Origin of the sequence: Actinomadura sp. NPDC049753 (genome assembly GCF_040674655.1) — a bacterium.
Lineage (GTDB): Bacteria > Actinomycetota > Actinomycetes > Streptosporangiales > Streptosporangiaceae > Spirillospora > Spirillospora verrucosospora.
The window spans coordinates 5,098-62,498 of record NZ_JBFARL010000018.1 but is presented as its reverse complement, the minus strand read 5'-3'; the positions used below and the strand labels follow the sequence as shown (position 1 = coordinate 62,498).

At 72.7% G+C, this 57,401-nt stretch carries 48 protein-coding genes and 1 pseudogene (1 of these 49 running past the window's edge); 32 read left to right on the top strand and 17 right to left on the bottom strand.

All coding sequences use genetic code 11. The features are described from left to right. Positions 1–981, top strand: the 3' portion of a protein-coding gene (locus tag AB0K37_RS07690; protein WP_363976373.1) for an inorganic phosphate transporter. 180 nt of this gene lie to the left of the window's left edge; the window shows 981 of its 1,161 coding nt (coding positions 181–1,161); the start codon falls outside the window, past its left edge; it ends in the stop codon at positions 979–981. 141 nt (positions 982–1,122) lie between these two features. Here AB0K37_RS07690 and AB0K37_RS07685 read toward each other — a convergent pair whose 3' ends face one another. Beyond that, positions 1,123–2,805, bottom strand: a complete 1,683-nt coding sequence (locus tag AB0K37_RS07685; RefSeq protein WP_363976370.1) for a bifunctional metallophosphatase/5'-nucleotidase — start codon at positions 2,803–2,805, stop codon at positions 1,123–1,125. Between the two features lie 154 nt (positions 2,806–2,959). Here AB0K37_RS07685 and mshD point away from each other — a divergent pair, with 154 nt between their 5' ends. The 6 genes from mshD (at position 2,960) to AB0K37_RS07655 (ending at position 9,995) form a co-directional block, all read left to right on the top strand. Then, positions 2,960–3,826 (top strand): mycothiol synthase, encoded by an 867-nt coding sequence (gene mshD / locus AB0K37_RS07680; protein WP_363976392.1) that lies wholly within the window; start codon positions 2,960–2,962, stop codon positions 3,824–3,826. Between the two features lie 408 nt (positions 3,827–4,234). Beyond that, positions 4,235–5,338, top strand: a complete 1,104-nt coding sequence (gene pstS / locus AB0K37_RS07675; protein ID WP_345172765.1) for a phosphate ABC transporter substrate-binding protein PstS — start codon at positions 4,235–4,237, stop codon at positions 5,336–5,338. 92 nt (positions 5,339–5,430) lie between these two features. Then, complete coding sequence (gene pstC / locus AB0K37_RS07670; RefSeq protein WP_363976366.1) at positions 5,431–6,411, top strand: phosphate ABC transporter permease subunit PstC; 981 nt, start codon at positions 5,431–5,433, stop codon at positions 6,409–6,411. After that, positions 6,408–7,313, top strand: coding sequence for a phosphate ABC transporter permease PstA (gene pstA, locus AB0K37_RS07665; protein ID WP_363976364.1), 906 nt, complete (start codon positions 6,408–6,410; stop codon positions 7,311–7,313). The genes pstC and pstA overlap by 4 nt, the downstream gene beginning before the upstream one ends. Positions 7,314–7,380: 67 nt before the next feature. Then, positions 7,381–8,157 carry a phosphate ABC transporter ATP-binding protein PstB gene (gene pstB, locus AB0K37_RS07660; RefSeq protein WP_185031461.1) on the top strand — a complete coding sequence of 259 codons (777 nt, stop codon included), beginning with the start codon at positions 7,381–7,383 and terminating at the stop codon, positions 8,155–8,157. A gap of 248 nt (positions 8,158–8,405) precedes the next feature. Beyond that, positions 8,406–9,995, top strand: coding sequence for an alkaline phosphatase family protein (locus tag AB0K37_RS07655; protein WP_363976361.1), 1,590 nt, complete (start codon positions 8,406–8,408; stop codon positions 9,993–9,995). 23 nt (positions 9,996–10,018) lie between these two features. Here AB0K37_RS07655 and AB0K37_RS07650 read toward each other — a convergent pair whose 3' ends face one another. Both AB0K37_RS07650 and AB0K37_RS07645 read right to left on the bottom strand, forming a co-directional pair. Then, positions 10,019–10,462 carry a nitroreductase family deazaflavin-dependent oxidoreductase gene (locus AB0K37_RS07650; protein WP_363976358.1) on the bottom strand — a complete coding sequence of 148 codons (444 nt, stop codon included), beginning with the start codon at positions 10,460–10,462 and terminating at the stop codon, positions 10,019–10,021. After that, positions 10,459–10,902: a DUF6069 family protein gene (locus tag AB0K37_RS07645; RefSeq protein WP_363976355.1), complete on the bottom strand. Its 444-nt coding sequence runs from the start codon at positions 10,900–10,902 to the stop codon at positions 10,459–10,461. Before AB0K37_RS07645 ends, AB0K37_RS07650 begins: the two co-directional genes overlap by 4 nt. Positions 10,903–11,023: 121 nt before the next feature. Between AB0K37_RS07645 and AB0K37_RS07640 the strand changes: the two genes are divergently transcribed. Continuing rightward, positions 11,024–11,491 carry a MarR family winged helix-turn-helix transcriptional regulator gene (locus tag AB0K37_RS07640; protein ID WP_363976352.1) on the top strand — a complete coding sequence of 156 codons (468 nt, stop codon included), beginning with the start codon at positions 11,024–11,026 and terminating at the stop codon, positions 11,489–11,491. Between the two features lie 116 nt (positions 11,492–11,607). Here AB0K37_RS07640 and AB0K37_RS07635 read toward each other — a convergent pair whose 3' ends face one another. Further along, positions 11,608–12,090, bottom strand: a complete 483-nt coding sequence (locus tag AB0K37_RS07635; RefSeq protein ID WP_363976349.1) for a MarR family winged helix-turn-helix transcriptional regulator — start codon at positions 12,088–12,090, stop codon at positions 11,608–11,610. 186 nt (positions 12,091–12,276) lie between these two features. Here AB0K37_RS07635 and AB0K37_RS07630 point away from each other — a divergent pair, with 186 nt between their 5' ends. After that, a complete protein-coding gene (locus tag AB0K37_RS07630; RefSeq protein WP_363976346.1) occupies positions 12,277–13,092 on the top strand; it encodes a hypothetical protein in 816 nt (271 codons plus the stop codon). Positions 13,093–13,103: 11 nt separating this feature from the next. Here AB0K37_RS07630 and AB0K37_RS07625 read toward each other — a convergent pair whose 3' ends face one another. Beyond that, positions 13,104–14,150 (bottom strand): LacI family DNA-binding transcriptional regulator, encoded by a 1,047-nt coding sequence (locus AB0K37_RS07625; protein WP_363976343.1) that lies wholly within the window; start codon positions 14,148–14,150, stop codon positions 13,104–13,106. 33 nt (positions 14,151–14,183) lie between these two features. Between AB0K37_RS07625 and AB0K37_RS07620 the strand changes: the two genes are divergently transcribed. Next, positions 14,184–15,386: an MFS transporter gene (locus tag AB0K37_RS07620; RefSeq protein WP_363976341.1), complete on the top strand. Its 1,203-nt coding sequence runs from the start codon at positions 14,184–14,186 to the stop codon at positions 15,384–15,386. Here the strand turns inward: AB0K37_RS07620 and AB0K37_RS07615 are convergent. Then, positions 15,323–16,039 carry a response regulator transcription factor gene (locus tag AB0K37_RS07615; protein WP_363976338.1) on the bottom strand — a complete coding sequence of 239 codons (717 nt, stop codon included), beginning with the start codon at positions 16,037–16,039 and terminating at the stop codon, positions 15,323–15,325. The two genes, AB0K37_RS07620 and AB0K37_RS07615, sit on opposite strands and share 64 nt — an antisense overlap. Positions 16,040–16,261: 222 nt before the next feature. On the opposite strand from AB0K37_RS07615, the gene AB0K37_RS07610 reads away from it, so the two are divergent. From AB0K37_RS07610 to AB0K37_RS07570, 9 genes are all read left to right on the top strand, one after another. After that, positions 16,262–16,516 (top strand): MoaD/ThiS family protein, encoded by a 255-nt coding sequence (locus tag AB0K37_RS07610; RefSeq protein WP_345172788.1) that lies wholly within the window; start codon positions 16,262–16,264, stop codon positions 16,514–16,516. Positions 16,517–16,652: 136 nt separating this feature from the next. Next, positions 16,653–17,363, top strand: coding sequence for a DUF2993 domain-containing protein (locus AB0K37_RS07605; RefSeq protein ID WP_363976335.1), 711 nt, complete (start codon positions 16,653–16,655; stop codon positions 17,361–17,363). Between the two features lie 46 nt (positions 17,364–17,409). Continuing rightward, positions 17,410–17,925, top strand: a complete 516-nt coding sequence (locus AB0K37_RS07600) for a sigma-70 family RNA polymerase sigma factor (protein ID WP_179844400.1) — start codon at positions 17,410–17,412, stop codon at positions 17,923–17,925. Then, a complete protein-coding gene (locus AB0K37_RS07595; RefSeq protein WP_363976332.1) occupies positions 17,922–18,659 on the top strand; it encodes a zf-HC2 domain-containing protein in 738 nt (245 codons plus the stop codon). The genes AB0K37_RS07600 and AB0K37_RS07595 overlap by 4 nt, the downstream gene beginning before the upstream one ends. A gap of 221 nt (positions 18,660–18,880) precedes the next feature. Next, on the top strand, positions 18,881–19,168 hold the full coding sequence (locus AB0K37_RS07590) for a thioredoxin family protein (protein ID WP_363976389.1): 288 nt from the start codon (positions 18,881–18,883) through the stop codon (positions 19,166–19,168). A gap of 117 nt (positions 19,169–19,285) precedes the next feature. Continuing rightward, positions 19,286–19,351 carry a putative leader peptide gene (locus AB0K37_RS07585; RefSeq protein ID WP_353819285.1) on the top strand — a complete coding sequence of 22 codons (66 nt, stop codon included), beginning with the start codon at positions 19,286–19,288 and terminating at the stop codon, positions 19,349–19,351. A gap of 78 nt (positions 19,352–19,429) precedes the next feature. After that, positions 19,430–19,867: a DUF4395 domain-containing protein gene (locus tag AB0K37_RS07580; RefSeq protein ID WP_363976329.1), complete on the top strand. Its 438-nt coding sequence runs from the start codon at positions 19,430–19,432 to the stop codon at positions 19,865–19,867. After that, positions 19,864–20,703 (top strand): sulfurtransferase, encoded by an 840-nt coding sequence (locus AB0K37_RS07575; RefSeq protein ID WP_363976326.1) that lies wholly within the window; start codon positions 19,864–19,866, stop codon positions 20,701–20,703. Before AB0K37_RS07580 ends, AB0K37_RS07575 begins: the two co-directional genes overlap by 4 nt. Before the next feature lie 28 nt (positions 20,704–20,731). Beyond that, on the top strand, positions 20,732–21,040 hold the full coding sequence (locus AB0K37_RS07570; RefSeq protein ID WP_185031495.1) for a DUF1416 domain-containing protein: 309 nt from the start codon (positions 20,732–20,734) through the stop codon (positions 21,038–21,040). 66 nt (positions 21,041–21,106) lie between these two features. Here AB0K37_RS07570 and AB0K37_RS07565 read toward each other — a convergent pair whose 3' ends face one another. Then, the gene (locus AB0K37_RS07565) at positions 21,107–21,922 is read right to left on the bottom strand and encodes a hypothetical protein (protein ID WP_363976323.1); all 816 of its coding nucleotides are present in this window, start codon (positions 21,920–21,922) and stop codon (positions 21,107–21,109) included. Positions 21,923–22,115: 193 nt separating this feature from the next. Beyond that, positions 22,116–23,543 (bottom strand): DUF1266 domain-containing protein, encoded by a 1,428-nt coding sequence (locus AB0K37_RS07560; RefSeq protein WP_363976321.1) that lies wholly within the window; start codon positions 23,541–23,543, stop codon positions 22,116–22,118. 132 nt (positions 23,544–23,675) lie between these two features. Here AB0K37_RS07560 and AB0K37_RS07555 point away from each other — a divergent pair, with 132 nt between their 5' ends. Further along, positions 23,676–25,106: an LCP family protein gene (locus AB0K37_RS07555; RefSeq protein WP_363976318.1), complete on the top strand. Its 1,431-nt coding sequence runs from the start codon at positions 23,676–23,678 to the stop codon at positions 25,104–25,106. Between the two features lie 172 nt (positions 25,107–25,278). Then, positions 25,279–26,253 (top strand): glycosyltransferase, encoded by a 975-nt coding sequence (locus tag AB0K37_RS07550; RefSeq protein WP_363976316.1) that lies wholly within the window; start codon positions 25,279–25,281, stop codon positions 26,251–26,253. A 34-nt stretch (positions 26,254–26,287) separates the two neighbouring features. Here AB0K37_RS07550 and AB0K37_RS07545 read toward each other — a convergent pair whose 3' ends face one another. After that, the gene (locus AB0K37_RS07545; RefSeq protein WP_363976313.1) at positions 26,288–29,644 is read right to left on the bottom strand and encodes a hypothetical protein; all 3,357 of its coding nucleotides are present in this window, start codon (positions 29,642–29,644) and stop codon (positions 26,288–26,290) included. Positions 29,645–29,749: 105 nt separating this feature from the next. Then, a complete protein-coding gene (locus AB0K37_RS07540) occupies positions 29,750–31,243 on the bottom strand; it encodes a sulfatase (RefSeq protein ID WP_363976310.1) in 1,494 nt (497 codons plus the stop codon). Between the two features lie 172 nt (positions 31,244–31,415). Here AB0K37_RS07540 and AB0K37_RS07535 point away from each other — a divergent pair, with 172 nt between their 5' ends. After that, positions 31,416–32,900 carry a family 43 glycosylhydrolase gene (locus AB0K37_RS07535; protein WP_363976307.1) on the top strand — a complete coding sequence of 495 codons (1,485 nt, stop codon included), beginning with the start codon at positions 31,416–31,418 and terminating at the stop codon, positions 32,898–32,900. Here the strand turns inward: AB0K37_RS07535 and AB0K37_RS07530 are convergent. From AB0K37_RS07530 to AB0K37_RS07515, 4 genes are read right to left on the bottom strand one after another with little or no spacing between them, the layout of a single operon-like run. Beyond that, positions 32,882–34,420 carry a glycosyltransferase family 39 protein gene (locus tag AB0K37_RS07530; RefSeq protein ID WP_363976304.1) on the bottom strand — a complete coding sequence of 513 codons (1,539 nt, stop codon included), beginning with the start codon at positions 34,418–34,420 and terminating at the stop codon, positions 32,882–32,884. The genes AB0K37_RS07535 and AB0K37_RS07530 overlap by 19 nt on opposite strands. Then, positions 34,404–35,396: a glycosyltransferase gene (locus AB0K37_RS07525; RefSeq protein WP_363976302.1), complete on the bottom strand. Its 993-nt coding sequence runs from the start codon at positions 35,394–35,396 to the stop codon at positions 34,404–34,406. Before AB0K37_RS07525 ends, AB0K37_RS07530 begins: the two co-directional genes overlap by 17 nt. Then, positions 35,393–36,610, bottom strand: a complete 1,218-nt coding sequence (locus tag AB0K37_RS07520; RefSeq protein WP_363976299.1) for a hypothetical protein — start codon at positions 36,608–36,610, stop codon at positions 35,393–35,395. The genes AB0K37_RS07525 and AB0K37_RS07520 overlap by 4 nt, the downstream gene beginning before the upstream one ends. Before the next feature lie 8 nt (positions 36,611–36,618). Further along, positions 36,619–37,992 carry a hypothetical protein gene (locus AB0K37_RS07515; protein WP_363976296.1) on the bottom strand — a complete coding sequence of 458 codons (1,374 nt, stop codon included), beginning with the start codon at positions 37,990–37,992 and terminating at the stop codon, positions 36,619–36,621. A gap of 135 nt (positions 37,993–38,127) precedes the next feature. Between AB0K37_RS07515 and glf the strand changes: the two genes are divergently transcribed. The 8 genes from glf (at position 38,128) to AB0K37_RS07475 (ending at position 50,130) form a co-directional block, all read left to right on the top strand. Continuing rightward, positions 38,128–39,297 (top strand): UDP-galactopyranose mutase, encoded by a 1,170-nt coding sequence (glf, locus tag AB0K37_RS07510; RefSeq protein ID WP_363976293.1) that lies wholly within the window; start codon positions 38,128–38,130, stop codon positions 39,295–39,297. Then, positions 39,294–41,339, top strand: a complete 2,046-nt coding sequence (locus tag AB0K37_RS07505; protein ID WP_363976290.1) for a glycosyltransferase — start codon at positions 39,294–39,296, stop codon at positions 41,337–41,339. The genes glf and AB0K37_RS07505 overlap by 4 nt, the downstream gene beginning before the upstream one ends. Next, positions 41,336–42,205 (top strand): ABC transporter permease, encoded by an 870-nt coding sequence (locus AB0K37_RS07500; RefSeq protein WP_363976288.1) that lies wholly within the window; start codon positions 41,336–41,338, stop codon positions 42,203–42,205. The genes AB0K37_RS07505 and AB0K37_RS07500 overlap by 4 nt, the downstream gene beginning before the upstream one ends. Positions 42,206–42,208: 3 nt before the next feature. After that, positions 42,209–43,030, top strand: a complete 822-nt coding sequence (locus tag AB0K37_RS07495; protein WP_363976285.1) for an ABC transporter ATP-binding protein — start codon at positions 42,209–42,211, stop codon at positions 43,028–43,030. 57 nt (positions 43,031–43,087) lie between these two features. After that, positions 43,088–45,763, top strand: a complete 2,676-nt coding sequence (locus AB0K37_RS07490) for an HAD family hydrolase (RefSeq protein WP_363976282.1) — start codon at positions 43,088–43,090, stop codon at positions 45,761–45,763. Continuing rightward, entirely contained in the window at positions 45,753–46,841 is a 1,089-nt protein-coding gene (locus AB0K37_RS07485) for a class I SAM-dependent methyltransferase (RefSeq protein WP_363976279.1), read from the top strand. The genes AB0K37_RS07490 and AB0K37_RS07485 overlap by 11 nt, the downstream gene beginning before the upstream one ends. A 117-nt stretch (positions 46,842–46,958) precedes the next feature. Then, positions 46,959–47,849: a class I SAM-dependent methyltransferase gene (locus AB0K37_RS07480; protein WP_363976276.1), complete on the top strand. Its 891-nt coding sequence runs from the start codon at positions 46,959–46,961 to the stop codon at positions 47,847–47,849. 244 nt (positions 47,850–48,093) lie between these two features. After that, positions 48,094–50,130: a hypothetical protein gene (locus AB0K37_RS07475; protein ID WP_363976273.1), complete on the top strand. Its 2,037-nt coding sequence runs from the start codon at positions 48,094–48,096 to the stop codon at positions 50,128–50,130. A 93-nt stretch (positions 50,131–50,223) separates the two neighbouring features. Here the strand turns inward: AB0K37_RS07475 and AB0K37_RS07470 are convergent, their stop codons facing one another. Continuing rightward, positions 50,224–50,649, bottom strand: a complete 426-nt coding sequence (locus AB0K37_RS07470) for a DUF6069 family protein (protein ID WP_363976270.1) — start codon at positions 50,647–50,649, stop codon at positions 50,224–50,226. Between the two features lie 442 nt (positions 50,650–51,091). On the opposite strand from AB0K37_RS07470, the gene AB0K37_RS07465 reads away from it, so the two are divergent. After that, positions 51,092–52,039 (top strand): hypothetical protein, encoded by a 948-nt coding sequence (locus AB0K37_RS07465; protein ID WP_363976267.1) that lies wholly within the window; start codon positions 51,092–51,094, stop codon positions 52,037–52,039. A gap of 296 nt (positions 52,040–52,335) precedes the next feature. Then, positions 52,336–55,203 carry an ATP-binding protein gene (locus AB0K37_RS07460; protein ID WP_363976264.1) on the top strand — a complete coding sequence of 956 codons (2,868 nt, stop codon included), beginning with the start codon at positions 52,336–52,338 and terminating at the stop codon, positions 55,201–55,203. Between the two features lies 1 nt (position 55,204). Here AB0K37_RS07460 and AB0K37_RS07455 read toward each other — a convergent pair whose 3' ends face one another. Both AB0K37_RS07455 and AB0K37_RS07450 read right to left on the bottom strand, forming a co-directional pair. After that, the gene (locus AB0K37_RS07455) at positions 55,205–56,143 is read right to left on the bottom strand and encodes a hypothetical protein (protein WP_363976261.1); all 939 of its coding nucleotides are present in this window, start codon (positions 56,141–56,143) and stop codon (positions 55,205–55,207) included. Positions 56,144–56,528: 385 nt separating this feature from the next. Next, a pseudogene (locus tag AB0K37_RS07450) lies at positions 56,529–57,401 on the bottom strand (hypothetical protein); the annotation flags it as partial.

The window sequence follows — 57,401 nt, the reverse complement described above, 5'->3', positions numbered from 1 at the left end:
GTGCTGATCCTCGTCGTCGTGGTGGCCCTGGTGTTCGACTACACCAACGGGTTCCACGACGCCGCCAACGCGATCGCCACGGCGGTCTCGACCCGGGCGCTCACCCCGAGGGTGGCGCTCGGCATGGCGGCCGCGATGAACATGATCGGGGCCCTGCTCGGCGTCGGCGTCGCCAAGACGATCAGCGAGGTCATCACGCCGCCGACCGGCCTGCACGGCCTCACCGTCGTCGCGGCCGGGGTGCTGGGCGCGATCACCTGGAACCTGATCACCTGGTACTTCGGGCTTCCGTCGTCGTCCTCGCACGCGCTGATCGGCGGGGTCGTCGGCGCCGGGCTGGCCTCGCTGTCGGACGTCAACTGGTCCAGCGTCGTCGACAAGGTCGCGGTGCCGATGGTGGTGTCGCCGGTGGTCGGGTTCTGCCTCGCCTACCTGGCCATGGTCGCGATCCTGTGGATCTTCCGGCGGTCCAACCCGAGCCGGGTCGGCCGCCGCTTCCGCATCGCGCAGACCATGTCCGCCGCGTCCCTGGCGCTCGGCCACGGGCTGCAGGACGCCCAGAAGACGATGGGCATCATCGTGCTCGCGCTGGTCACGACCGGGCACTCGGACGGCAGCTCCGTGCCCTGGTGGGTCATCATCGCGTGCGCGGGGGCGCTGTCGGCCGGGACCTACGCGGGCGGCTGGCGCATCATGCGCACGCTGGGCCGCAAGGTGATCGAGGTCGATCCGCCGAAGGGCTTCGCCGCCGAAGCGACCGCCTCCATCGTCCTGTACGCGACCGCGTTCATCTGGCACGCTCCAATCTCCACCACCCACACGATCACCTCGGCGATCATGGGGTCGGGCGCCACCAAGCGGCTCTCCGCGGTCCGCTGGGGCGTGGCCGGCAACATCCTCGTCGCGTGGGTGCTGACGATGCCCGCCGCCGCGGCGGTCGCGGCGATCGTCTACTACGTCGTCCACTTCTTCGGCGCGTGATCCCGGGGGCACCGCCCCTGGTCCGGGTGCCGGACCGGCATGCGCGCGGCCCGTGCGCCGGACGCCCCGGAGGCGTCCCGGCACACGGGCCGCGGCCGTGCTCACCGGTCCGGGATCGTGCTCACCGGTCCGGGGGTGTGCTCACTTGCCCGAGATGCGGTTCAGCGCGGGCGGGGAGACCGTCCCCTGGGCGGTGAAGTAGGCGACGAGCGCGTCCAGGTCGACGGGGCCGAGGACCTGGTCCTTGCCCTGGGTGAAGACGGAGAAGCCGTCACCGCCGCCCAGGAGGAAGTTGTTCGCCGCGACCTTGTAGACGGCGGCGGGGTCGACCGGGGTCCCGTCGATGGTGATCGCCGAGACGCGGTCGCCGACGGGCCTGGCGCGGTCGATGGCGAAGCGCAGGTTCGCCGACGGCTGGAGGATCTTCTCGCCCGCCGACGTCCACTGCTGTTCCAGGAGGGCGTCGATCTGCGCGCCGGTCAGTGACGTCACGCCCATCACGTTGCTGAACGGCTGCACGGCGAACGCCTCGCCGTAGGTGACGATCCCGTCGTCGCTCTCCGAGCCGCTCCTGCCGTAGACGAGGTCGGTGCGGACGCCGCCCGGGTTCATCAGCGCGACCTGGGCGCCGAGGTCCTTGGTCCCGGCGAGCTGGCCGTCGGCGATGACGTCGCCGAGCGCGGTCTCGCCCGCGGCGGACGGGGCGCGGGTGAGATCTGCGGTGATCCTGCCGATGGGCTTGTCGGCGATCGCGGAGACCCGGTCCTTCCAGGTCTGCACGAACGTCTGCGTCGCCGGGTCCGGCGGGACGTCCCGCGTCACGACGTGGTTGTCGGCCCTGACCGAGGACCGCACGATGTCGCCGGTCCGCCGGTTCACCTTGAGGTTCACCTCGGTGATGACGCGGCCGAAGGACGAGCCGGAGGAGAACAGCCGCGGGTTGCCCGCCGGGTCCTTGACCGAGCAGAGGTACTGCTGGTGGGTGTGCCCCGACAGCACCATGTCGATCTCCGGGTCGGCCTGCTGCGCGATGCGCGTCCCGGCGCCCGGCACGACGCCGCACTCGTCCGGCCGCTCACCCGGCTTGGCCTGGTCGCCCTCGTGCACGAGCACGACCATCGCGCGGACGCGCCGGCGCTTCAGCTCGCGCGCGGCCCGGTTCGCGGCGTCCACCTCGTCCTGGAACTCCAGGTCCTTGATGCCCTCGGCCGTGACGATGTTCGGGGTGGTCTTGGTGACGAGGCCGATGAAGCCGATCCGGACGCCGTTGATGCGGCGGATCGTCCAGGGCTTGACGGCGGGCCGGTCGTTCTTCTTCAGCAGGACGTTGGCGCCGAGGTAGTCGAACTTCGCGCCGCGCCACCGTCCCGCCGGGGAGCAGCCGTCGACGGGGTGGCAGCCGCCGTTCTGGATGCGCAGCAGCTCCTGGTAGCCCTCGTCGAACTCGTGGTTGCCGACCGCCGACGCGGTGACGCCGGCGTCGCCGAGGAACTGGACGGACGGCTCGTCGTGGTAGGCGGCCGAGATCAGCGGCGAGGCGCCGATCAGGTCGCCCTGGGCGACGGTGAGGGTGTCGCGGTCGCGCAGCCGCTTGAGGTGGGCGGCGACGTAGGCGGCGCCGCCCGCGGGCACGGCGTCGCCGTTCTCGTCGATGGCCGTCCCCGAGCTGCCGGACGGGGGTTCGAGGTTGCCGTGGAAGTCGTTCAGTGCGAGCAGCCGTAAGGACGCGGTCGGCGCGGGGCGCGCGGCGGCGGGTTGCGCGGCCACGCCCACGACCGTCGCCCCCGCCGCGGCGCAGGCCAGTAAGGTGCGTCGTCGAATCATGCTGAGGACGCTAGGGTCGCCCGGCATACGGTTCCCAGCGGCCCGATGACGTTTCCATGACGAATCGATCAGGAGCTGAGTCGATCAGGGGAGGCGGACCGGGCGTCCGTCCGGCGGCCGGCGGCGTCGGCATAGGGTGTGGACCGTGAGTGAGCTGCGGGCGCGCGGGACGCTGGGGGACGACGAGGTGGCCGGGGCGCTGGAGTCGGCCGAAGCCGCGACCGGGGCCGACGGGGTGGGGCCGCTGTCGGAGCACGCTCTGCTGGCCCTGCGGGGCGGCCGGTCCGGGCTCGCGGTGACCGACGGCGGGACCGTCGTCGCCTACGCCCACTTCGATCCGGCCTCCGGGGAGGAGCCCGCGGCGGGCGAGCTGGTCGTCCATCCGGAGCACCGGCGCCGGGGGCACGGGCGGGCGCTGCTGCGCGCCCTGAGGGACGAGGCCGGAGGGCCGCTGCGGGTGTGGGCGCACGGTGATCTCCCGGCCGCCGCCGCGCTCGCGTCCGCCGAGGGGATGGAGCGGGCCCGCGCGCTGTTCCAGATGCGGCGCCCGGCGGCCGATCCGCTGCCGGAGGCGGGCGTCGCCGAGGGCGTGACGATCCGCGCCTTCGAGCCGGGCCGGGACGAGGGCGCCTGGCTGGAGGTGAACGCCCGCGCGTTCGCCGACCATCCGGAGCAGGGCGCCTGGACGATGGACGACGTCCGCGAGCGCGAGGCCGAGGACTGGTTCGACCCGGGCGGCTTCTTCCTCGCCGAGCGGGACGGCCGGCTCGCCGGCTTCCACTGGACGAAGGTGCACCCGGGCGGCGTGGGCGAGGTCTACGTCGTGGGCGTCGACCCGTCCGCGCAGGGCCTCGGGCTCGGCCGCACGCTCACCCTGCGGGGCCTGCACCACCTGCGCGCCATCGGCATGGACCAGATCATGCTTTATGTGGACGAGTCGAACACCGCGGCCGTCCGCCTCTACGAGTCCCTCGGCTTCACCCGCTACGCCGTGGACGTCATGTACGCCACCACGGCGTAGCGCCCGCCGCCGTTCGGTGCCGGTCGCCGCGTGCGGCTCGGGCACCGGGTCGGGCCGCTCCCGGGAGCGCTCGGCGGGGGTGCTCGGCGGGGGTGCTCGCCCGGCCTCCTGAACGCCCGCCACCTCGGGAAACCCGCGGTTACCCGGATGCCGGCCGGCCAACCCTCCTTGAGGTTGTCCCGACCGGGATTTTGGGCTGTTGAGCTGCGATGTTAACCCGGCGTCCACGGCAAATCGGGGCATTCTTCGCAACTGTGCTCGTCTGCGTTCATTTGCCGTTCACCTGGATCGGGGCGGCTGGTCACCTCGCCTGCCTAGCGTCGCACTCGACGGCGAACCCGTCGTCCGGTCGACATGGGCCGGGGCGGCTCGGGGGACCCGCCCGACGAAACTCAAGGAGACCCTCCGGTGAAGAACGGTTCCCGACTCGCTGCCCTGGGCGGTGTGGTCGTAGCGGGGGCGCTGGCCCTCTCCGCCTGCGGGAGCGACAACAACACGACGGCGAGTTCGAGCGCCGCGCCGTCCGGCGACATCGACTGCGCGAAGGCCAGCGTCAACGCTGCCGGGTCGAGCGCGCAGAAGAACGCGATGGAGGAGTGGACGAAGCTCTACTCGTCCAAGTGCGCGGGCGCCAACCTGAACTACAACCCGAGCGGCTCGGGTGCGGGCATCCAGGCGTTCACGAGCGGTCAGGTCGCCTTCGCCGGTTCCGACTCGTCCCTCAAGCCCGAAGAGGCCGCCGCCGCGCAGAAGCGCTGCCAGGGGAGCAACGCGCTGAACCTGCCGATGGTCGTCGGCCCGATCGCGGTCGTGTACAACGTGCAGGGCGTGGACGGCCTGAAGGTCTCGCCCGAGACGCTCGCGAGCATCTTCTCCGGCAAGATCAAGACCTGGAACGATCCGGCGATCGCCAAGGAGAACGACGGCGCCAAGCTGCCGTCGCAGCCGATCAAGCCGATCTACCGGTCGGACGAGTCCGGCACCACCGAGAACTTCACGAACTACCTGCACACCACCGCGCCGAAGACCTGGACGTGGGAGAAGGCCAAGAAGTGGCCGAACTCCACCGGCCAGGGCGCGCCGAAGTCCGACGGCGTCACCAGCCAGGTGAAGAGCACCGCGGGCGCGATCTCCTACGTGGAGATGTCGTACGCGGAGAACAACAAGCTGCAGACCGCGCACGTCAAGAACGGCGCGGGCGAGTTCGCCGAGCTGTCGCCCGACAGCGCGTCCAAGGCCGTCGCCGGCGCGCAGGTCACCGGCACCGGCAACGACGTCGCGCTGAAGATCGACTACGCGACCAAGGAGCCGGGCGCCTACCCCATCGTCCTGGTCACCTACGAGATCGCGTGCGAGAAGGGGCTGCCCTCCGAGCAGGGCAAGTTCGTCAAGTCCTTCCTCACCTACACCTCCAGCGCGGACGGCCAGAAGATCCTGACCGACAAGGGCTACGCGCCGCTCCCGCAGAGCGTGCTGACCAAGGTCCAGGCGTCCGTCAAGGCCCTGTCCTGACAGCAGAAGACGGGAACCGCAGCCCCGCCGCCGAGTACTTCGGCGGCGGGGCCGACGCGGGTTCCGGCGACATGATCGAAGGAGGACGTCCCGTGATGAGCGAGACCGGCGTCGGCGCGGCCGCCGGCGTCGACCGCCGTGCCGCCGCGAGGCGGATGAGCACCGGGCGCGCCGGAGACAAGATCTTCGTCTCGGCGGCCCGCGGCTCGGGCATCATCGTGCTGCTGATCATGGCCGCGATCGCGGTCTTCCTCGTGTGGAAGGCCGTCCCGGCGCTGCAGGACAACAAGGCGAACTTCCTGACCGCGGAGGAATGGAACCCGAACGCCACGCCGCCGAGGTTCGGCATCGCGCAGCTCGCGTTCGGGACGGTCGTGTCGTCGCTGCTGGCGATGCTCATCGCGACGCCGGTCGCGGTCGGCATCGCGCTGTTCATCTCCTTCTACTCGCCGCGGCGGCTCGCCTCCGGGCTCGGGTACGTCGTGGACCTGCTCGCGGCGGTGCCGAGCATCGTCTACGGGCTCTGGGGCCTGGTCTTCCTGTCCCGGCACATGGAGGGGATCAGCACGTTCCTGAACTCGGTCCTCGGCTGGATCCCGATCTTCGGGGGCGACTCTCCCGGCAAGAACTCGATCTTCACCGCCTCCGTGGTGCTCGCGATCATGATCCTGCCGATCATCTCGTCGATCTCGCGCGAGGTGTTCCTGCAGGTGCCGCGGGCCAACGTGGAGGCCGCGCTCGCGCTCGGCGCCACCCGGTGGGAGACGATCCGGATGGCGGTGCTGCCCTACGGCCGCTCCGGCATGATCGGCGGCGCCATGCTCGGGCTCGGGCGCGCCATGGGCGAGACGATCGCGGTCGCGATGGTCCTCACCTTCGTGCCCGGGATCAACATCCACCTGCTGGAGAACGGCGGCGCCACGTTCGCCTCCAACATCGCCAACAGCTTCGCCGAGGCGTCCACCACCGGCCGCGGCGCCCTCATCGCCTCCGGCCTGGTGCTGTTCGTGATCACCCTGCTCGTCAACATGGCCGCCCGCGCGGTCGTCGCGCGCCGGAAGGAGTTCGTGTGACCACCGTCTCCACCAGCAAGCCCGCCCCCGGCGCCCGGCTGGCGCCGGTCTCCGCCGGGCGCAAGATCAAGGACCGGGCCGTCCAGGGCCTGGTCTATCTCGCGTTCGCGCTGGCGCTCATCCCGCTGCTGTCGGTGCTGTGGACCGTGGTCGTGAACGGCGCCGAGCGCCTCGACCCGACGTTCTTCCAGTTCTCGATGAACGCCGTCAGCGGCAGCGACGCCGGCGGCGGCGCCTACCACGCGATCATCGGCACGCTGGAGCAGGTGCTGATCACCAGCCTGATCGCCGTGCCGATCGCCGTGCTCACCGCCATCTACCTGGTGGAGTACGCCGGCAACGGGCGGCTCGGCAAGGTCATCAGCTTCACCGTGGACGTGATGACCGGCATCCCGTCGATCGTCGCGGGCCTGTTCGTGCTGGCGCTGTGGCTGCTGACGTTCGGCTTCGACTTCTCCGGGCTCGCCGGATCCCTCGCCCTGACGATCCTGATGATCCCGACGGTGGTGCGGGCGACCGAGGAGATGCTCAAGCTCGTCCCGAACGACCTGCGCGAGGCGTCCTACGCGCTCGGGGTGCCGCGCTGGCGGACGATCTGCTTCGTCATCCTCCCGACCGCGATGACCGGCATCGTCACCGGCGTGATGCTCGCCGTCGCCCGCGTGATGGGCGAGACGGCGCCGCTGCTGCTCACGATCTTCTTCACCAAGGCGATCAACAACGACCCGTTCAACGGCGCGCAGGCCTCGCTGCCCACCTTCATCTGGGAGCAGGCCGCCGACCCCAACCAGAACTCGATCGACCGGGCCTGGACGGGGGCGCTCGTGCTGATCGGGATCATCATGCTGCTCAACCTGGTCGCCCGGCTCGTCGCGCGGCGCAAGGCGCCCGCGGGGCGCTGATCCCCCCTTGGTTCGACAGCCGCGCATTCGCGGAGCCCGCTGACCCAGAGAAAGGAACCCTGACCCCATGGCCAAGCGGATCGAGGTATCCGGGCTGCACGCCTACTACGGCGGCGTCCACGCCATCGAGGACATCTCGATGACGATCGAGCCGCGCTCGGTGACGGCGTTCATCGGGCCGTCGGGCTGCGGCAAGTCCACGTTCCTGCGCACCCTGAACCGGATGCACGAGGTCATCCCGGGCGCCCGCGTCGAGGGCAAGGTGATGCTGGACGAGGAGGACCTGTACGACTCGGCCGTCGACCCGGTCGCGGTGCGGCGCGTCGTCGGGATGGTGTTCCAGCGGCCCAACCCGTTCCCCACCATGTCGATCTACGACAACGTGGCGGCCGGGCTCAAGCTGAACGGCGTCCGCCGCAAGGGCCGGCTGGACGAGGTCGTCGAGGAGTCGCTGCGCGGGGCCAACCTGTGGAACGAGGTCAAGGACCGGCTCGCCAAGCCCGGCGCCGGCCTGTCGGGCGGGCAGCAGCAGCGGCTGTGCATCGCGCGGGCGATCGCCGTCCAGCCGCAGGTGCTGCTGATGGACGAGCCGTGCTCGGCGCTCGACCCGATCTCCACCCTCGCGATCGAGGACCTGATCGAGAAGCTGAAGACGCAGTACACGATCGTGATCGTCACGCACAACATGCAGCAGGCGGCCCGGGTCAGCGACCGCACCGCGTTCTTCAACATCGCGGGGACGGGCAAGCCCGGCAAGCTCATCGAGATCGACGACACCAGCAAGATCTTCGCGAACCCGGAGCAGAAGGCCACCGAGGACTACATCACCGGCCGCTTCGGCTGATCCCGGCCCGATCGGTCCCGGAGTCGGTCTTCGGCTCCGGGCTTTCCGCGCGGCTCGAAGCCTTCCGGGCCGCTCGGACCACATCTCTCCGTTCGGCGGAGGCCATTTCTTCGCACTTCCAGGTGTCGTGAACGGTGCGGACTTCATCGGCGGGGCATTGCTCCTAGGGATCGATCGCCGTCCCGCGCAGTCGGTGAGCGCGTGACGGGTGCGGTCGCCGGTCGTTCAGACGCTGGGGTGGTGGAGAGATGCGCAAGCCCTCGGTGCTGGCCGCGTCCATGGTCGTGGTCGGCGCGGCCGCGGCCCTGAGCGCCGGCTGCGGTGGCGAGGGAGCCGCTCCTCCCCCGCACACCGCCGCGGAGGCGCGCAGCCCGATCGAGCACGTCGTCGTCATCTACGGAGAGAACGTCTCCTTCGACCACTACTTCGGGACGTATCCGAAGGCCGCCAACACCGACGGCACGCCGTTCCACGCCGCGCAGGGGACGCCGAAGGCCAACGGGCTGAGCGGACGCCTCCTGACAAGGAACCCCAACCGGTACGGCCCCAAGCGGCTCGGTCCTTCCCAGGCCCTCACCTGCGACCAGGACCACGGCTACGCCGCCGAGCAGAAGGCGGTCAACGGCGGCCGCATGGACAAGTTCGTCGAGTTCACCGAGCGCGGTGAGTGCGGCGGCCGGCCGCTCTTGTTCGGCGGACCCGGCCTCGTCATGGACTACTACGACGGCAACACGGTCACCGCTATGTGGAACTACGCGCAGCGCTATGCGATGAGCGACAACTCCTGGGATTCGGTGTTCGGGCCGTCCACCCCCGGCGCCCTCAATCTCGTCTCAGGGCAGACGCACGGCGGTTACGCGGTCGATCCGAAGACGCACCGGAAGGTGTCGGACCCGTCCGTGGTCTCGTCTCCGGACGGGGACGGCGTGGGCACGGTCATCAACGACCCTGATCCGGCGTTCGACGACTGCTCCGGCGACGGCCACGCGTCCGGCGGCAACCTCACCGTCATGACCGGCCGCAACATCGGCGACCTGCTGAACGCGAAGCACGTGACGTGGGGCTGGTTCCAGGGCGGCTTCCGTCCGACCGGCATGAGGAACGGCTACAAGGTCTGCGGCGCCGCGCACGCCAACATCGGCAAGAGCCAGGTCGTCGACTACAGCCCGCACCACGAGCCGTTCCAGTACTACAGGTCGACGGCCAACGAGAAGCATCTGCCTCCGTCAGCGGTGGCTGCGATCGGCCTCACCGACCAGGCCAACCACCAGTACGACCTGGCCGACTTCCACGCGGCTCTCGCCGCGCACCACATGCCGGCCGTCTCCTTCCTCAAGGCCCCCGCCTACCAGGACGGCCACGCCGGCTACTCAGACCCTCTGGACGAGCAGAGGTTCGTCGCGTCCACGGTCAACGCGATCGAGAAGTCCCCCGAATGGGCCTCGACAGCGGTGATCCTCGCCTACGACGACTCCGACGGCTGGTACGACCACGTCCCTCCGCGCATCACGAACGGTTCGGCCGACCCCGCGCAGGACGGGCCGGCCTGCCGGAAGGTCGGGGCGGCCGGGGGCCACCAGGACCGGTGCGGGCCCGGCCAGCGGCTGCCCCTGATCGTCATCTCGCCGTACGCCAGGGTGAACCACGTGGACCACCGCCCTTCGGAGCAGGCGTCGATCCTGCGCTTCATCGAGGACAACTGGGGTGTCGGCCGTATCGGAGACGCCTCCTTCGACATTCGCGCCGATGCGTTGAACTCGATGTTCGACTTCTCCGGCGGAAGGGCGCGCCGCGTCCTCATCGACCCGAGCACCGGAGCAGTCTCCGGGAGGCCCTGAACGCCCTCTGGCGGGCCGCGGGGTCAGGTCGTGAGGGGGTCCAGGACCACCACCGGGATGTCGCGTTCGGAGGTGGCCTGGTAGCTGTCGTAGAGGGGGAAGATCGAGGTCATCCGGGCCCAGAGCGACGGCTTCTCGTGGGGGGCGGCGGTGCGGGCCTGTGCGGTGAAGGTGTCGGCTCCGAGCTGCACGGTCACCTGCGGGTGCGCGGTGAGGTTGAGGTACCAGGCGGGAGGCTGGGCGGCTCCGGCGTTGGAGGCCACCAGCAGGTAGCGGTCCTCGTCCCGGCCGTAGATCAACGCGGTGCGGCGCAGTCTGCCGGACCGGCGGCCCCGCGTCGTCAGCAGCAGCGTCGGCCAGCCCTGGTAGAGGTGGCCCTGGGCGCCGTCGGTTTCGACGTAGGCGCGGATGTGGTCGGCGACCCAGGGGGTCGGGCTGTCGAAGATCTCGTCCTCGGGCGCGGTCATGGCCTGCTCCCCGTGCCGGTGTCGCGGGATGTGGCCGTCCACCAGAAGACGGGGATGAGAACGGCTCCGACGGCCAGGTGGGTGAGGGCGAGCACCGCTTTGGTCCCGCCTGCGGCCTGCACGCTGATCAGGGGCAGGAACGACACCGCGAGCAGGACGAGGGCGGTGGCCGTCCAGATCCGGGCCGCCAGTCGCGTCACCCGTTCCAGCACGGCCAGCAGCGCCCAGCCGAGGAGCGACGGAACCAGCGCGAAGACGCTGATGGCGGCCGCTCCCAGGTCCCGTGGCTCTTGACCTTCCTGCCGGATCACCAGGTTCTGGCCCAGGAGGGGTTCGCCGACCGCCCAGACCGCCAGCGCGGCCGCGACCGCGCCCGCGGCGGCCAGTGCCCGCGCGGGTCCTGGATTTCTGAGGCTGACGTGGGTCCTCGCTCGCGTCATCGCAACGATTCCTTCAGCTGCTCGATAGTTTAGGAACTGAACCTTTCGGTCGTCGTGGAGCGTAGCAGTTACTTCAGGAGCTGAACAGTTAAGGGGCTTAATCGCTGACTATGCTGGTGGCATGAGCCCCAATGCCGAGGCCGAGGCCGGCGCGGACGCGGTCGTGGCCGAGTTGAGCGGCCTCGTCTTCGAGGTGACCGGGCGACTGCGCGCCCAGTTCAACGCCGCCGCGGCGGAACTCGGTCTTCCCCCGGCCCAGGCGCTCGTCCTGACCAACCTGTCCGGGCCTGCCCCCATGCGTCAGCTGGCCGACTGGCTGTCATGCGAGCCGTCGAACGTCACCGGCATAGTCGACGGCCTGGAACGCCGCGGCCTGGTGACCCGCCGACCCGCTCCGGACGACCGCCGCGTCAAGCACGTGGTGCTGACCGAAGCCGGCGAGCGCAAACGCACGGAGTTGCGCTCCAGGGCCCACGCGCTGGCTCGGAACTTCTTCGAGCTGCCCGGCTCCGACCAGAGGCACCTTCGTGACTTGCTCGCACGTGTTCTGGCCGGGCCGCCGACGGGCGTGGACGCGGCATCCGGCTGAGGCGACGAGGGCATCTCGTTGCGCGCTCCGAGGGCTGGCTGCTCGGGCGCTGGGGTGGTGGTGACGGCAAGGATGCGCGCCGGCCGGACGGTCCCCACGTCCGGCCGGCGCGCACGTCACTGACCTGTGCGGTCGGCCGCGGGGGCGCTGGTGTTGTGGATCAATTGCCGGAGCACCTTCAGGGCGGTGACGTAGTCGGCGTCGTCTATGCCCTGGTGGATGAGGGCGCGGATCGCGGGGGCGTGCTCCTTCCACTCGGTTCGGGTCCTCTCGCCCGCCTCGGTGATCCACAGGCGTCCGTCGCTGTCGCGGGTCGACCAGCCGTGCTGCAGGAGGACCTTCGACTCGGCCTCCAGGTCGTCCTCCGGCCTCAGGTAGGACTTCATGGCCTCCCGCAGTTCGGGGATCGTCATGCCGTGCCCGTCGGGCGAAAGGTCGTTCTTCGACAGGTTGCGGAGCAGCCAGAACTGCGGCTGCGTGAAGCCGAACTCGGCCTGCCGGGCTCGGGTGAACGCGATGAGGGCCTCGTAGGCCAATCCGGTCCAGTAGGCGGCCGGCTGGGCGGCCAGTTCGGCGTCGGAGACTTCTCCGGTCTTCATGTGCGGTGTCCCCCCAATGGACGATCACTGGTCCGGGCACCGTAAAACCTGAAGTTTCCTTGAGGTCAAGGCGACGAGGGCCGTGCCGCGGGCGGGAACGGCCGCGATCGCGGTGGGGCGCCGGGGAACCAGTCCGGTTCCCCAAGCGTCGGACGGGCCGGAAAACCTCCGACAAGAAGGAGTGCCGTGTTCGACCAAGTCTCCACCGACGTGCCGCCGCCCGCCGAACTCTGGGCCCAGGGCGTGGTCAAAGCCATGATGGCCCCCTACTTCGACGACTGTTCCGGTCAGGTCCACGTGGACGGCGGCAGCCTGCGCACCGAGGACATCGGGAACGGCTTCTGGGCCCTGCGCTGGGTGGAGGGCGGCCGGGCACTGCTGTACGGCTACGACAACGAGGTCTCCGACACGCACATCCAGGACCTGCCCGTCGACCTGCTCGCCGGAGGCCCGGCGTGGCTGCCGTGGGGCTGGCTCCAGGACCTTCTGGTGGACGAGGACTACTCCGTGGCCTTCCTGCGCTGGTGGGACGGCTCCTGGGAGGGCCCGCCGCTTCCCGAGCACGTGGACGACGGACTGTCCGTCATCCTCGCCGACGGGGCCGAGCGCATGGACGAGCTCATCGACGAGGACGGCTCCCCGTCGGCGCTGGCCTACCAGGACCTGATGCGCGCGGTGACCGCCGGGAACGTCGAGCGTCCCGCCGTCGAGGCGCTGCTCGCGGCGCTGGACGCGGGGGACGCCGACCCGCGCGAAGCGCTCGACGTGGCCGCCCGGGCGGGCGTCACCCGGGAAGAGGAGCTGGTGGAGCTCCCCGCCGGCGACGGCGAGCCGTCCGACCGCTGGGTCCCGGTCTTCTACCACGACCACCTGCCCACGGTGACGGCCATGGCGGAGCGCGAGGGCATCGAGATCGCCGAGCTTCCCGGCTCCGAGCCGCCCACCCTGAAGGCGCCGCCCCGATTCTGCTTCAACGGCGCACCCGAGCCTTCCGGGTCCTGACCGGCCGGTGGTCAGGGGCGGGTGCTGGTCCTGTGGACGAGGGACCATGCCGCTGCCCGGGAGTCTGGACGGCCCAGGACGATCCGCGCGCAGGACGCGCCCTGCTCGCGTAGGGACTGGGCGACCGTCGTCAGGCCGAGTGGCGCCGCGGCCGCCGCGTCGTCCCAACCGGTGATCGCCACATCGCCGGGGATGGACCGGCCGGCGGCGCGGACCGCTCGAACGACGCCGGACGCCTGCTGGTCGCTCATCGCGGCGATCGCGTCCGGCGGCTCCGCGGAGGCCAGGAGGGCCGCCGCGGCCCGCTCGGCCTCGGCGGCGTCGTTGCGCGCGCACACCGCGACGGTCACGTCCCCCCAGGCGATCCCGGCGTCCTCGGCCGCCTGCCGGTAGCCCTCCAGGCGGTCGCGCGTCACCGGGAAGGCGGCCTCGGGGAGGGCCCCGCCCTTGGAGATCATGGTTTTCCGGTCACGGGAGAGCGGGAAGCTCACCACGGCGGGGCGCTCGGCGCCCGCCCAGGCGGCGGCGCCGACCGCGCGGGCCGCCGCGCGGTTGTCGATGCTCACCAGGTCCATGCCGCCGACCGCCGGCCCCCCGTGGACCACCGCGGGGCGCCTCGTCGCCCGGACGGCCGCCAGGACGGGGTCGTCGTCGGAGGTGGTCCAGACGATGAAGCCGTCGACGGCGGCGTCGGTGATCCGGGTGACGTCGCCGGCGGCACCCGTGACGGGGACGAGGGTCATGCCGTACCCGTGCTCGCTGCAGACGCCGGCGACGCCCGCCATGAAGGACACCGCCTCCGGGTCCTCGAACGCGTAGCTCAGATGCTCGCCCATCACCACGCCGAGCGTGCGGTTGCTGCCCCGGCGCAGGGACCGGGCGCTCGGGTCGGGGCCGGCGTAGCCCAGTTCGGCCGCCGCGGCGAGGACCTTGGATCTGGCCTGGTCCGAGACGCGGTTCGGGCGGTTGTAGGTGTAGGAGGCGGTCATGACGGACACGCCTGCTCGTTCCGCCACCTGGGCCAGGGTCACGCGCTTCGCGCCTCCGGACGGCTCCATGAGGCCCCATGGTAGTTGTGTATCGTTACACGCATGGGTGTCGGGACCTCGTGGCGCGCGTTCGTGGGGTTCGCCGCGTTCGGGGCGTTCTGGGGGGTGTGGGGCGCGTCCGTGCCCCGCGTCCAGGACCAGGCGGGGATCGGGGACGGCGCGCTCGGCTTCGCGCTGCTGTTCGTGGGCGCGGGCGCCCTTCCGGCGATGCTGCTGACGGGGCGGGCGCTGGATCGGTGGGGGCCGGGAGTCGCGGGTGCGGCCCTCGCGGCGTTGGGCGGGGCCGGAGTCGCGGTGGCGTTCACCGCCGTGAACCTGGCCGGGCTGTGCGCCGGGCTCGCGGTGGTGGGCGCTGCCAGCGGAGCGGCCGACGTGGGCATCAACGCGGTCGCCGGGAGGGCGGAGAGAGCCGCCGGGAGGGCGGTCATCACTCGGGCCCACGGCGTCTTCTCCGGTCTCGTGGTCCTTGCGAGCCTCGCCAGTGGGGTGGCGCAGTCCCTGCCGCTCGTGGTGCCGTTCGCGGTGGCGGGCGGCGCCTGCGTGGCCGCCGGGATGTGCCTGTGGGCGTTTCCTGGGGACTTCGTCGTCCGGCGTGAGGCGGTGGCGCCGTTGGGGCGGCACCGGATCGTCCCGCTGCTGCTCATCGGGGTGCTGGGCGCGCTCGCGTTCGCCAGCGAGAACGCGCACCAGAGCTGGAGCGCGGTCTTCGCCGACGACGAGCTGCACGCGGGCGGGCTCAGCGCCGTCGCGCCCGCCGTCTTCGCGGGGACGGTGGCGATCACGCGGTTCTCGGCGGGCGGGGCGAGGGCCGTCCGCGGGATCCTTCTCGCGGGGGCGGCGGGGGCCGCGGGCGGGGCCCTGGTCATCGCGGTCGCGTCCACGCCGGCGGTCGCCGGGGCCGGGCTCGCGATGGCCGCCGCCGGGACCGCCGTGCTGTTCCCGACGCTGCTCCGCCTGGTCGCGCGGAACGTCGACGACGACCACCGGGGGCGCGCGACGTCGGTCGTCACGACCGTGTCCTATCTCGGGTTCCTCGCCGGACCGGTCTATGTCGGGCTCTGGGCGGACGCCGTCGGGCTGCGCGGCGCCATGGTCGCGGTCGCGGCGCTCGCGGTCGTCCTCCTCGTCCTGACCCCGGTGCTGCTCCGTCTCGGCGGCTTCGCCGGCGGGGAGCGGGACGGTCAGGCGCGGGCGGGGGCCTTCTCCTCGGCGTCGCCCGGGCGGTGGTCGGGGACGAAGCGGTAGCCGACGTTGCGGACGGTGCCGATCAGGGACTCGTACTCGGCGCCGAGCTTGGCGCGGAGGCGGCGGACGTGGACGTCGACCGTGCGGGTGCCGCCGAAGTAGTCGTAGCCCCAGACCTCCTGGAGGAGCTGGGCCCGCGTGAAGACGCGGCCCGGGTGCTGGGCCAGGTACTTCAGCAGCTCGAACTCCTTGAACGTCAGGTCGAGGACGCGGCCGCGGAGCCGGGCGGTGTAGGTGGCCTCGTCGATCGTGAGGTCGCCGCTGCGGATCTCGCCGGGGACGTCGTCGGCCTCCGCGCCCGCCGCGGCCCGTCCGAGGGCCAGGCGGAGGCGCGCCTCGACCTCGGCGGGGCCGGCGGTCTGGAGCAGCACGTCGTCCAGGCCCCACTCGGAGCTCAGGGCGGCGAGCCCGCCCTCGGTGACGATCGCGAGCAGCGGGCAGTCGAGTCCGGTGGTGCGCAGCAGGCGGCACAGGCCCTTGGCCTGGACCAGGTCGCGGCGGGCGTCCACCAGGACGACGTCGGCCGGCGGCGCGTCGATGAGCGCGGAGCCCTCGGCGGGCGCGACGCGCACGGAGTGCAGCAGAAGTCCGAGCGCCGGCAGGACCTCGTCAGAGGGCTCCAACGCGTTGGTCAGCAAGAGCAAGCTGCTCAAATGCCGCCTCCCGTCCCTAAAAGACGTAGGACCCAGGCGGCCCATCCCCAAGACCGGCGCGCGGCCGGCGGCTCGAAGACGAGGCGGCCATGCAGAGCCTTGCGGATGAACTCCATGGCCTCGTCGCCCGGATCCCTCACCCCTGAGCATAACCGAGGTGCCTCCGGCGGCCATGTCGCGGCCTGGCCGGACCGTGTCAGCGGGAGATGAGAGCCTGGAGGCATGGCCAAGGGAACGATGCGGTACTGGGCGGCGGCCAAGTCCGCCGCGGGGACGCACGAGGAGCCGTACGACGCGGCGACGCTGGAGGACGCGGTCGCCGCGGCCAGGGCCGGGCGCGGCGACGAGTTCGCCCGGGTCGTCGGGCGGAGTTCGTTCCTGGTCGACGGGGATCCGGTCGGGACGCGGCCGCACGCGTCGGTGACGCTGCCGGAGGGCGGGGTCGTGGAGGTGCTGCCGCCCTTCGCAGGTGGCTGAACGGGTGGCTGAGCGAGTGGCTGATCTCACAGCGGGGTGATTTTCCCGGCTCAGAGGTCATTCTCCGGAGCGACCCTTTTTGGGCGGTTCGTTCACTATCGTGTGGCGAACGCATGCGCCAGGCCTAAGGAGAGACATGCGGAAAGTACTGCTGGTCCTGCTGATCCTCGTCGCCGCGGGGCTCGTCGCCGCGGACCGGCTGGGGGTCAGGATCGCGGAGGACAAGATCGGCGAGCAGGTGGCCGCGCAGTACAACCTCCAGGAGCGGCCGGACGTCACGATCCACGGCATCCCGTTCCTGACGCAGGCGGTCGGCGGCGAGTACAAGCACATCGAGGTGGCGATCGGCGACTGGACGCAGCAGGGCGTGACCGTCACCGGCGTCAAGGTCGACATGCGGGGCGTCGACGCGCCGCTGTCGGAGGTCACCAAGGGCAGCGCCGCGAACGTGACCGCGCGCACCGCGACCGCCTCGGCCGTCGTCCCCTACGACGTCATCCAGAAGCAGGCCCCCAAGGAGGTCAAGCGGATCGGGCCGAAGGGCGACGACCTGTCGGTGGACCTGACCGGCAACGTCCTCGGGTTCCCGGTGAACGGCACCGCGGTCGTGGAGGTCAGGCCGACCGCCAAGGGCATCGCGATCTCGCCCGTGTCGGTGGGGTCGAACGGCGCCGCGCAGATCCCGCTGGCGCTGGTGAAGCGGCAGCTCACGTGGGTCGTTCCCGTCTCCGACCTGCCCGTCGGATCGCGGATCAGCAAGATCGAGCCGACCCCGGACGGGCTGCGCGTGGCGGCGACCGCCGAGAACGTCCGGCTGAACGATCTCCAGGCGCCCGCGCAGAAGTAATCCCGGAACCCGTGAACCGGGCCGGGGGAGCGTACGTGACAGTGGTGTGGGACCGACCGCCGACGAGGGGCTGCTTCGCGCCCTGTACAGCGAGCACGGGGGCGCCCTCCTCGGCTACGTCCTGCGGCTGACCGGCGGAGACCGAACCCAGGCAGAGGACGTCGTGCAGGAGACGCTGCTGCGCGCTTGGAAGCATCCGGAGGCCCTCGCGGGCCGCCCCGTCCGGCCGTGGCTGTTCACGGTCGCGCGGAACCTCGTCGTGGACGCGCACCGCGCCAGGCGGGCCCGGCCGCCGGAGACGGGCATCGACGAGCACGTCCTGATGACCGCCGACGGCTCCGACGACATCGACCGGGCGCTGGAGTCCTGGACGGTCGCCGAGGCGCTGGCCGGGCTCAGCCCGCCGCACCGGGCCGTCCTGGTCGAGACCTTCTACCGGGGCCGCTCCGTGGCGGAGGCGTCGAAGACGCTGGGCATCCCGCCCGGCACCGTGAAGTCCCGCACCTACTACGCGCTGCGGGCGCTCAGACTCGCGCTGGAGGAGCGGGGGCTGGCGCCGTGAGCGGCTGCACGCAGGCGCGCACCGCGCTCGGGTCGTACGTGCTCGGCGCGCTCGATCCCGGCGAGCGCGCCGAACTGGAGGCCCACCTGCGGGACTGCCCCGCCTGCCGCGACGAGCTCGCCGGGATGGCCGGCCTGCCCGCGCTGCTCGGACGGGTCGACGAGGCGCAGCTGGAAGAGATCGCCGGACCGCCGCCCGAACTGCTGGACGGGCTGCTGGCCAGGGCGGCCGAGCGGCGGAGGGGACGGCTCGGACCGCTGGAGCGCCTGGCCGCCGGGCGGGCCGCGGGGTGGGCCCCGCTCGCCGCCGCCGCGTGCCTGCTGCTGGTCGTCGGCGGCCTGTTCGGCGGCCTGCTGTTCCCCTCGCGGAGCGGCGGGACGGACGGCGCGGGCGCCAAGCCGCCGACGTCCACGGCGTCCCCCGCGCCGGGGGCGGCGGGTGAGCGGATCACCGCGGAGGATCCCCGGACCGCCGTCAAGGGCTACGTGGTGCTCCATCGCAAGCCGTGGGGAACCGAGGTGGAGCTGCACCTGGCCGGGGTCCCCAAGGGGTCGCACTGCCGGCTGCAGGTGATCGCCCGGGACGGGCGCCGGGACGCGCTCGGCAGCTGGTACGTCCCGTACGACGAGGGCTACGGCGAGTACCGCGGGTCCACGATGTTCCCGCGCGGCCAGCTGTTCTCCTTCGAGATCGTCGGCCTGGACGGGCGGCCCCTCCTCACGATCCCGACCTGACCGGGGCGGCCGGACGGGCGGCGGGAGGTGGGAGAGGACGGGCCGCGGGAAGAAAAGCGCAGGCCCCCGGGTTGTCCCACAGGATGATCGGAGCATTGACAGCGGCGGGCGTCCTGCTCGCGGCCACGGCGTTCGGCCTGGTGAAGCGGCGCCGTGACGGCGTGCTGCGCGCCCGGCGAGGGGAGGGCGGCCAGGTGGGCGAGACCGTCGGCCCGGACGACATGGGCGCCGAACTCGGCGAGAAGGCCACGCTGCTGCAGTTCTCCAGCGCCTTCTGCGCGCCGTGCCGGGCCACCCGCCGGGTCCTCGGCGAGGTGAGCCAGATGGTGGAGGGCGTCGTCCATGTCGAGCTCGACGCGGAGGCGCACCTCGATCTCGTCCGGCGGCTGAACGTCGTGCGGACGCCGACCGTCCTCGTCCTGGACGCCGCCGGCCGCGTCGTCCGGCGCGCCGCCGGCGCGCCCCGCAAGCCCGATGTCATCGCCGCTCTGGGAGAGGTCATCACATGAGCCGCAGCCTCGTGACCTGCGCTAAGACGAATGTCACTGTCTCGCAAGGCGAGACGGATGTGACAGCCCGTGGATTGTCGGCTTAACATCGTGTCCGTGCGTTACTGGACAGAGCAGATGCTCACGAAGCGCCGCGCGGTGGACTTCTGCCGCGTGGCCGCCTCGCTCTGTCGCATGGCCTGAGGCATCGAGCCCGTCCGCCCCCGAGCACCTTCTCCTTCTAGCTCGTACGCACGCTTCCACTCCGCCAGGAGAACCCCGATGCAGGTCGATCCACGCGGGCCGCGCTTCGGCGCCTCCGTCACCACGGCCGTCCTCGTCGTCGTCCTGGTGACCGGAAGCTGGGCACTGCTCGCCGCTCAGGCCGTCGTGTTCGCCATCGCGACCTCCCTCGGCCTTCGGTACGCCCCGTACGGACTGGTGTTCAAAGTGCTCATCCGTCCCCGTCTCGCCCCGCCCAGGGAACTGGAGGACGAGGCCGCGCCCCGCTTCGCGCAGGGTGTCGGGTTCGCCTTCGCCCTCCTGGGCACCGTCGGGTACGCGACGGGGACCACCTGGCTCGGCATCGGTGCCACCGCCCTCGCGCTGGCGGCGGCGTTCCTGAACGCGGCGTTCGGGTTCTGCCTCGGCTGCGAGATGTATCCGCTCTTCCGCCGCATCACCGCGAAAGTCCGCTCCGAAGGGAAGGTTCCCGCATGAGCCGCTCAGACGTCCTGGTGGACACCGACTGGGTCGAGGCCCACCTTGACGACCCCGGGCTCGTGCTCGTCGAGGTCGACGAGGACGTGTCCGCCTACGACAAGGGCCACATCCGTGGCGCCGTGAAGATCGACTGGAAGACCGAGCTCCAGGACCCGGTCCGCCGCGACTTCGTCGACAGGACCGGCTTCGAGCAGCTGCTGTCGAGCAAGGGCATCGCGAACGACGACCTGGTCATCCTGTACGGCGGGAACAACAACTGGTTCGCGGCGTACGCGTACTGGTACTTCAAGCTGTACGGCCACGACAAGGTGAAGCTCCTCGACGGCGGCCGCAAGAAGTGGGAGCTGGACTCCCGCGAGCTGGTGACCGACGTCCCGAGCCGTCCCGCGACCGACTACAAGGCCAAGGACCAGGACCTGACGATCCGCGCCTTCCGCGACGAGGTCGTGGACGCGATCGGCAAGCAGAACCTGATCGACGTCCGTTCGCCCGACGAGTTCAGCGGCAAGCTGCTCGCCCCGGCCCACCTGCCGCAGGAGCAGTCGCAGCGCGCCGGCCACGTGCCGACCGCGGCCAACATCCCGTGGTCGAAGGCGGCCAACGACGACGGCACGTTCAAGTCCGACGAGGAGCTCCGCGCCCTCTACACCGAGGCCGGGGTCGACCTGAACAAGGACACCATCGCCTACTGCCGCATCGGCGAGCGCTCCTCGCACACGTGGTTCGCGCTGCGCGAGCTGCTCGGCCTGGAGAACGTGAAGAACTACGACGGTTCGTGGACCGAGTACGGCTCGCTCGTCGGCGTGCCGATCGAGCTCGGCGCAGGCAAGTAAGTCCCGCAGCACCACACTTGGAGGAACCATGACCCAGGGCTGCGCAGCGCCCGAGCAGACGGCGCACCTTCCGGCGACCGTCGACCTGGCCAACGAGGCCGTCATCCAGGGGACCGTCACGCGTGACGGCGCCCCGGTGTCGAGCGCCTACGCCCGCCTTCTCGACTCGTCGGGCGAGTTCACCGCCGAGGTGGTGACGGGCGAGGAGGGCGTGTTCCGCTTCTTCGCCGCCGACGGCGACTGGACGGTCCGCGTCCTGGCGGCCGGCGGTGTGAGCGTCGACACCGGCGTCACCGCGAAGACCGGCGAGGTCGCCGGTCTCGAAGTCACGATCTGACCCGCACCCGGGTCCGCGAAACCCGCCGTCCCCATCGGGGGCGGCGGGTTTCGTCGCGTTCGAGGGTCAGTTGCTGAACATCAGCGTGTTGGTGACCTCGACGCCGAGTTCCCCGGCGGTGGCGAAGACGCTGCCGGTGCGGTCGCCCGTCGGGCCGCCGCTGGACCAGTACGACTGGGCGTAGACGACCGTGGAGCCCTGCGCCCAGGTCCGCGTCCAGTACGCGGGGTCGGCCTTCGGCTGCGGGAGCCCGCTGGCGTCCGACGGGGTCAGCAGCTTCGGCCAGCCCTCCTGGTTCGTGTAGCCCTTGACGATGGACGCGTCCGTCGACGTGGCGAACTTCAGGATCGAGACCGAGGTGATGATCTGCCTGGACGGGCTGGCGTAGACGGCCGAGTACATGTTCCCCATGCACGGGTGCCGGCGCAGCGCCGGCAGCAGCACGGAGTTCGCGCGGGTGATGCACGACTCGGTGCGCGTCCCCGCCTGGGTGAACACGTTGCCCTTCGCCGTCGTGATCGTCCGCTTCAGGACGCCGGAGGGGTCGACCGCCCCGCCGCTGGAGTAGGTGGGCGAGGGCACGGTCGGCTCCGTCGTGGAGCCGTAGCTCGGGATGCGCGTCGTGGACGGCAGCGACACCGGCCGGACCGGGTCGTCGTCATCGCCGCTGAAGACGAGGACGGCGAACGTCCCGGCGACGGCCACCACCAGCACCGCGCCGACGACGAGCAGCCACACGAGCGTGCTGCCGCCGCCGCGCCGCGGCGGGTACGGGGGTGGGAAACCGGGGCCGCCGGGCATCGGCGGAGGGCCGGCGGGCGCGGCAGGCGGCGGGAATCCCGGCCGACCGGGCTGCTGGCCGGGCCAAGGTGGGGGGTTCATGGTCGCTCCGGGCGGTTCACGTGCGGGGTGCCGACTGAGGTCGGACCAGACTACGTGCGGTGAATGGTGATTTCATGGCAGATTTCCCATATACAGATGGCCGCACCGGCACAACCGTTCCGCGGCGGGCATTCCGGGGCCCCGAGAGATAGATCACAGGCGGGTCCGGTTGCGGCGGGCGGCCAACCCCGGACTAGGCCCAGTCGCGGGTGAGCTCCAGGTCCCAGGGGACGAGGTTCCAGGGGCTGCGGGGCTCGGTGGCGAGCTCCTCGACGAGCCGCTCGTACTCGGCCTGCGCCGTGCCGCCGCCGCCCGACCAGAGCAGGCGCCCCTGCAGGTAGCAGGTCGCCATGTCCCGCCAGGACGTGTACCGCCGCTGGATGTCGAGCGCGAGCGGGAGCATCCGGTCCCAGCAGTACTCCTCGGTCAGCCAGCCGACGATGTGGCCCCACCGGAAGAGCATGAGCGCCCGCCCGTAGTCCCAGATCAGGAACCGTCCCACGTTGGCGCGCAGCGCGGGGTCGGCGAGGGCCTTCAGCCGGTGCAGCTCCTCCGCAGCGTGGTTGCGGTCGTTGAAGAGCTGGTGGAGGAACTGGGCGAGCTCGGCGCCCTCCTCGCTCGCGTCCGCGCCCGGCTCGTCGCGCAGCAGCGGCGGGACGAGCCGCGCGTACGAGTCGCCCTCGTCGCCGTACCGGACGCGGACCAGCTCGATCAGCCGCTCGACGAACGGGGGCTCCAGCCGGTCGCCGGCGATGAGGCCGTCGACCTCGCGCAGCAGCGACTCGTACTCCCGCTGCTCGGCGGGGGACCGGCCGGCGAGGTGCGCGTCCTGCGCGAAGTCGGCGCGGTGCCCGTCCTGGACGAGCCAGTTGACGGCGCCGAGGAGCTGCTCCAGGTCGTAGGCGCCCCAGGGGTCCTGGAGCAGGTCCTGCGCCGCGCGGCGGTCGGCGGCCGCGGCGGACGCGCCGGGCGCGGCGCCGAGCCGGTCCACCCGGAACCCGTTGACGGCGCCGTAGGGGGCGCCGGCCGCGATGATCCAGCGCTGCACCGGGGTGAGGTCGCTGCCGCGGGTGAGGACGCCGTTCAGGTCGGGCGCGCGGATCAGCTCCCAGAGCCGCCGCTGGAATTCCTCGGCCTGCCGCTCCTCGCTGCCGAAGAACCCGGCGAGCTGCTTGCGCAGCGCCGGGTGCCGGACGTAGAGGCGGCGGAAGAACCGGCCGTTCTTCCACACCAGGTGCTCGGGGCGCAGGTCGCCGAACGGGATCCGCGTGCGCCGGTGGACCATCGCCTGCTCGGCGAACCGCAGTTCGAGGTCCGACCAGAGCCCGGCGAGCGGGGTGAAGCGCAGCAGCAGGACGAACCCGGCCACCAGGGCCAGCAGGACGGCGCCGGGGGCCAGCGCCCACCGCGCCTGGTCCGGGAGCCCGGTCAGGGACAGGACGGCGCCGGTCAGCAGCAGGCCCACGCCGCCCGCTCCGAGGCCGAGGAACCAGCCGGTCGTGAGGACGAGGGACCCCTCGATGCGGAGCACCGCCTCCTCGTCGTCGAACTCGAACGACCCCTCGGCGAGCGTCCCTTCGACGGCCCGCTCAAGCGCGTCGAGCTGACCGGCCTCTTCCATGGGCAGGACCGTACAGCATCCCTTACGTCTAGATCATCTACCCGGTGCCCCTTATGCGGCGGTCGGAACGCGGGCCCGGCTCTTTCCCGCGACGCCCGTGGCGCATGTCCAATCTGTGCTGAAATGTTCCGGATGCAGCGAGCCGTCGCGCCCCCGCCCGTGTACTACGCGGACAGCGCCCCGCCGCCACCGGAGCCGCCGGTGCGGGGGCGCCTGTGGCGCATGCTCGGCTGGGTGTCGATCGGGCTGTCGGTCGTGCTCGTGGCGGGCAGCCTGACCGCCTACGGGTTCTGGCGCAGGCTCGACGGGCAGATCGACCGGGAGAACGTCGACGGCAGGCTCGGCGAGCACCGGCCGCCCAAGCTGAACAACTCGCTCAACATCCTGATGATGGGCTCCGACAGCCGCGCCGGGGAGAACGCCCGCTACGGCACCGAGGCCGGGCAGCGCTCCGACACCACGATCCTGCTGCACATCTCGCCCGGCGGGCAGAGCGCCATCGGCGTCAGCTTCCCGCGCGACTCGATGGTGCAGATGCCGCCGTGCAAGCGCAGGAACGGCACGACCGTCCCGGCCCAGTTCGGAATGATCAACGCGGCGTTCTCCAACGGCGGCCCCGCCTGCACCTGGCGGACGATCGAGTCGCTCACCAAGATCCACATCGACCACTACGTCGAGGTCGACTTCGCCGGGTTCAAGCGGGTCGTGGACGCCCTCGGCGGCGTGGAGATCTGCGTCCCCCGGCGGATCGACGACCCCAAGGCCGAACTGCACCTCCGGGCCGGCCGGCAGACCGTCCGCGGCGACCAGGCCCTCGGCTACGTCCGCACCCGCTACGTCCTCGGCGACGGCTCCGACCTCGACCGGATCAAGCGGCAGCAGGCGTTCATGGCCTCCGTCGTCAAGAAGGCCACGGACAAGGGCATGCTCACCGACCCCGGCCGCACCTACGACTTCCTGTCCGCCGCCACCAAGTCCATCAAGGCGGACGACGGGCTCACCCTGTCGGTGATGCAGAAGCTCGCCGCGTCCCTGGGAGGGATGAGCGCCGGCAAGGTCCGCTTCGTCACCGTTCCCGTGCAGGCGTTCCCTCAGGACAAGAACCGCGTCCAGTTCGCCCAGGCCGCCGCCGAGCCCCTGTTCCGGGCCATCCGCGAGGACAACAAGCTCCCGCAGCCGGAACCCGTGCCCGCGAACAAGGTCCAGCCCGTTCCGCCCACGCAGGTCAGGCTCGGCGTCTACAACGCCTCCGGCACCGGCGGCCTCGCCCAGCGGACCGCCGACCAGCTCACCGAGCGCGGCTTCCAGGTCGTCAAGGTCGGCACCGCCAGGAAGCCCGTCCCCCACACCCAGATCCTCTACGGCGCGGGCGCCGAGCGGCAGGCCGCGCGCACGGCGATCGCGGTGCCCGGCCACCAGCCGCGCCCGTGGGCGTCCGCGAAACCCGGCTACGTCTACCTGGTCATCGGCAGGGACGGCGCCCCCCTGCGGGGGCTGGGCCCGATGGTTCCGAAGATCGCGGGGGAGATCCGCGCCGACCGCAACATCTGCGCACCGACCTGATTCCGCGCCCGAACCCGATGGAGCCGTCTCTCAGCGGTATCTTGGCCGCGCAAACCATCGACCGCCTCAAAGCGTCCCATCTAGGACGGCGCCCCCTACCCCCCGACCCGGCCCGCCGACCCGCCCAGCACGGGTGTCCCCGCGGCCGCCACGCTCCCCCCGGAACGGACGCATGCTGCCCGAACCCTTCACCCTTCTGATGACCGTCTACGGCGGTGATCGTGAGGAGCATGTCCGGGACGCCTTCCGCAGCGCCGTCCACCTCCAGACCCTCCGCCCGGACCAGGTCGTCCTCGTCCAGGACGGGCCCGTCCCGCCCGCGCTCGCCTCCGGCCTGCGCGAACTCGTCAGGATCAGCCCGGTCGAGGTCGCGTTCGTCCACCTGGAGCACAACCGCGGTCTCGGCCCCGCCCTCGACGCCGGCCTGCACGCCGCCCGCCACGACATCGTCGCCCGCATGGACGCCGACGACTACTCGATGCCGCACCGCTTCCAGACGCAGGTCCCGCTGGTGCGCGCGGGCGCCGACCTCGTGGGCGCGGGCCTGCTGGAGTTCGGCACCGACATCACCGACATCGTGGGCCGCCGCATCCCGCCGAGCGACCCCGCCGACATCGCGCGCTACTCCCGCCTGCACGATCCGTTCAACCACCCCACGGTCGTCTACCGGCGCAGCGCCGTCGTCGCCGCGGGCGGCTACGGCGACCTCCCCCTGATGGAGGACTACTGGCTGTTCGCCCGCATGATCGCGGGCGGGGCGCGGATCGTGAACGTCGCCGAGCCCCTCGTCTACTACCGCGTCGGCGACGGGGCCTACGAGCGGCGCGGCGGCCGCGACCTGCTGCGCTCCGAACTGCGGCTGCAGCGCGAGATGCTCCGCGAGGGCTTCATCTCCCAGCCCCAGTACTGGCGCAACGTCATGGTGCGCGGCGGCTACCGGCTCGTCCCCACCCTGATCCGCAAACCCTTCTACCGCGCGGTCGTCGCCCCCTACGGCGCCCGCCGCAACCGCCTGCGCGACCGCGACCGGGCCCGGATGGGCCCCCGCCCGGCCATCCCCTACATCCCCCGCCACGCGCGCCCGGCGGGCGGCGGGCACCAGGGGCTCCCCGGCCTGGACGCCGCCCCGCCGCAACCGGAGAAGTAGCGCGGGGCGGCGCGGGGCCGGGTCACGGCCCCGGTCACGGCACGGGCCGGCTCCACAGGACGGGCTGGCCGCCGCCCGAGTCGGCGCTGCGGCCCACTCCGAGCAGCGTGTTCCCGAAGGCGGCGAGCCCGGTGATCTCCTGGTCGCCGACGCCGCCGAGGCCGGTGCCGCCGGGCGTGGAGGCCTTCCAGGACGAGCCGTCCGCGGACGTCCACGACACCACGTCGGTCGCGCCCGCGCGCCCGGTGGTGCCGGTCGCGGCGAAGCCCTTCGGGGTCGCGGTCAGCGCGGTGACGCCGACGGTCGTGCCGCCGCTCGGCGACGGCAGAGGACGCCACGTTCTGCCGGCGTCGGTGGACACGTAGCCGAGCCAGTCGAGCCCCTTCTGGGTGGCCGCGATTCCGGCCGCCACGAGCGTGCTCCCCTTGGCGGCGACATGGGTGAGGTGGCCTTCGGTCACCCCTGCGCCGGGGAGCTGGAGCTCCTGGAGCGTCCACCGCTTGCCGTCGGGCGACAGCCACACCGACGGGTGGTTGCCCTTGCCGTCCCGGCTGCCGCCGACGGCGGCGTACCCGAACGACCCGGACGCGACGTCCAGCATCCAGCGGCTCGCGGTCTTGCTGCCCGCCATCATCTTCGGGTCCGCGCCCGCGCCCCGCGCCCAGTTCTTCAGGTCGGGCGAGTACCAGGTCGCGACTGAGTAGCCCTGCGTGCCGACGACGACGTAACCGGCGGAGCCGGCCGCAGCGGCATGGGTGACGGGCGGGCCCTGCTTGTTCGCCGCGAACGCGGGGGCGGTGTCGGCCGCCTGCCACGTCGAGCCGTCCTGGGAGGTGACGACGAGGGGGCGGCGCGGCGCGGACTGGTCGTAGCCGACCGCCAGCCAGCCGGCGCCGCCGGCGGCGACGTCGGCCAGCTGCTGCGGGCCGGGCCGGGTGAACGCGGCGCCGAGCCCCTGCGCGGCCTTCCAGGACGCGCCGTCCTGCGACGACCAGACGGCGGCGTCACCGCTCGCGCTGCCCACCGCGACCGCGAGGCCGTTCGCGGCGGCCAGGGCTCGCACGGCGTGGTCGGGCCGGACGGCACCGGGGATCTTCGCCGGGTCGACGGGGACCGCGGCGCCGCCCGCGTCCCACACGCCGAGCATCGGGTCCAGGTCGCCGCCGCCGGGCTCGCGGCCGACGAGCACCGTCTGGCCGCCCGCCGCCGCGGCGCCCAGCACCTCCCGGCCCGCCTTCGACTCGGCGGAGCCGGCCGCCTTCCAGGCGGAGCCGTCGGCGGTGCGCGCGAGCAGCACGTCGGTGCCCCGGACGACGACGGCGGTGAAGCCCCGACCGTCGGAGACGATCCCGTTCGTGTTCTGGTAGCCGGCCGGTTCGAGCTTGCCGGTCTTGGTCCACGACCTGCCGTCCTTGGACGTGAAGGCCTGGCCGAAGAGCTTCCCGGACGCCGACATCTCGCGCATCGCCAGGAACCCCGCCCCGCCGCCACCGCCGATCATCAGGCCGCGGCTGCCCTTCGGCGCCGGCACCTCCGACGTCGCCCACGTCCGGCCGGCGTCGTCGGAGCGCCAGACCTTCCGGTAGGGGCCGGGCTTCTTGGAGTCGGGCGTGATGAGCCCCTCCAGCAGGATCACATCGCCGTTCGCCGCGGTCTCGACCAGGGAGAACCCGGCGTTCTGGACCTGCAGGCCGATCTGGTCGCCGACCCGCGCCTCCCACCGGCGTCCGTCGCTCGACAGCCACACCGCCGGACGCGCGTCGCTGAAGTCGCCCTTGGGGGAGTTCTCGCCGACGGCGAGGAACCCGCCGCCGGTGCCGACGATCCGGGTCACCCGGTTCTGCGGGCCGAAGACGTCGCCGACGGCGTCGGGCTGGCGGCGCCACTCCTTGCCGTCCTTGCTGGTCCACACGGCGCCGCCGCCGTTGACACGTCTGCCGACGGCGACCCAGCCGCGGCGTGACGCGCCGACCGCCTCGGGGATGCCGCCGGGCGGCGCGAGGCCGCCGTCGGTGTCCTGCTGGTCGACCGACTTGAAGGTGCGTCCGCCGTCGGTCGAGACGAGGAACAGGCCGCGGGAGTTCTGCGGGTCGGTCTCGCCGCCGACCGCGACCACCGTCGAGCCGCGCGCCGCGACACCGGTGAACTGCTGGTCGCGGCCGTCGGTGCGGGCGGCGGCGTCCACCGGGAACAGCGCGCCGGCGAGCTTGGCGCCCGCGCCGCCGCCGTCATCGTCGCCGCCGACCAGGCCGGGCACCACGAGCACGCCCGCGGCGACCAGCGCCACGGCGGCGAGCCCGCCCGCGCCGATGAGCAGCGGCTTCTTGAGGCTCCTGCGGGGGCCCTTCGGGCCGCGCGGCCCCCCGGTCCGCCACGGCTCCTCGATCACCGGCGGGGGCGCCACCGGGTGGACGGCCTCCGGGCCGGGGGCGGGGGGCGGCGTCCCGGGGACCTGCTGCGCCCACGGGAACGGCTCCGCCGCGGCGTGGGCCTGCGGGGCCGGGGGAGTCTGCGCGCCCGGTATGTCCTGCGCGTAGGGGAACGGCTCGGGGGCCGGGCGCGCGGGGGCGCCGGGGATCTCCTGCGCCCACGGGAACGGCTCGGGGGCCGGGGGGCTCTGCGAGGGCGCGGGCTGCGGCGGTGCGGGCTGCGGATGCGCGGCCTGCGGGAAGGGCGGCAGCTTCTCGATGCGGGTGACGTCCGCCATGTCCTGCCCGTAGGAGGGAGGCGGCTGGGCGGGGAACTCGGTCCTCGTGACGTCCTCCGAGTCCTGCCCGTAGGAGGCAGGCGGCTGGCCGGCGGGCTCGATCCACGTCAATTCCCCCGAGTCCTGCCCGTGGGAGGCAGGCGGCTGGGTGGGGGACTCGATCCTCGTCACGTCCGCCATGTCCTCCTCGTAGGAGGAGGGCGGCGGGAGAGGGATCTCCGTTCTCGTCACGTCCGCCATCTCCTGCCCGTACGGGGAGGGCTGCGGCGGGGGGACGTCGGTGGACGCGGCCGGAGCGTCCGCGACGGGAGCGGGCAGGACGGGCGAGGCCGCCTCCTCGCCATCGCCGCCCGGCTCTTCGGCGGTCTCCACGGGCCGGTCGGCCGCGGGCTTCTGCCGCTTCGGCAGGACCAACGTCTGGTTGAACTTGGGGTCCATGACGGTGCGGTCCGCCATGTCCGCGTCCGGGTCGTCCTCCGGGGAGTCCTCGGGGAAGTCCTCGGGCGCGTCGCCCTCGTCGGGATCGTCCTCGAGGTCGTCCTCGGGATCGTCCGCGGGGAGCAGCGGACCGGACGAGGTGTCCTGGTCGTCCAGCCAGTGCGACGGGGGAGGCGTCTGCTCCGGCTGCCCGGGTTCGGGACGCTCACCCTCGTGGTCGTCATCCGGCTTTCCGGTTGGAGTCACGCCCTCTCCCAGCTTCCGGTCACTCTGCACGTCTCACCCTGCACATCGCCCTGGCGCGTCCGCAGTCGTCAGCGATGATAGCGGCGCATAAAGGACGGAACTTCGTCATCGGCTCCGGCCCGCGGGGGTGCAGCCGGAGCCCGTGCAGTGGGTCAGCGCGTACAGGAGGTCGGACAGGTGGCGGCGCCGCTGCTCCGGCAGCCCGGCGGCGACGTTGTCCAGCTCGTGCGGATCGCGGACCCGGTCGTAGTACTCGGTCTCCCCGCCGGAGTACTCCACGTACAGCATGTCGCGGGTGCGGATCGCGTTGTAGGTGGTCGGCGAGCCGGGCGCGGAGTCCTGCCGGTCGGGGTCCAGCGGGGACGGCGGCGGCTTGACGTGCTCGACCAGCGCCGACTCGCGCCAGCCCGCCGGGGCGGCGCCGCGCAGGAACGGGACGAGCGACCGGCCGTCGGTCGCCGCCGGCGGGCGCACGCCCGCCAGTTCCTGGAAGGTCGGGGCCAGGTCGGTGTTCTGCGCGAGCTCCCGGACCTTGCGCCCGGCGGGGACCCCGGGCCCGACGACGATGTAGGGCACGCGGATGTCGGTGTCGAACGCGGTCATCTTCCCGCCGGCCAGCCTGTGCTCGCCCAGGTGGAAGCCGTTGTCGGAGCCGAACACCAGGTAGGTGTCGCGGTCGAGGCCGCGCTCCTTCAGCGCCGTCCGGATGCGGCCGACCATCTCGTCGACCGACTGCACCATCCGCACCCGGTCGCGGAAACCCTCGTCGATGCGGCGGATCCCCCACCTGCGCAACTGCGGGTGCGACCGCAGCCAGGACGGCTTGTCGCGGACGTCGGCCTCGTTGAACGACGGGGGGCGCGGCGCGGTCAGGCCGCCGAACAGCGCGGCGTGGCGCGGCGCCGGCACGAACGGCCCGTGCGGCGCGAACGTCGCGATCTGGATGAAGAACGGCTGCCCGGATGCCCCGGACCGCTGGACGAACTCGATGCCCTTGTTCGCCAGAACGTCGGTCAGGTAGTCCTGCGGCCGGGTGCCGTAGTGCACGAGCCTGCCGTTCTCGTTCAGGTTGTAGTCGTACTCGGGATAGCCGTTGCCGCTGACGTGCCACTCGTCCCATCCCGGCGGCACGTACGGCTTCGTGTCGCCCTGGGTGTCGTTGGGCTGGTAGCCGTTCATGTACTTGCCGAGGAGCGCCGTCCGGTAGCCGGCCTTCTGCAGGGACGGGGCGAACGACGCCTGCTCGCCGCCCTTGTCCTTGAAGACCTCGTAGCCGCCGTCGGGCGGGAAGTTCGTGCGGACACCGGTGTTGTGCGGGTACCGCCCGGTGAAGATCGTGGCGCGCGAGGTGCAGCAGAGCGAGTCGGCCATGATGAAGTCGTCGAAGGTGAGGCCGTCCCGCTGCATCTGCACCACCCGCGGCATGTGCGCGATGAGGTTCCAGGACAGGTCGTCGGTGAGGACGAACACGATGTTCGGCTTCTTCGGAAGCTTCACCGCCTTCGGCGCGGAGCGCTCGTCCGGTTGGAAGAGGCAGCCGCTCGCCCCGAGAACGGCGAGCAGGCACAGCACGGCCGCCAGCCGCCGATGCCGGATCAACGTCCGTGACCTCTCCGCGTCGAGTGCCGTTCCTGTGTCGAGCGTCCCCTCCGTGATGAGCGTGTCCCTTCTGTGGCGAGATCGCCGGGCAAGCGTAACGATCCGGACGCGGGTCGCGCATGCGGCGCCCGTTGGCCGTCCCGCCCCGGTTGTTGGCATGATGCGGGGTGCCATGAGGTGGACGGACCGTGACCCGCGGGCGCTCGCACCGCTGCTGCCGCTGATCGCGGGGGCCGCGATCAGCGCCCTGGTCGCGTTGGTCGTCTGGCTGGCGGTGACGGTGGCCCCGCCGTCAGGCGGGACGGGCGCCCGCCCGTCGGGCGGTCCCGGCCGGACCGGACCCGGCGCGTCGCCGGGCGCGCCGCCGCCGAGCCCGGCGGGCACTCCGGCGGCGATCGACCCGCCCGGCTACTCGCCCGCGGAACCGGTGATCGACGGGTCCTTCGCCGACCCCACCGTGATCAAGGTGGCGGGGACGTACTTCGCCTACGGCACCAACAACGCGGACGCGACGATGCCCGTCGCGACGGCCCCGTCGCCGACCGGGCCCTGGAGGACGAGGCCCGGCGACGGCCTGGCCCGGCTCCCGGCGTGGGCCGCCGGAGGCTGGACCTGGGCGCCCGAGGTCGTCCCGCCGCGCGAGCCCGAGGGCACCTACGTGCTGTACTTCTCCGCGCGCCGCAAGGACGGCGACGAGCAGTGCGTCGGGGTCGCGACCGCGTCCTCGCCCGCGGGCCCGTTCGTCCCGCAGGAGGGCGGGCCGCTGGTCTGCCCGCTGGACCTCGGCGGCGCGATCGACCCCGCGTCCTACGTCGAGCGGGACGGCACCCGCTACCTGCTCTACAAGACCGACGACCAGAAGTCGGCCGCGATCTACCTGGTCCGGCTGAGCCCGGACGGGCTGCGCACGGCCGGCCCGGCCAGGCTGATCATGGGGCGCGCGGCGGACGAGCCCGTCCTGGTGGAGGCGCCCGACCTGGTCCGGCGCGGCGGGAAGTACGTGCTGCTGTACTCGGCGGGCTGGTACTTCAAGTCGAACTACCAGACGCGCTACGCGGTGGCCTCGTCGATCGAGGGGCCGTACGCCAAGGGCGGCGCCGTCCAGTCCACGGGCCTGTACGGCGGGAAGGTCGAAGGGCCGGGCAGCGCGGACGTGTTCACCGACGACACCGGCGACTACCTCGTCTTCCACGGCATCCTCGGCCACCGCGGCGGCTCCAGGGTGACCCGCGGCATGTACGTCGCCCGCCTCGGCTGGGACGGCGCGCGGCCCGCCGTCCGGGGCGTCCCCGTCCGGTACGAGGCGGAGCGGGGGCGGCTGAACGGCTGCGTCTCGGCGCTGGCGCGGCCCAACGCGTCCGGGGGGTCGGCGGTCGGCCCCTTCGCGCGCGACGACTGCCGCGTCGAGGTGCCCGTGTTCGCGCCCACCGCCGGGAGCTACGCGGTCCGCACCCGGTACGCCAACCGCTCCGGCCGCGACTCCGACCTGGAGATGTCCGTGAACGGCTATGCCGCGACGTCCGTACGGCTGCGCGCCACGGCGGGCGCCGACTGGGCGGACGTCCCCGCGACGGTGGAGCTGTCGGCGGGCTGGAACACGATCGGCCTGCGCCGCCTCGACGGTCAGGGGCAGGTCGACTACCTGGAACTGCGGTAGGGGCCCGTCCGCTCGAACAGGACGAGCCAGCCGCCCCGGTACGTCCACGTGCCGGCCCTCCGCCAGGGCCCGGCGGACTGCACCGCGCGCTCCCGCCGTTCGATGATCGGGGCGTGCGGGTCGAGTGAGCGGTGGTTCATCACCCACACCCGATCCGTCCGGGCGAGCCTCGGCGGCAGCTCGCGGGGGAGCAGGTCACGGCCCTTGAGGTTGGCGGCGGCCACCGGGTCCGTGCTCACGCCGGCGTCGCGCAGCCGTCCGAAGACGTCAGGGTAGGCGGCGGCGCTCCACCGGGCGCTCCCGGCGAGGTAGACGATGGCGTCCCCGGGCCTGGCGTGCGCGCGGACGGCGTCGGCGGCGGCGCGCATGTCGTCGAGGCGGCTGTCCTGGCGGCGGATGTCGCCGTGGACGCGCAGGGACGGGACCACGAGCACCGCCGCCGCGGCGGCCACCGGTACGGCGCGGGCGGCGGGGCGGCGGGCGACGGTGAGCGACCCGGCCAGACCTGCGCCGACGAGCAGCGCGACCGCGGGCAGGCAGTAGGTCGTGTACCGGTAGTAGAAGACAGGGTCCGTCACGCTGGAGACGAGGAGCAGCAGCACGGTCGGCACGAGCGCCCATGGCAGCGCGACGGCGGGCAGGGAGGCCGTGCGGCGGGGGACGGAGACGCGGCCCGAGACACTCGCCCCCACGCCGAGCAGGGCGAGCGTCACGACCGGCGCGACGAGCACCCGGTCTCCGGCCAGGAACTGGAGCTGCGTCCACGCGACGTCCCACGACGGCCGGGGAAGCCATTTCACCTGGTCCTTCTGGTCCTGCGCCGCGAGCGCCAGAACCACGAGCGGGGCCGTGGCCACCGCCGCGGATGCCAGCCAGCGCAGCCACACCCCGGCCCTGGGACGGGTCAGCAGAAGGGTCACGCCGTGCGCCGCGAGCAGCAGGGCCCCGTCCAGATGCAGGAACCCCAGCACCGCGACCGCGGCGGCGTAGCCGGCGAACCACCGCCAAGGACGCCGCTCGTCCCGGTCGAGGGCCCGTACGAGCAGGTAGGTGGCGAGCACCGCGACGGCCGCGGTCATGGCGTAGGAGCGCGCCTCCTGCGCCCACCGGCTCGTCTGCGGACCGGCGGCCCACGCCAGCCCGGCCGCGAGCCCGGTCGGCGGCCCGAGGCAACGCCGGCCGAGGACGGCGAGGCCCGCGGCGGCCGCCGCCATGGCGAGCGCGCTGGGCAGCCGCAGCGCGAGCGCGCCCGTCCCGAACACCGCCACCCACGGCTTCATGACCATGTAGTAGAGGGCGTGGACGAGGTCCAGATGCGGGAAGACGCGCAGCATGTCGCCGTACGACCGCGTGGTCATGCTGATCGTGGCGCCCTCGTCCAGCCACAGGGACGGGGTGCCGATGCCGACGAGCGCCACGGCGAGCGTCAGCGCGGCGCACGCGACCGGGGGCGCCGGCCCGGCGAGCAGGCGAGTGACGCGCGCCGTGCGGTCCCGCGGGGGGCTAGCCGTCGCTACCATGGCCGCGGCGATCGGGAGGTAACTCGGCTTCTTCGAGGACACCGGCTTCCCGCAGGATCGCGGCGGTCGGCCTCGGGCGGGTGAACAGGCCGTCCTTCACGCCGCGGGCCAGCGCTCGGCGCAGCACCGCGCGGTCGGAGGAGCCGGCGAACGTGCGGGCCCAGCGCCGCGCCGTCGACCCCGCGTACAGGGCGCGTTCGGGCGGCGCGAGCCCGCGGCTCCCGGTGAACAGCCAGATCTTGTTGCGCACTTCGTAGAAGAAGCGGTCGCCCGGGTCCGCGTCCGCCCCGCCGAACTCCCTGGTCTTGTGCACCACGACGCTGCCGGGGCAGAGCAGCCCGCGGCGCCCGCGCAGCAGCCGCGTCGTGAACTCGAAGTCGTCGTTCCAGAGGAAGTAGTCGGCGACGGGCAGCCCGCGCTCGCGCACCGCCGCCGCGTCCACCAGCGCGGACACGAAGGACGCGGACCGGATCGGTATGCAGCCGGCCGCGTGCGCGACCCGCGACTCGGCGGCCGTCGCCCGGGGTTTGGGGCGGGGGGTGTTCATCGGGTGGTCCCGGCCGTCGGTCCAGACGACCCGGCTCGCCACGAGCACGGGCGGCCCGTCCTCGCCGGTCGCGGCCTCCCGCCGCGCGTCCAGCAGGGCTCCGAGGGCCTCCGGTTCGGGCACGGTGTCGTCGTCCAGCAGCCAGAGCAGATCCGCGCGCTCGCCCATCGCCCGGGCCATGCCCGCGCTGAACCCGCCGGCCCCGCCGATGTTGCGGGGCAGGGCGAGCAGGTGCACGCCGGGGAACCGTTCGGCGACCATCGCGGCGGTTCCGTCGGCGGACGCGTTGTCGACCACGATGATCCGGTCCGGGGGCCGCGTCTGGGCGCCGAGCGCGGTCAGGGCCTCGCCGAGCAGGCCGCGCCGGTTGTAGGTGACGACGACCGCGGTGACGGACGGCCCGCTGCCGCTCCTCGTGCCCGGGGTCACGGGTTGCGCCTGCCCGCGGCCCGGCGGGCGGCGCGCTGCAGCGCCGGTGACGGCGACGCAGCGGTCTCCAAGAGCCGCTCCAGGTTCTCCTTCACGCCCGTCATCTCGCTGTGCAGATGGGCGAGGCCGACGCGTTCGCGCGCCAGCGACAGCTCCTCCAGCAGGTGCGCCACCACCGCGACGGAGGCGGTCGCGACCAGCTCCTCCGGGACGTCGCCGGGGAGCATCGCGGCCTCCGGGACCCGGGAGGTGGTCAGCTCGTCCAGGTCGCCGGCCACGTCGTAGCCGGAGGCGCGCAGCGACTCGGCCAGCTCGCGGGTCCGGTGCGCGGCCCACTCGGCGTGGCGGGCGGGCAGCCCCATCCGGGTGCGTTCCGTGCCGGCCGCCCCGTCGGCGAGCCGCGTCGATCCTCCGGATCCGGCGGCCCCGCGCCCGAGGAGGTGGTCCTGGACCATGCGCTCGTAGTCGCCGCCCAGCGACGTGCCGATCCTCTCGTTCAGGCGGCGGAGCAGCTCCGCCTCGACCGCCGACAGCGGCTCGTCCCCGGGGATGCCGCCGAGGTCGCACACCCCGTCCTCGACGCCGACCAGGGTCCGGAACCGTTCCCACATCAGGCCGGCGCGGCCGCCGGGCGGCGGCAGCGTGAGGACGTGGACACGTTCACGCGGCACCGCCGACCCCCAGGCCCGCAGCACCCGCACCGGGTCGTGCAGCCCCCAGAACATCTCCCCGTACGGCTCCGGCGCGTCGATGCCGAGCGCGACGAGATCGTCGACGAAGCGCTCGAACGTGATGGTGTGCGCGTGGCGGATCTGCTCCTGCCAGTCGAGGATCAGCTGCCAGCCCAGGTCGCGGGTGGCGAGGACCACGTGCACCTCGGCCGGCTCCAGCGCCGAGACGGCCCGCTTGACCTGCTGCTCGGTCGCCCCGCCCAGCAAGGGCTGGGAGAAGACGACCGCGGGGCCGTCCCAGGCGCGGGCGCGCTCAACGACACGGTCCCACGCGCCCTCCCAGCCCGGGTCCCGGTGGCCGCCCCAGCTCATCTCGCGCAGGTCCATCACGGCCGCGAAGTGCTCCTGCGGTCCCGTGACCGGGTAGCAGACACCGGCGTCGCCCAGCCGCCGCCGGTTGCTCCACAGCGCTCGGTGCAGGAAGGCCGCCTCGGCCGTCGGCGCCCCGACATGCAGATAGACGGACTTACCTGAATCCCCCATGCGGGCGCTCACCTCGTTCTCGTCTCGGCCTCGGGCCCTTGCGTCCCGCCCTGGAACCTGCGGTAGGCGCCGCGCAGCCGGAGCGCTGCCGGGTAGCGCTCCCGCGCCGTGCGCTTGGCCCGCTCGACGAACGGCGCGGCGTCCTTCACGAGCCGGTCCGTCGTGTCGAGCAGGCCTGCCGAGCCATCGCGCAGCATGTCGATCTGGTCGCGGGCGGGGAGGCCGGCGCCGGGCACCGCCTCGGCCATCGCCCGATTCTCCTGGACGCGCCGCAGCAGCGCCGCGACGGCGTCGACGCCCACGTCCGCCATCTCCGCCCAGCGGACCTCGTCGGGCGGCGGTGCGGGCGCGGTCCCGAGAGCGGGGCCCGACGCCGCCGCCGGCATCAGCTCGTACAGGTCGCCCACCACGCGGTAGCCCGCCGCGCGCAGCGCCTCGACGGTCTCCACGGCCCGTTCCACGGCCCACGGAACGTGCTCGCCGGGCAGTTCGATCCTGACCGGAGACGGACGTTCGGTCAGGAGCTGCTGCGCGAGGAACAGCTTGACGTCCTCGTTGTAGGCGTGCCAGCCGACACGGTCGCCGAGCGTCTCGTTGAGGCGCAGCAGGAACTGCGTCTCGCTCAGCCCGAGCGACGGGTTGGCGAACGTCCGGGACAGGTCGTAGTCGTCCGGGACGAGGCCGGTGGCCTCGCAGAAGCGCCGCCAGAGCAGGTCGCGTGGCGCGCCGGGCCGGGGGAGGGTGACGACGTGGACCCGCTCGGGCGGCAGGCCCTCGCCCCAGCGGCCGAGCACCGCGACCGGATCCTGCAGGCCCCAGAACAGCCGCGCGCTCTCGTAGGCGTGCCAGTCCTTCCGCCGCAGCGACGTCACGAACTCGGTGAACGAGGTCGTGAAGCGGTTCTTGACGTCCTCCTGCCAGTGCGCCGGGATCTGCCGGCCGAGGTCGCGCGCGGTGAAGACCACGTGAACATCGGCGAAATCGAGGTCGGCCATGGCCTGCCGGATCCAGCGCGGCTCGGCGGGCGCGAACAGCTCCTGCGAGATGACGACGGTGCCGGGCCAGTCGCGGGCCTCGGCGACGAGGTCGTGCCACGCCCCGCGCGTGGCGGGGTCGGACGCCTCGCGGAAGAACGTCTGCCGCAGGTCGAACGCGGCGCGGACGTGCGCGGCCCGGTCGCGGCCCGGGTAGAGGACGCCGTGCTCGCGCAGCCGGTCGCGGTTGTGCCACAGCACGTGCTGGAGGAAGGTCGTGCCGCTCTTGGCGGCGCCGACGTGCAGGAAGACCGCGGGGCGCGCACCGTGAGCCGCAGTACCGGGAGCGTCGTGCGCCGCACTGCTGGGAGCGTCGTGCGCCGCACTGCCGGGAGTGGGTGGGGCCACCGCGATCCTTGGCTTCCTGCGCCGGTACCGAACGAACCCCGGGTATCTTAGCCGCATTCCGTACATAGGATCCGGCCGGCGCCCCCGTGCCGCCGGGTCCCTCGCTCCCCGCACGAGTCGGATGGACGCCGTCCAGTGAACGTTGATCTCGTGGTGGCCGGTGCCGGTTTCTTCGGTCTCACGGTCGCCGAACGATGCGCGGCCGGGCTCGGCCTGCGCGTGCTCGTGCTCGACCGCCGCGACCACATCGGCGGGAACGCCTACAGCGAGGCGGAGCCGGAGACGGGCATCGAGGTGCACCGCTACGGCGCGCACCTGTTCCACACCTCCAACGAGCGGGTGTGGGAGTACGCGAACCGGTTCACCGCCTTCACCGGCTACCGGCACCGCGTGTACTCCACCTACAAGGGCCGGGTCTACTCGATGCCGATCAACCTCGGCACGATCTGCGAGTACTTCGGCCGGGTCTTCACCCCCGGCGAGGCGCGCGCGCTGATCGCCGAGCAGGCCGCCGAGATCCGCCGCCCGGCCAACCTGGAGGAGCAGGCGATCTCGCTGATCGGGCGTCCGCTGTACGAGGCGTTCATCCGCGGCTACACCGCCAAGCAGTGGCAGACCGACCCCCGCGACCTGCCCGCGGAGATCATCACCCGGCTTCCGGTGCGCTACACCTTCGACAACCGGTACTTCGACGACACCCACGAGGGGCTCCCGGTCGACGGCTACACCGCCTGGCTGGAGCGGATGGCCGACCACCCGAACATCGAGGTCCGGCTGAACACCGACTTCCTCGACCTGCGGGACGACCTCGTCGGCAACGTGCCCGTCGTCTACACCGGCCCGCTGGACCGCTACTTCGACTACGCCGAGGGCGAGCTGGGCTGGCGGACGCTGGACTTCGAGACGGAGGTCGTCCCGACCGGCGACTTCCAGGGCACCCCCGTCATGAACTACGCCGACGAGGACGTCCCCTACACCCGGATCCACGAGTTCCGGCACTTCCACCCCGAGCGGGCGGCCTACCCGTCCGACCGGACGGTCATCATGCGGGAGTACTCGCGGACCGCCGCGCGCGGCGACGAGCCGTACTATCCCGTCAACACCGCCGCCGACCGGGCCCGGCTGCTCGCCTACCGCGAGCTGGCCAGGCGTGAGGACGGCGTGCTCTTCGGCGGGCGGCTCGGCACCTACAAGTACCTCGACATGCACATGGCCATCGCGAGCGCGCTCACCATGGTCGACAACCGGCTGCGTCCCCATTTCGGCGAGGGTTCGCGTCTCACTAGCGGAGGTATGGACGAGTGACCGAACACGCCGAGGCGTCCGGGGAGTCCGGCGCCGCCCCCGGACTGCGGATCCTGCAGCGCGTCGTCATGCCGGTCGACCGCGACCTGGACGTGCTCAAGCTGTACGTCGAGGGCGAGATCGCCCGCGGAGCCGAGGCCGTCGCGGCGGAGACGGCCGCCGAAGCCCCGGCCGGGGCCCCGGCGGACGGGACCGAGGGCGTCGGCCGGCGCAGCGTGGTCGTGCCGGTCGGGCGCCGGGTCTCGTTCGCGACCTACTTCAACGCCTTCCCCGCCAGCTACTGGCGCCGCTGGACGTCGGTGGAGGAGGTCGTGCTGCGGGTCCGGCTGCGGGGCCAGGCCACGGTCATCGTCTACCGGTCCAGCGCGAAGGGCCACGTCCAGCGCGTCGACTCCGTCCGCGTCGACTCCGAGACCTCCCGCGAGGAGACGTTCCGGCTGACGCTGCGGCCGTTCATCGACGGCGGCTGGTACTGGATGGACGTGCTCGCCGGGGAGAGCAACGCCGTCCTGGAGCGGGCCGACTGGTGCGCCGACACGGGCGCCACCGGACCCGTCCGGCAGGGGCGGGTCAGCCTGGGCATCACCACGTACAACCGCCCCGGCTTCTGCGTCGACCAGCTCGTCGCGCTCGGCGGCGCGCCCGAGGCGCTGGAGGTGGTGGACGCCGTCTACGTCGTCGACCAGGGGGACCAGCGCGTCCGCGACGACGAGGACTTCGAACGCGCCGCCGCGTCGCTCGGACCGAAGCTGCACGTCATCGAGCAGGGCAACCTCGGCGGCTCCGGCGGCTTCTCCCGCGCGATGGACGAGACCCTCAAGGCCGGCACCAGCGACTACGTCCTGCTCCTGGACGACGACGTGGTCACCGAGACCGAGGGCGTCCTGCGCGCCGTCGCGTTCGCGGACTTCGCCCGGACGCCGACGATCGTGGGCGGCCACATGTTCAACCTCTTCGTCCGCTCGCAGCTGCACGCCTACGGCGAGACCATCGGACGGTACCGCTGGTGGTGGGAGGAGGCCCCGCACACCAAGCGCGAGCACGACTTCGCCAAGCCGCCCGACCCGAGCCCCCGCGCGCGGACCAGCTCCGGCAGCCTCCTCAAGACGAAGTGGCTGCACCGGCGCGTGGACGTCGACTACAACGGCTGGTGGATGTGCCTCATCCCCACCGACGTCGTCCGCAAGGTCGGGCTGTCCATGCCGATGTTCATCAAGTGGGACGACGCCGAGTACTGCGTCCGCGCCGGCGAGGCGGGCTTCCCGACCGTGACGCTGCCGGGCATGGCCGCCTGGCACGTCCCCTGGCAGGACAAGGACGACGGCATCGACTGGCAGGCGTACTTCCACGAGCGCAACCGCCTGGTCACCGCCCTCATGCACTCGCCGTACGAGCGCGGCGGCAACCTGCTGAAGGAGAGCTTCATCATCTCGGTGAAGCACGCGCTGGCCATGCAGTACTCCACCGCCGAGCTGATGCTGTCGGCGATCGAGGACGTGCTGAGCGGGCCCGAGCACATGCACGCGGGCATCGCCTCCAAGCTGCCCGAGATCCTCGCGTTCCGCGCCGCGTTCCCCGACGCGCAGAACCGCGCCAGCCACGAGGAGTTCCCGCAGGTACGGCGCGCCAAGCCGCCGAAGCGCGGGCGCGGGTTCAAGCCGCCGCGCGGCACGGCGAACGTGCTCGCGAGCGCGATGCTCGGGACCGTCAGGCAGCTCCGTCCGGTCGAGCCCGGCTCGCGCGGCAACCCGCAGGCCGTCGTCCCGCACATCGACCGGCACTGGAGCCTGCTGTCGCAGGTCGACAGCGCGCTCGTCTCGTCCGCCGACGGCACCAGGGTGGCCTGGTACCAGCGCGACCCGGAGCGTTTCCGGACGCTGCTGCGGCGCACGTCGCTGCTGCACGCCCGGCTGGGCCGCGAGTGGCCGGAGCTCAGCCGCCGCTACCGGGCCGCGATGGCCGACCTCGCCTCCGCCGAGGCCTGGCGGGCGACGTTCGACGCCGCGGGCGGCGGGGGCGCCGACGGGGGCGGGCGCGGATGACCGCCGCGCCGGTCCGCGCCGGCGAGGGGCTGCGGGCGCCGGGAGGGGACGGCGGCCTCCGGCGGACCTTCCGGGAGAAGTACCTGCTGCGGCTGCTGGTGCGCCGGGAGCTCAGGGCCCGCTACAAGGGCTCGCTGCTCGGCCTCGGCTGGTCCTACGTGCGGCCGGCCGTGCACTTCGCCGTCTACTTCTACGTCATCGGCGTCTTCCTCGGCATGGACGACCGGGTCGAGGACTTCCCGGTCTACCTGTTCTCGGGCATGGTGCTGATCAACCTGTTCACCGAGACGCTGCACTCGACGACCCGCTCGGTGACGGGCAACGCCGCGCTCGTCCGCAAGGTGTTCCTGCCGCGCGAGCTGTTCCCGACCGCGTCGGTGCTGGTCTCGCTCGTCCACTTCCTGCCCGGGATGATGATCCTGCTGGGCGGGGCCGTCGCCGCCGGATGGCGGCCGTCGCCCGCGGAGCTCGGCGCGGCCCTGTACGGGTTCGCGATCATCCTCGTGCTCGGCTTCGGGCTCGGGCTGCTCTGCGCGGCCGTGAACGTGTTCTTCCGCGACCTGGAGCAGGTCGTGGACATCTCCATGATCGTCATCACCTGGTCGGTGCCGATGATCTATCCGTGGACCCACGTCCGGGAGCACGCGCCCGGCTGGGTGCTGGACCTCTACCTCGCCAACCCGCTCGTCAGCGCCGTCTCCCTGTTCCAGCGGGCCTTCTGGGCGCCCGGGACCCGCGGCGACTACGCGTTCCCGCCCCACCTCTACGCCCACGCCGGGGTCGCCCTGGCCGTCAGCGTGCTGGTGTTCGCCGCCGGGCACGCGGCGTTCTCCCGCATGCAGGCGCGCTTCGCGCAGGAGCTGTAGCCCTTGAACACCTCGCACGCCACTCCGCCCCCGTCGATCGTCATCGACCGCCTCACGAAGAACTTCACGCTTCGGCACGCGCGCTCGATCAAGGAGATGAGCGTCCGCGCCTTCCGCGGGCAGCGCCTGTCGGACCGGTTCCGGGCGCTGGACGAGGTGAGCCTCACCATCGGCCAGGGCGAGACCGTCGCGCTCATGGGGCTGAACGGGTCAGGCAAGAGCACCCTGCTCAAGATGATCTCCGGGGTGATGCGGCCGGACAGCGGGTCGGTCCTCGTCCGGGGCCGCATCGCCGGGCTGATCGACGTCGGCGCCGGCCTGCACCCCGAGCTGACGGGCCGCGAGAACGTCTACCTCAACGGCGCGATCCTCGGCATGCCGCAGGCCGAGATCGCCCGCAAGTTCGACGCGATCGTCGAGTTCTCCGGCGTCGAGCGCTTCCTGGACGACCAGGTGAAGTTCTACTCGTCCGGCATGTTCATGCGGCTGGCCTTCTCGATCGCGGCGCACACCGAGCCGGACGTCTTCCTCATCGACGAGGTGCTGGCCGTCGGCGACCCGCCGTTCCGGGAGAAGTGCCTGGACCGCATCCGCGAGCTGCGCGGCGAGGGCCGGACCATGGTCGTCGTCGCGCACGACATCAGGATGCTCGTCGGGCTGTGCGACCGCGGCGTCACCATGCGGCAGGGCCGCGTGATCTTCGACGGGCCGACGGAGGAGGCCGGCCGGCTCGTCCGCGAGGACCGCGCCGCCCGCCGCGCCGCCGCGGCGGCCGGGACGGTCGCACCGGGAGTTTCCGGGGGAAAGGGAGATCTCGGTGGATAGGGTGTCCCGAGCCGCGGCCGGGGGCCGCGGGTGCACGACCAGGGGAAAGGTGCGGCGTTGACCAAGCAGGAGTCCGGCAGCCCGTTGCTCGACGACGTCCACCGCGTCATCGCCGACCGGGCGTGCGCCGTCCTGTCGCTGGACGTCTTCGACACGGTGCTGTGGCGCCGGGTGCCCCGCCCCACCGACGCGTTCGCCCTGCTCGGGGCGCGGATGCGGGAGTCGGGCCTCTGCCCGCCCTGGGTGACGGACGCGACGTTCCGCCGCATGCGCATCGCCGCCGAGGACGCCGCGCGCCGCGGCCGCGACGCCCTCGGCACCGAGATCTCGCTCTTCGACGTCTGGCGCGCGATGCCGGACGGGATCTTCGGCGCCGCGTCCCTGGAGGACCTGGTCGAGGCCGAGATCCAGGTGGAGCGCGAGCTGACCGTCGTGGACCTGGACGTCGCCGAGGTCGTCCGGGCGGCGCGCGAGCAGGACCTCCAGGTCGTCCTGGTGTCCGACACCTACTTCACCGAGGACCACCTCTCGCGGCTCCTCGACCGGCCGGAACTCGGCCCGCTGGACGGCGTGCGCGTCTTCCGCTCGAACCAGCACGGCACCGACAAGGCGTCCGGCCTCTGGGAGATCGTGCTGCGCGATCTCGACCGCGCCCCGGAGCAGATCGTGCACGTCGGCGACCACGAGATCGCCGACCACGAGGTGCCCCGCAAGCTCGGCATCCGCACCGTGCACTACCGCAGGCTCGACGACCCCTACCTCGACGTGCTGGGACGCGAGAAGGAACCCGTCCGGCCGTTCGACGACCACGCCCCCGACCTGGACGGCCGGCACGGCGACTTCGGCCTCACCAGCCTGCGCGCCAAGGCGGTCCACTCCGGCGTCCCGTTCACCACCTCCGCGCTGGACGTCGCGTGGCGCTACGGCGCCGGCGTCCTCGGCCCGGTGCTGACCGGCTTCGCCGAATGGGCGGCGTGGCGGGCGCACGAGACCGGCACCCGCCGGCTGTGGTGCCCGATGCGCGAGGGCGAGCTGCTGTCCCGGCTGATCAACGAGGCCGCCGGGGCGCGCGGCTGGGACGTGCACGCCGCCCCGGTGTGGCTGTCGCGGTTCACGACCTCGCTCGCCGGGCTCGACCCCCACGACACCGCCGCGGTGCACGCCTTCGTCCGCACCGGCTACCGGCTGACCGTCCGGCAGGCGCTGTCGGTCCTGGAACTCCAGCCCGGCGACGTGCCCGGCCTCGCGACCGAGCTGGACACCGTCATCGACAACGGCGACATCGCCGAGCGGGTCGCCCGCGCGCTGACCGAGACGCCGCACCTGTGCAACCGGCTCGCGGTGACCGTCACCGCCGCCCGCGAACGCATGATCAAGTCGCTGCGGGACGCGGGCGCCCTCGGCGACGACGCGCTCGCCGCGGGCGAGCTGACGCTCGTCGACCTCGGCTGGGGCGGGACGATCCAGCGCCAGCTCGCCCGCGCCCTGGAGATCGCCCGCATCGACGTCAGGCCGGCGGGGCTGTACCTGGCCACCGACGGCCGGGCCGAGCGCGTCCACATGGCCGGCCTGCGCGCCGAGGGCTACCTGGCCCAGTCCGGGCATCCCACGCACGTCGCGGCGACCGTCACCCGCAGCCCCGAGATCGTGGAGCAGTGCGTCAACGCGCTCTGCGGCTCCCTCATCGGCTACACCGAGGACGGCGCGCCGGTCCTCGGCCGGACCGCCGACTCGCCGTCCCAGAACGCCGAGCGCCGGACCGTGCAGGACGGCGTCCTGGCGTTCCAGCGCATGTGGAACCGGTACGTCGCCGCGTCCGACGGCGCCTGGCCCGACCTCGCCCGCCCGGAGGCGGCGCGGAACCGGCTCGCGCGCATCCTGGTGGCCGCGCTGGAGTCGCCCACCCCCGACGAGGCCGCCGTCTTCGGCAACTGGACCCACGAGGACAACTTCGGCTCGTCCCTGGTCACCACGTTGCTGCCCGCCGACATCAAGGCGGCCGTCCCGTACCTGTCGCCGGGCGACCTCGGCGACCTGCACATGCGCGACTCGTTCTGGCCCGCGCTGATCGCCGCGTCCGACACCGGGCTCGGCGCCATGGCGAGGGCGATCGCCGACGGCGCCATCGACGCCGAGGCGTTCGACCCGTCCGGCGAGAAGCACGAGACGCGGCTGCGGTTCCGGACGGCCGACGACCGGTGGCACGAGCCCATCCGGCGCCGCGTCCGGATCAACCACAACGGCCTGTCGTTCTCCCGGCTCTCCTTCGAGCACCACGACACGGTCGACATCTCGCTCGCGATCCCCGGCCGCCCCGCGATCGTCCGGGTCGACTGGATCGAGGCCAGGGTCATCGCCGGCGGGCGGCGGCGCGAGCAGGTGCTGCGCTGGGACAAGCCGGAGGACTTCGTCGGCCTGCACTACGCCGACTGCCGCTACCTCGGCGGCAACCTCATGGAGTTCGACACCTCCTACGCGGCCGTGTGGCTCCCGCTCGCCCGCCGCGCCGGGGTGCCGGCGGTCTCGTCCGGGCAGATCACGATCGCGTTCGCGATGCTGCCCCAGTCGGCGACGGGCATGGCGCCGCGCATGCCGGTCGACCGGAGGGCCGAGCGGGCCGCCCGGGCCGCGCGGCTCACCGAACGCGTCCGCACGGAGTACCGGACCGCCGGGGTCCGCGGCATCGCCGCCGGAGCCGGACGAGTGGCCAGGAGGAAGCTCGGTGACACGTGACCTCGGGGCGGCCGCGACCGGATCCCCGGACGACCCGCACGAGCAGTCCCGCGCCGCCCGGGAGCAGCCGCTGCTGCTGCACTCGATGGCGGTGTTCCGCGAGCTGTTCGAGACGGTCTTCCGCTGCCGCGACGTCGGCGTCGTCGTCGAGGTCGGCGTGGAGTCGGGACAGGTCAGCGCCCTGTACGCCGACCTCGGCGCGACCGTCCACTGCGTCGAGCCCGCACCCGGCGAGGAGCTGCGCGCCGTCCTCGACGGCGACCCGCGCCTGAACCTGGTGGAGGGCCTCTCGCCCGCCGTGCTGCCCGACCTGCCGGTGGCGGACCTCTACATCCTGGACGGAGACCACAACTACGCGGTCGTCCGCGACGAACTCGCCTGGATCATGGCGAACGCCCCGGACGCCGTGGTCGTCCTGCACGACGTGCTGTGGCCGTGCGGGCGCCGCGACTTCTACTACCAGCCGTCGCCGGTCGCGCCGGAGGACGCGCACCCGGCCACGACCGACGGCCCCACGGTCTGGCACGACGAGCTCACCCCCGCCGGGTTCGTCGGCGACGGCGCCTACACCGTGGCCGAGCGGGCGGGCGGACCCCGCAACGGCGTCCTCACGGCCGTCGAGGACGCGCTGGACGGGGCCGGCGACTGGCGGTTCCAGATCGTCCCCGCCGTGTTCGGGTTCGGCGTCCTCGCCAGGACGGGCGCACCCGGCACGGACGCCGTCTTCGAGGCGCTGCGGCCCTACACGTCCTCGCGCCTGCTCGCCGCGATGGAGAACAACCGCATCGCCCTCTACACGCGCGTCCTGCAACTCCAGTACGAGGCGGCGGCCCGCACCAGGGAGGCCACCCGGCTGACCGAGACCGTCAACGCCCAGCAGCAGGAGATCGCCCGCCTGAAGTCCGAACTCGACCGGGCCGCCACGGAGAACGCGTCCAGGAGCCAGGAACTGCGGCGCCTTCAGGACACTCCACCCGTCCCGGCGCCGGCTCCGGAGCACGAGCTCGGGGCGGCCGTGTCCAACCTCGGCCGGGCGCTCTCCGCCCGCATCCGCAAGCCGCCGGGGTCCCGGCCGTGAACCCGCTGTCCGGCGACCGGACGCCGCCGGGCGCGGTGACCTGGCCCGCCGCGGCCACCGCCACCGGCACGGGTTCCGTGGCCGGTGACGCCCCAACTCCAGGAGAGGGAGCAGGCAATGACGGACTACGTCTCGACCGTGGCGATGCACCGGGCCACCTGGGGAACCTTCCTCGAACCTGACCCGAACCTCGCCGGCGTCGAGAACCTGCACGAGGCCTTGCACATCCCGATCCGGGGAGGCCATCGCGCCGAGCTGGAGAAGTTCGTCGGCAGGAACGCCGTCTTCGACCGCGCGGCGGCCAGGATCAGGGAGGCGGGCCCTCTCTACGAGGACCAGTGCAGCGCCTACCACTACTACGACCTGTTCTGCTGCGTCGAGCGTTGCCATGGGGAGCTGACCAGGCTGGTCGACCTGGGGGTCTTCATGGGGGGCTCCTCGGCCGTCCTCGCCGGCTGCGTCGAGCCGATGGGACTCGAACTCGACCTCGTCGACGTCAACGCCGCCTACCTGCTGTTCACCTACGAGCGGCTGCGCCGCATCTTCCCGCGCGCCATGACGCGCGTCCGCATGTTCCACGGTGACCTGCCGACCTATGTCGCCAGCGTGCTGGACGCCGAGCCGCAGACGCGCGCCCTGGTGCACCACGACGGTGCGCACGGTTTCGACCAGGTCGTCCGGGACTTGAGCGCGCTGTTCTTCGTCCGTGACCGCGTCAACGGACTGGCGATCCATGCCACCCACCTGCGCGGCGACATCCAGTACCTCAACTTCGTCGACGCCGCCGTCCACGCGATGTTCGGCGCGGGGGTCAAGTACGAGCCGCTCGGTGCGAACTTTCCGCCTGACGTGCCGGTGACCGTTCCGAACAGATGGAACGGGAACTATTTCCTCGCCGGACAGCCGGAGGGGATGTACATCCCGTTCGACGGGGTGGAGTGGAAGTACCCGTATCCCACCATGGAGCTGGAGGCGTTCCTGCCGGTGAAAGCGTCCCCCGCGGGCTGACGCTGGCCGGATCCGGCCAACCCCGAGCCGGGGTGTGCCCGATCTTTCCCGCGGGCTGACCTGGTGACCGATTTGACGAGCGAGACGGGTCGTCCGCGGGGCTGTTCCATTGAACGTGGCGCGGGAACGCGGGAAGCTCTTTACCCTGTGCTGTGTAGGAAACCGACCGTAAGCAACCGAACCGGCCACCCCCAGGCGTTCCATACATTCCCGCGACTCCCAGGGGTCTCTCGACGTGACGGACATGGCGAGCGGGTCCGCGATGGCGCGGCTCACACAGGCCGACCGCGTCTACGTGGGCTGGCGCTACGCGCAGGTGCACCCCGACCCGGGGCCGCCCCCCGACCGGCCTGAGGCGCCGGCGCGGGCGCCGCTGCCGCCTCCCGCGCGGCGGCCCGGCGAGGACATGGCCGGACGGCCGCTGCGCATCGCGTTCGCCGGCACGCTGGTGTTCGTCGTCCTGTTCCTCCTGTGCGGCGCCGCCGGGGTCATCCCGTGGGCGTTCGCCATCGTGGCGCTGCTGGCGTGCGGCGTCGTCCTCGCCATCACCGGCGGCGCGCTGTGGCGGGACGAACGAGGCGTCCGCGAACGGATCGCCCACGAGCGGGACGCGGAGGCGCGCGACCGGGCCGCGCGCGAGCGGGCCCGCAGGAAGGCCGACGAGGCCTACGCCAAGGAGCGGGCCGAGTGGGAGCGCCGCCAGTCGGCGTACGAGAGCCAGCGCGAGTGGTACCCGGTGGCCGTCCCGCCCGGGGTCGACCGGGTGGACGTCGTGGGCGGCACGCTCGCCGGATGGTCCGCGGCCGTCACGACGATGGGCGCGGCCAGGCTCGCCGTGGGCGCGCGGCTGACCGTCATCGACCTGTCCGAGGGGGCGGTCGCGCACGACCTCCTCCGGCTCGCGGCGGACCGCGGCGACGACCCGCTCGTCTGGGTCCTGCCCGCCGACCTCCCGCGCCTCGACGCCACCCGCGGCCTCAACCCCGAGGCGCTCGCCGACGTGCTGTCCCTCGTCGTCAGCGCGGGCGAGGAGGAGGGCGGCACCCGCGACCTGTCGTTCGACAACTCGATCCTGGAACGCCTCATCGAGGTCCTCGGCCCGGACACCACGATCCCCAAGATCACCGCCGCCCTGCGCGTCCTCGCCCAGGTCGGCGACCCCCGCGACGACCTGCGCAAGGGCCTGCTCACCGACGAGCAGCACGAGCGGATCGCGACCCTCTTCGGCCGCGACGCGACCGACCGCATCGTCGTCCGCCGCGCGTGGGCGCTGGAGGCGCAGCTCCGCAAGCTGGAGAAGCTCGCCACCGAGCCCGTCCGCCTGCCGCCCTCGCGCCTGCACGTCGTGTCGATGGACCGGCGCGCCGGCGTCCTCACCAACCGCATCCTCGGCACCTACGTGACGACCGCCCTCACGCACCGGATCCGCGAGGCCCCGCCCGGCGGCCGCTGGGACCACACGCTCTTCCTGTGCGGGGCGGAGAAGCTGCGCGGGGACGTCCTCGACCGCCTCATCGACGCCTGCGAGGCCACCGGGACCGGGCTCGTCCTGATGTACCGGTCGATCCCCGGCCACGTCCGCGAGCGCCTCGGCCGCCGCGGCCACGCCGCCGTCGGGTTCATGCGGCTCGGCAACCCCGAGGACGCCCGCGTCGCCGCCGAGCACATCGGCGCCGGCCAGCCGCTGCTCGTCGCCGAGATCACCGACTCGGCCGCCGAGACGCTGTTCGATGTGGCGGGCGAGTCCTACGCCAGCACGGTCGCCTACGCCCGCCCGCGCGGCGACGGCCTCACCGACCCTGTCTGGACGCCGCTGCCCGCCCCAGCGGCCGACGACTCCGTCCTGGTGGAGGGCATCAGCTCCGCGACCGCCTGGGGCCGCACGGTCGCCCGCCCGCGTCCCGACAAGCAGCGCTTCCGGGAACTGCTCATCGAGCCCCCGCAACTCCAGGAGCTCCCGCCGACCGCCATGGTCTTCACCCACTCGGGCGCCACAGGCCGCCGCACCCTCCTGGTGGACGCGAACCCCGGCATCATCACGCTCCCGACCGCCCACTCGATGGAGTTCGAGGAGTACCTCCGCGAGCAGGCGCAGATCCCGGACCAACCCGCCGAACCGGACCCACCCGAGCCCCCGAAGCCCCCGGAAGCTCCAGTCCCGCCCCGCCTCCAGAAAGCCCGCCACGCCCTCCCCAGAGGCACGGCCCCTCGCCAGTCCCGCAAGGTCCCACCCCTGAAGCCCAACGGCCGCCACAAGGCCAACCCCCCGTCCACCCCCTGACGGCGGTCGCGGCCAGGTCAGCGAGTCGTGAGGGCGTCGGCCACGTCCGCCAGTTCGACGCGGTCACCGCCGTTGGAGCCGCTCGGCGGCTGATCAGCAGCGGTTCCGGCGGTGGGGCAGTCCGATGATCAGTGCGGCCCCGACGGTCAGGTGCATGCCGAGCAGCACGAGCCGGCTGCTGGTGTCGGCGCCGCTGCCCAGCGGTCCCACCAGCGAGAGGGCCAGGGTGATCAGCGTGATGATCCGGAAGGTCCGGGCGGGGTGGCGGACGGTGCGTTCCAGCAGGGCGAGCAACCCCCAGGCGGCCAGGCCGGCGGCCAGCGCGGTGCCCACGACGGCGGCCGGGCCGATGTGCTGGGTGGAGTCGCCCTGGCGGACGGCGAGTGCGCTGCCGGCCCACGGATCATTGACGGCCCAAAGGGCCAGAGCGCCGGCCGCTCCGGCGGCGATGGTGATCGCGCGGCCCCTGCGCCGGGCGGTGGTGCAGGTCTTCGCGGTCTGCTGCGTGTCGTTGCTCATGCCGGTGAGCATCGCGCTAGGGGCAGGAACGGCACATCACACCACAGGCCACACCGACGCGCTCAAAAGAGAAGCCGACCACCGACTTTGGCAGGGGGTCCGTGCCCGCCACCTGCCGATCAACCTCGACGAGGCGCCATCCAGGGCGGTCCGGGCGCTCGGCGCCACGCGCCCGGACCATCGGCAGGCCGTGCCCCTGACCTGCGAAGCAGGGACGGCAAGAGGTCCGTGGGGCCGTATCCACAGGGTGTGGAGGCTTCTGGGCGTGGTCTGAGGCGGGGCGGCGGTTGCCGATCTTGGTCTCGGGAGGACTGTCCCTGGAAACGTGGCCAGACAGGCCATGGATCTCCACGGGAATGATCCATGGCCTGAAAGGCCATGGACCGTCCCGGCCTAGCCGGAACGGAAACAAACAATGAGATTGACCTACTGGTCCCAGCTCGTGGACCCCGCCAAGGGGCGGACCTTCATGTTGGGTTCGCTCGCGATCGTCGGTGCGGGCTTCGTGTTCACCCGGCCCCTGCCCTCCATCCAGGGAACGGTGGGGATGACCCTTTTCGGAGGGGGCTTCCTCATCCTCTTCGCGCTGGTGCGGGAGGGCCTCGGGGGACTCGACCCGCGTCGGCTGACACCGGCCCAGAGGAAGGGAATGCTGCGGCATTCCGTGACCTCGTCACTCATGAAGATCGGAGGACCGCTCGCGTTCGCCGCGATCGGCGCGGGCACCTACTCCTCCATCACCACCTTGGGCAGCCTTCTCGCAGGGGTCGCCCTGACCTCGATCATGGGGCGCTGGCTTCGCGTCATCGTCATCCTCGGGGTTCTCCAGGCGACCAATGTCCTGGCGGAGCCCGGAAACGTGAATCTCCTCGGGCTCGGCGCGGCGTTCGCCGCGGCGACCCACCCGTTCGACCTGCCGAACCAGGCGAAGTTGATGGGGGAGAAGCGCGATCAGTGCGTCGCGCAGGCGAACGTCATCTGCCTGATCGTCGTCCTCCCGGTGTGCATCCCGCTCACCAGCTACCTCGGATCACCGATCGGGGACTGGAAGTGGGGTTTCACCGAGATCGTGGCGATGGCGATGGCAGGGTTGCTGGCGACGGCGCTCGCCGCCGTCATGCAGACCCGCGCGTCCAAGTACATCAGCCGCTCGGACATGGGTGCCTGGGCAGCGACCGCCCCGGCGGTACAGCCGATCGTGGCCATGCTCGTGGCCCCGTTGGTCTCGCTGTTCATCCAGGTGCCGACCCTGATCCCGGACGCCCCGCAGTGGACGGCGTTCGCGATCGTCGCGATCGCGTCGACCTACGCGGTCAAGGTGGACTCGGCGGCGGCTCAGGCCGCCGATTCCCCTGAGAAGGAGCGTGGGAAGGCGCTGCCCAGGGAGTGATCCCAGATGACGCCGCGACAATAGACGTCGAGGCGCCATCATCACTTTCGCAAGGAGAGGGAGCCCGGTCCAAGCCGGGCTCCCTCTTGCTGTCCGGTGTTCTTCCCGGCGGAGCATTGGCGTGGGGGGTTGGGGCGGGGTTGGATGCTGGGGTGACTATGCCCCCTGGTTCGTCTCGTGCTGGTCGGCCGCCCTCTGGGTGGGGTGGTGGGATGGCGCAGGGTGGGCCGCCGGTTGCTGTGCCCGGGACGCCGTTCGTGTTGCCGGGGCCCTGGTATCGGATCCAGGCGATTCCGGTGCCGCAGCGGGAGGCGTCCGCGGAGTGGGACTTCGTGAGCGTGCTGCCCGCGGCGCTGTCGGCGGCGCGGTCGGGGAGGCCGTTCGTCGTCGGGTGGCTGTCGGCGGGCGGCGGGGCGCCGCTTGAGCTGATCACCAATGCGGGGCCGATCGGGGCGCCCGAGGCCGGGGCGGAGACGCACGGGCTGCTGTTCCCCAGCGGGGCGCGGGGCGTGCCGATCGGGGACGGGTGGCTGCGGCAGGCCGAGCGGATGGAGTGGACCCGGTGTCCGGGACGGCTCGCCCCGCAGGGGTCCGGGGCGGGGCCGGGGCTGTTCGAGTCGACGCTCGTCACGTTGATGGAGCGGCCGTTCGGGTGGTTCGTGGTCGCCGATCCGTGCGACGAGCGGCTGGTCGACGCCGAGATGCGCGAGCTGCACCACGAGTTGCGGATGTTGCGGCGGGGTGAGGACGAGCATGCGCGGCTCGCGGTCGCGCGGGCCGATCGGCGGCTCGCCGAGCTGGACGCGTTCCGCGAGGCCGGGCTCTGGCAGGTCCGGGTGGTCGCCGGGGCCGCGTCGCAGGCGGAGCTGGTGCAGATCGCGCCCGTGCTGGTCGGTTCCATGGAGCTGGGGCACCATCCGTACCGGTTGAGGTCGGGGCAGGGGAGCGGGTCGTTCGCCGAGATGCTGGGCCCGGGGGCGGCGCCCGCGCCGGTGCGGCCGATGAGCGAGGCGGAGCAGCGGTTCCCGTTCGTCGCGACGGCCGGGGCGCTGGCGGCGCTGGCCGGGCTGCCGCGGCGGGAGGTGCCGGGGCTGCGGGTGCTGGACGCCGGGTACTTCGACGTGACGTCCGAGACGGCCCCGGCGAGCGGGGAGGCGCAGATCGAGCTGGGCGCCATCCTGGACGGGCAGGACCGCGAGGTAGGGCGGTTCGCCGTGCCCCGCTCGACCATCAACCGGCACGTGTTCGTCACGGGCGCGACCGGCGCGGGCAAGTCGCAGACCGTCCGGCACCTGCTGGAGCAGCTCACCCGGGCGGGCGTTCCGTGGCTGGCGATCGAGCCCGCGAAGTCGGAGTACGCGGCGATGGCGGGCCGCATCCAGGACCTCGGCGGGCCCGTCACGGTCGTCAACCCCTCGGACCCGGACTCGGTGCCGCTGTCGGTGAACCCGCTCGCGCCGGAGCCGGGCTACCCCGTCCAGGCGCACATCGACATGGTGCGGGCGCTGTTCCAGGCCGCGTTCGACGCCGAGGAGCCGTTCCCGCAGATCATGGCGCAGGCGCTGCAGCGCGTCTACGAGAACAACGGGTGGGACGTGGTGACGGGCGGGGGCGTGCCGGGGTCGCTCATCGAGCCCGCGGTGCCGACGCTGGAGCAGCTGCAGAACGCGGCGCTCCAGGTCATCCAGGACGTGGGCTACGGCCGCGAGCTGATGGCCGACGTGCAGGGGTTCGTGGACGTGCGGCTGCGGTCCCTGCGCATCGGCTCGGCGGGACGGTTCTTCGAGGGCGGCCACCCGGCCGACATCGGCGGGATGCTCCGCGACAACATCGTGCTCGCCATTGAGGACGTCGCGAACGACGAGGACAAGGCGTTCCTCATGGGGACGCTCATCATCCGCATCGTCGAGCACCTGCGGATGCGGGAGCGCAGGCGCGACCGTGCCACGGGGTCGGCGCTGCGGCACGTCATCGTGATCGAGGAGGCGCACCGGCTGCTGCGCAACCGGGGGCCGGAGCGCGGCAGCTCCCACGCCGTCGAGCTGTTCGCCGGGATGCTCGCCGAGATCCGCGCGTACGGCGAGGGCATCGTCGTCGCCGAGCAGATCCCGACGAAGCTCGTCCCGGACGTCATCAAGAACACGGCGCTCAAGGTGGTGCACCGGCTGCCCGCGTTCGACGACCGGCACCAGGTCGGCGCGGCGATGAACCTGGACGGCGACCAGTCCCGCGAGGTGGTGTCGCTGCGCCCGGGCGTCGCCGCCGTGTTCGCGGACGGCATGGACCGTCCACTGCGCGTCCGGGTGCCGCTCGGCGAGGGCCGCGAGGCGGAGCTGCCCGGCCCGCCCCCGCCCGTGGACGGCCGGCGGTCGGCGGCGTGCGGCTGCGAGTGCCGTTCGGGGCGCGCCTGCACCCTGTACGAGCTGCGCGAGGCGGACCTGATCGCGGGCCATGCCGACTGGGCGTGGCTGCGCCTGTGGGCCGACACGCTCGTTCTGGCGCATGTGGCGAACCGTCCGATCCCGTCGGTCCCGCCCGAACTGGGGCGCGCCTGGTCGCGGCTCACGCCCCGGCTCCGCGAGTGCGCGCTGGCGACCGTCCTCGAACGGGCGGTGTCGCGGCGGTCGCGGGGGCTGCGCACCGCCTACCCGCCGGCCGACCTCACCGCCGCCGTCGCCGAGGTCGCGCAGCGCCTGCTCGGCGGCGGCGCGCCGGGCGCATCCCCCGGCCCGCAGTGGGTGGTTCCGCAGGTCAGGTGGCTGCACGAGCTCGACAGGCTCTTTCCCTACGGCGGCGGCGCACCCGACAAGCACGCCCTCGCGCCGCCCCTGGACTACCAGCTCCCCGGCCTCAAGCAGCCGCCGGACGCCAAGCTCGGCCACCGGCTCCGCGCCCTGCGCCGCCACCCGCTGTCCATGGAGCTGGAACGCAACCGTCCGGTCGCCGCGACCGCCCTCTACGGCGACGACGACCAGTCGGGCTTCTTCAAGGACCTGGCCGTCGTCGCGATCGGGTTCGACGAGGACGACCAGATCGAGCACGTCGCCGGGACGATGCGCGTCACCGGATGGCTGGAACCCGTCCTGAGCTGGTACGACCGCTTCGTCACACCGTTCGAGGATCCGTCCAAGGGGCTCGCGTTCCTCAACCCCCAGGCCGAGTGACTCAGATGTCGCTCTCGGTGCGGGTGGGGAGGCCCACCTTCTCCGCGACCACGTTCCAGTAGCCGATGAACTCGCTCTTGGCGGAGCTGGCGCGCTGGTTGACGTCGGCGACCTCGCTCTCGGACGGGCAGCCGGGCGCGCCGGCGAGGTAGCGCTGGTTCGACTCCGTCGACGCCTCAAGGGCGCGGACGAGCGCGGCCTTCATCGCCTCGCCGTCGAGGAGCGCGCTCACCTCCAGGCTCCGCGCCTTCTCCAGCTCGCCCCGGCGCGCGTCGAGGACGCGCCGCACGCCGCTGACCGGGCAGCCCTGGGTGACGACGGTGCCGAGTTCGGAGCGGGTCCCGCCCATCTCCTCCAGCAGGTCGTTGACGGCGCGGGCCTGCGCGTCGAGGTCGCCTTCGCTCGCGGGACTGTCGGACGCGGACGCGACGCCCTGGCTCTGGCCCGTGGACGGGCCGGAGGCCGCGGGGGGCGAGGAGTCCGATCCGCTCGGCCAGAACACGATGCCCAGCGCGACCCCTATCAGGAGGACGACGCCCGCCGCGCCCAGGAAGTAGGGCATCGTGCTGCGCTTCGGCGGCGCCGGAGGCTGCCAGATCGCGGGTTCGGACCACGGCTCGGCCCACGGCTCGGGGGAGAGATGCGTCGTCCGCTCCTCGGCGGGCGGCATGTTCAGCGTGTGGTCGGGCCGTGCCTCCCACTGGACGGGGCTCTGGTCGGCCCACGGCGGCGGCGCCGGTTCCCACGGCACCGGCACGCCGCCCGGGGTGCTCTCTCCCGGCGCCCCGCCGCCGTACTGGGCGCCCTGGACGGTGGCGTCGTCCGCGTTCGGCGGGGGGCTGCCCATCGGGGTGCCGCTGTACGGGGCGCGGTACGGGTCGCTCTGGATGGTCGGGTCGTCAGCGGGGGGCGGGCTTCCGGCCTGGGGGGCACTGCCCATCGGGGCTCCGTACGGGGCGCCGTATGTCGGGCCTTGGAGGGTCGCGTCGCCGGTGCCGGGCGGGTTCCCGCCTGGTGGCGCGCTGCCCATCGGGGTGGCGCCGTACGGGTGGTCGTGAACGGTGGCGTCGTCCGCGTCCGAGCCCCGCCCGCCCGGCGGTGGGCCGCCGAAGGGGTCGCGGGTCGTTTCGTCGGCGGTCGCGTCGCCCGCACTGGCCGTGTGGTCCAGGGCGGTCGCGTCGTCTGCGCTCGGCGGAGCGAGGGGTGCGTTGCAGCGCGCGCACCTGGGCGACGACGAAGCGGAGTCGGTTCCGCAGTTCGGACACCGCATGACGGCCCCCTGCCCGGTGAGTTCGAACGGTCAGAGAATACTGCGTGACCGACCGTTACACCCGTTTCCAGCTACGTTGCGGCTGACCGGTCTTCTGCGCGACCGGGTTCCACAGGACGACGAACTGCTTCTTCGCGGCCGTCGCGCGCCGTTCGGCGTCGGCACGTCCGGGGACCTGCGCGGCGCTCGGGCGCGGCTTGCCCTTGCACTTGCGCTGGTTCGCCTGCGCCCACCTCAGCAGCACCTGGTCGACCTGGAGCGAGGCGCCCAGCGCCTGGTGCAGCGAGCCGCGCAGCCGCTCGCCGTTCGCCAGCTTGTCGACCTTGAGGCCCTGCGTGCGGCGCATCTGGTTCGTGCGGCGCTGCGCGACCGTCTGGAATCCCTGGATGGCCTGCGGCAGCGTCTTGCACCTGCCGGCCCGGCCGAGCGCCCCGGCGAGGACGCGGCGGGTGTCGACGCTGTCGTTGATGATCCCGTTCAGGACGGCGGCCTGCTGCTTCATCTCGGGCGGGATCGCGTTCTTCTGCGCGACCTGCTTCTGGGACGCCGCCGGGGACGGGTCGCCGCCGGTCGGCGTGTCGTCCCCGGACGGCCAGGCGACGAACGCGACGGCGCCGACCGCGACCGTGACCAGCGCGGCGACGGCGGCGACCAGCGGCTTGCTCGTCCCGCTCTTGCCCTGGCCCGGCCCGCCCGGTCCGCCGGGCGGGAACTGGCCCGGCGGGAAGCCGCCGTACGCGGGGTCGCCCGGCCCCATCGCGCCCATGGGCTGCATCCCGGGGCCCATCGGGCCCTGGTGCATGGGCCCGTTCTGCATCGGCCCGTTCTGCATGGGCCCGTTCTGCATGGGCCCGTTCTGCATGGGCCCGTTCTGCATGGGCCCGTTCTGCATGGGCCCGTTCTGCATGGGCCCGTTCTGCATGGGCCC

Excerpts from the sequence above, each read along its gene's own strand:
- AB0K37_RS07685 (WP_363976370.1), bottom strand. The coding sequence starts at position 2,805 with ATGATTCGACGACGCACCTTACTGGCCTGCGCCGCGGCGGGGGCGACG.
- pstB (WP_185031461.1), top strand. The coding sequence starts at position 7,381 with ATGGCCAAGCGGATCGAGGTATCCGGGCTGCACGCCTACTACGGCGGC.
- AB0K37_RS07655 (WP_363976361.1), top strand. The coding sequence starts at position 8,406 with ATGCGCAAGCCCTCGGTGCTGGCCGCGTCCATGGTCGTGGTCGGCGCG.
- AB0K37_RS07650 (WP_363976358.1), bottom strand. The coding sequence starts at position 10,462 with ATGACCGCGCCCGAGGACGAGATCTTCGACAGCCCGACCCCCTGGGTC.
- AB0K37_RS07645 (WP_363976355.1), bottom strand. The coding sequence starts at position 10,902 with ATGACGCGAGCGAGGACCCACGTCAGCCTCAGAAATCCAGGACCCGCG.
- AB0K37_RS07640 (WP_363976352.1), top strand. The coding sequence starts at position 11,024 with ATGAGCCCCAATGCCGAGGCCGAGGCCGGCGCGGACGCGGTCGTGGCC.
- AB0K37_RS07635 (WP_363976349.1), bottom strand. The coding sequence starts at position 12,090 with ATGAAGACCGGAGAAGTCTCCGACGCCGAACTGGCCGCCCAGCCGGCC.
- AB0K37_RS07625 (WP_363976343.1), bottom strand. The coding sequence starts at position 14,150 with ATGGAGCCGTCCGGAGGCGCGAAGCGCGTGACCCTGGCCCAGGTGGCG.
- AB0K37_RS07620 (WP_363976341.1), top strand. The coding sequence starts at position 14,184 with ATGGGTGTCGGGACCTCGTGGCGCGCGTTCGTGGGGTTCGCCGCGTTC.
- AB0K37_RS07610 (WP_345172788.1), top strand. The coding sequence starts at position 16,262 with ATGGCCAAGGGAACGATGCGGTACTGGGCGGCGGCCAAGTCCGCCGCG.
- AB0K37_RS07605 (WP_363976335.1), top strand. The coding sequence starts at position 16,653 with ATGCGGAAAGTACTGCTGGTCCTGCTGATCCTCGTCGCCGCGGGGCTC.
- AB0K37_RS07590 (WP_363976389.1), top strand. The coding sequence starts at position 18,881 with ATGGGCGCCGAACTCGGCGAGAAGGCCACGCTGCTGCAGTTCTCCAGC.
- AB0K37_RS07580 (WP_363976329.1), top strand. The coding sequence starts at position 19,430 with ATGCAGGTCGATCCACGCGGGCCGCGCTTCGGCGCCTCCGTCACCACG.
- AB0K37_RS07575 (WP_363976326.1), top strand. The coding sequence starts at position 19,864 with ATGAGCCGCTCAGACGTCCTGGTGGACACCGACTGGGTCGAGGCCCAC.
- AB0K37_RS07570 (WP_185031495.1), top strand. The coding sequence starts at position 20,732 with ATGACCCAGGGCTGCGCAGCGCCCGAGCAGACGGCGCACCTTCCGGCG.
- AB0K37_RS07565 (WP_363976323.1), bottom strand. The coding sequence starts at position 21,922 with ATGAACCCCCCACCTTGGCCCGGCCAGCAGCCCGGTCGGCCGGGATTC.
- AB0K37_RS07560 (WP_363976321.1), bottom strand. The coding sequence starts at position 23,543 with ATGGAAGAGGCCGGTCAGCTCGACGCGCTTGAGCGGGCCGTCGAAGGG.
- AB0K37_RS07555 (WP_363976318.1), top strand. The coding sequence starts at position 23,676 with ATGCAGCGAGCCGTCGCGCCCCCGCCCGTGTACTACGCGGACAGCGCC.
- AB0K37_RS07550 (WP_363976316.1), top strand. The coding sequence starts at position 25,279 with ATGCTGCCCGAACCCTTCACCCTTCTGATGACCGTCTACGGCGGTGAT.
- AB0K37_RS07535 (WP_363976307.1), top strand. The coding sequence starts at position 31,416 with ATGAGGTGGACGGACCGTGACCCGCGGGCGCTCGCACCGCTGCTGCCG.
- AB0K37_RS07530 (WP_363976304.1), bottom strand. The coding sequence starts at position 34,420 with ATGGTAGCGACGGCTAGCCCCCCGCGGGACCGCACGGCGCGCGTCACT.
- AB0K37_RS07520 (WP_363976299.1), bottom strand. The coding sequence starts at position 36,610 with ATGGGGGATTCAGGTAAGTCCGTCTATCTGCATGTCGGGGCGCCGACG.
- AB0K37_RS07500 (WP_363976288.1), top strand. The coding sequence starts at position 41,336 with ATGACCGCCGCGCCGGTCCGCGCCGGCGAGGGGCTGCGGGCGCCGGGA.
- AB0K37_RS07480 (WP_363976276.1), top strand. The coding sequence starts at position 46,959 with ATGACGGACTACGTCTCGACCGTGGCGATGCACCGGGCCACCTGGGGA.
- AB0K37_RS07475 (WP_363976273.1), top strand. The coding sequence starts at position 48,094 with ATGGCGAGCGGGTCCGCGATGGCGCGGCTCACACAGGCCGACCGCGTC.
- AB0K37_RS07470 (WP_363976270.1), bottom strand. The coding sequence starts at position 50,649 with ATGAGCAACGACACGCAGCAGACCGCGAAGACCTGCACCACCGCCCGG.
- AB0K37_RS07455 (WP_363976261.1), bottom strand. The coding sequence starts at position 56,143 with ATGGGCAGTGCCCCCCAGGCCGGAAGCCCGCCCCCCGCTGACGACCCG.